This is a genomic window from Daeguia caeni (genome assembly GCF_042653845.1).
Taxonomy (GTDB): Bacteria; Pseudomonadota; Alphaproteobacteria; order Rhizobiales; family Rhizobiaceae; genus Brucella; species Brucella caeni.
Genome location: NZ_JBHSEL010000036.1, coordinates 1 through 55,781 on the forward strand (window position 1 = coordinate 1; position 55,781 = coordinate 55,781).

Here is a 55,781-nt window from a genome sequence, read left to right on the forward strand (position 1 = left end):
AATCGCTAACCCCCTTTGAAATCAAAAGGAATTTCGGCGGTTAAATCGGGCTGTTGGGAGTTTGCAAATTGATACTGGCGGAGAGAGAGGGATTCGAACCCTCGATACGGTTTCCCGTATACACGCGTTCCAGGCGTGCGCCTTCAACCACTCGGCCACCTCTCCATCCGGCTTGCTGTCGTGGGTGTCGTGCAAAATGCAAGAACTGACTGCAAACTCAGCGCCGTATCAAAGCTGACATTGGTCAGATGCCAAACATACGGTAGCGGCGCGCAATATAGCCAGAATGACGATATGATCAACTGCTATTTGCAAGATTTTGGATGAAATGCATCAGTTTCTGCAAAGGGCTGCGCGTTATTGTGTAACTTATTGTTTGTTTTATATAATTTTGACCTTCCCAAGGGATGTTTGCTGTTCTGGAGCGGTCGCATGAGGACAGTTTTCCCCGAAAAGCCGGTTTGCCTGTGTCAGGATCTGGATTCCTTCAAGGCGTTAGGACACGTTCATCATGCAAAGGATGAGCCTTCTTGTGAGTCAGGAATGTTATAATAGAATCATGTCAGATTGCGTGTTCCTTTATAGTTTTACGATGATGTGCGCTGGCGCACGAAAGGGATGAAAGAGCTTGATCCGTTTAGTTTTTCGCGTTTTTTCGGTTCTGTTTCTGGCGCAGGCTGTCATCTTTGCCATACTTGACGGCGCCCGTTCGGTCGGGGCATCGCAACTGGTGTTCAGGCCGTTGCTTGCCATGTGGGAACGTAATGCACCGGAAAGCCTCATGGATTTCGAAACATGGATATCGCAGCAGTTCGGCGCGGATATATGGAACAGGTTTGTCGTTCCCGCTCTTGAACAGCCGGGATGGCTGATATTTGGTATTCTGGCGCTGGCTGCCTATCTGATAGGGTATAAGCGCGAACGTCCGTTTGGTCGCTTTGGGATCTAATCATACTATTGGAGAACAAGATGCAGATCTTCGACCGCTATCAGAAGAAGATGCAAATGCCTGCGCCTGAAGAGGCGCTTCCCGGTCGACCAGACGCGATACCAACCGCGCGGAACCATTTTGTTTCCGGTCGTCCGCTGAAAGGGCCATGGCCCTCGGGCATGAAGCAGATCATGTTCGGCATGGGCTGTTTCTGGGGAGCGGAGCGTCTCTTCTGGCAGATACCGGGCGTCTATGTCACGGCGGTTGGCTATGCCGGCGGCCTGACGCCCAATCCGACCTATGAGGAAACCTGCACGGGGCTTACCGGCCATGCCGAAGTTGTGCTGGTGGTCTATGATCCGGCCGTTGTCTCGCTGCAGGACCTGCTGAACCGTTTCTGGGAAGAGCATGACCCGACGCAGGGCATGCGGCAGGGCAATGACATTGGCACGACCTATCGCTCGGTGATCTATACATTTGATGCCGGCGATCGCGCCATTGCCGAAGCAAGCCGCGAGGCCTATGGCAGGGCGCTTGCCGCGCGCGGACTGGGGGGCATCACCACCGAAATTGCTGATGCGCCGACTTTCTATTATGCCGAGGAATATCATCAGCAATATCTGGCCAAGAACCCGAACGGCTATTGCGGCCTGCGCGGCACGGGTGTTTCCTGCCCCCTGCCATCGGCGTGATCAAGGACAGCTGAAACCGGATCGCCCTGGAAAGCGCTGCGATCCGGGGCGGTAAAGCACACTGAACCTTGGAACCTTGAAACAAATGGAGCGCAGGTTGCCCTGCGCCCCATTTGATGATCAGGCATTCGGTTTTACCAGTGCGGCGGTCTGGTGACCGGCACTTCCGGTGCCGCCTGTTCTTCCAGCACAAGAAACCTGTCGGTCAGCGCATTCAGCTTTTTGGTCAGCTGCTCGATGGTTTTCCAATGCTCGGTGACGACGGAGGAGAGTTCTTCGATCGTCTTTTCTTGAAGCGCAACGCGGATTTCCAGTTCGACCAGACGTTCTTCGGTGGTCATGATCCTGTCCTCGCTTGCAGATGAATATCATCTGCAGTCTAGCAGAAGTGTTCCGCTCTGGGGATTATTTCGTTCCGTACATGCGGTCGCCGGCATCGCCCAGACCCGGAACGATATAGCCCTTGTCATTCAGGTGACTGTCGATGGATGCGGTGAAGATCTCGACATCCGGGTGTGCCCTGGTGAAGCGCTCAATACCTTCAGGTGCTGCCAGCAGGCAGACAAAGCGGATATTGGTTGCGCCGCGTTCCTTCAGCTTGTCGATGGCGGCGACTGCGGAATTTGCCGTGGCCAGCATCGGGTCGACCACGATGATCAGGCGGTTGGCAATATCTTCCGGCGCCTTGAAATAATATTCAATCGGCTGCAGCGTGTCGTGATCGCGATAAAGGCCGATATGCGCCACGCGGGCGGCCGGCACCAGATCCAGCATGCCTTCCAGAAGGCCATTGCCAGCACGCAGGATGGAGGCGAAGACCAGCTTCTTGCCTTCCAGTACCGGCGCTTCCATCGGTACCAGCGGCGTATTGATCTCCATCGTGGTCAGTTCAAGATCGCGCGTTACTTCATAGCACAGCAGCAGCGAGATTTCCTTCAACAGCCGACGGAAGCCGGCTGTGGACGTCTCACGCATACGCATAATGGTGAGCTTGTGTTGAACAAGCGGGTGATCGACAACCGTAACGCCCATGATCTTTCCAATTCCTATTTTCAACCGTGCGTCATCTTAGCCACCGAATACAGGCAAGGAAACGTGTGTGGCAACAGCGCGCACAGTTTTATGCGCTTTTTTCAGGATCGACAGCCTTGTGTGGCTGTTTACCAGATCCGTCAACAAAACCGAAATGTGTTTCGCTGCCGGCTTGTATCGGCTGGCACAAGGTTTATATGCTTTAAACACAATATCGATTTCGTGATGGAAAAGCAGGTAGAACGATGAGCCAGCAGAACGGCAATACAGAGCGCGTCGGCGTGAATGGTGGCATGGAGCAATCGTTCGGCTTCAGAAAGGTCGATGAAACCGAAAAGCAGGGCCTGGTCAACGACGTTTTCCATAAGGTCGCCAAGCGCTACGACGTGATGAATGATCTGATGTCGGCTGGCATGCATCGCGTGTGGAAGGATGCGATGATTGCCTGGCTGGCGCCGTCGAAGCGTTCGGGCTGGCGCTCGCTCGATGTTGCAGGCGGTACGGGCGATATCGCCTTTCGCATTGTTGAAGCCTCTGGCCGTCAGGCACATGTCACGATTCTTGATATCAATGGCTCGATGCTCGGTGTCGGGCGTGAACGCGCCATCAGGAAGGGTCTGATCGACAATCTCGATTTTGTCGAGGCCAATGCGGAAGAACTGCCGTTCGAGGATAACAGTTTCGACGCTTATACGATTGCCTTTGGCATTCGCAACGTGCCGCATATTGATAAGGCACTGTCGGAGGCTTACCGCGTATTGAAGCCGGGCGGGCGTTTTCTCTGCCTTGAATTTTCCGAGGTTGAAATGCCGCTGCTGGACAAATTCTACGATGCGTGGTCGTTCAATGCCATACCGGCAATGGGCAAGATGATTACGGGTGATGCCGATTCCTATAACTATCTGGTCGAATCGATTCGCAAATTCCCGAAACAGCAGGATTTTGCCGTGATGATTGAAGCTGCCGGTTTTGAGCGCGTCAGCTTTCGCAATTTCACCGGCGGCATTGCCGCGCTTCATTCTGGTTGGAAACTGTAATCGTGAGTATTTCGGCTGCATTCCGGCTGATGCGGGCCGGATGGATCCTGACGCGTGAGGGCGTGATCGCGGCGCTGCCCATCGAAGGTCTTTCGGGGCTGCCGGCATTGGGGCACAGGATTGCTGGCTGGCTGGCGCGTCCGCGCGCGCGCCATGTCCAGCGCTCGGAACGCTTGTCGCGGGCGATGAACCGGCTGGGGCCATCCTATGTCAAGCTGGGCCAATTTCTCGCCACACGTCCGGATATTGTCGGGCGGGCGGTCGCGGCCGATCTGGAACTGTTGCAGGACAGGCTCGACACTTTCCCGCAGGAAGAGGCGATTGCGACGATCGAAGGCTCGCTTGGGCGCACGATCGATGATCTCTTTGTGCGCCTTGATGCGCCAATCGCCGCTGCTTCCATGGCGCAGGTGCATCCTGCCGAGGTGATGAAGGATGGCAGGCTGCAGAAGGTTGCGGTGAAGGTCATCCGTCCGGGCGTGCGCCAGCGTTTCCAGCGCGATCTGGAAAGCTTCTTCATGGTGGCGCAGCTGCAGGAAAAACATATTCCCTATATGCGCCGTCTGCGCCCGGTTCAGGTGGTCAAGACGCTGGAACAGACCACGCGTATTGAAATGGATCTGCGCCTTGAGGCCGCGGCATTGTCCGAAATTGCTGAGAATATCAAGGATGATGCCGGCTTCCGCGTGCCTGCCGTGGATTGGGAGCGCACGGGCCGCGATGTGCTGACGCTGGAATGGATAGACGGCATCAAGATGTCGGACATTGATGCGCTGAAGGCGGCGGGCTATGACTTGAAACAGCTTGCCGTGACGCTGATCCAGTCATTCCTGCGCCATACGCTGCGCGACGGTTTTTTCCATGCCGACATGCATCCGGGCAATCTGTTCGTTGACCGCAACGGCATGATTGTTGCTGTTGATTTTGGCATTACCGGGCGTCTGGACAAGGAACATCGCCGTTTTCTGGCGGAAATCCTCTATGGCTTTATCACGCGCGACTATATGCGCGTGGCGGAGGTGCATTTTGAGGCGGGCTATGTGCCGCATACGCATGATGTGACCAGCTTTGCCCAGGCTATCCGCGCCATTGGCGAACCGATCCACGGCCAGCCAGCCGAAACCATTTCCATGGCGAAACTTCTGACCCTGCTGTTTGAAGTGACCGAGCTGTTCGACATGGAAACACGCACCGAGCTGTTGATGCTGCAAAAGACCATGGTGGTGGTGGAAGGGGTTGCACGCACGCTTGATCCGCATTTCAACATGTGGAAGGCGGCAGAGCCGGTTGTCGGCGACTGGATTGCCAATAATCTTGGGCCGCGCGGCATGATGCTCGATGCGCGGGACAGCGCTTATGCGCTGCTGCATCTTAGCCGCAAGACGCCGGAATTTGTACGGCGCTTCGAGCGCCTGTCCCTTGCCATGGACCAGATGGCGGAAAAAGGCCTTCGCTTCGATGCTGAAACGGCAGAGGCTATTGGCCGGGCCGAGGCGCAGCATTCGCGCTGGGGACGGATTGCGCAGATTGTGATTGCAATTTCACTGGCTGCAATCGCGATAAAGCTTATTCTTTAGCTTTTCGTCCAGGTTTTTGTTGACTGAAAAGCCAAAATTGATTTCATTGATTGCACTGTAACCATCTAGGTGCAATCAAATGGCCAGTATCACCATCCGTAATCTCGATGATGCAGCCAAGGAGCGTTTGCGCATCAGGGCCGCGCAAAATGGCCGCTCCATGGAAGAGGAAGCGCGGATATTGCTGGCGGGGCTTGATGTGCCGGATGCGCCGAAATCCGTTTCCCCTGCCATCAGCGCTTCGCTTGCGGGAAAGCGCATTTTGCTCATCATTGGCGGCGGCATTGCTGCCTACAAGACGCCAGATCTGATCCGTCGCCTGCGGGAGCGCGGTGCAGAGGTGCGCCCGGTCATGACCCATGCCGCGCAGCAATTTGTCACGGCGCTGACCATTGGCGCGGTTGCGGCTGATCATGTCTATACCGATCTGTTTTCGCGTGAGGACGAGCAGGATGTCGGCCATATCCGTCTGGCACGTGATGCCGATCTGATCGTGGTGGCGCCAGCCACGGCTGATCTGATGGCGAAGATGGCGCATGGTCTGGCGGATGATCTGGCAAGCGCGGTGCTGCTTGCACGAAAAATTCCGGTTCTGATTGCGCCCGCCATGAACCCGGCCATGTGGGACAATCCGGCGACACGGCGCAATCGCCTGACGCTGGAAAAGGATGGCGTGCATTTCATTGGCCCGGAAAAGGGCGAAATGGCCGAAAGCGGCGAGGCGGGCACGGGTCGGATGAGCGAGCCGCTTGCCATTGTCGCGGCCATTGAAGCCCTGCTTGCGCCAAAGGCGCGTCCGCTTGCCGGCAAGACCATCGTGATGACCTCCGGTCCGACGCATGAGCCGATTGATCCGGTGCGCTATATTGCCAATCGCTCGTCCGGCAAACAGGGCCATGCCATTGCGGCGGCGCTGGCGCGGCTGGGGGCAAGCGTGCATCTCGTCTCCGGCCCGGTCAATATTCCGGATCCGGAAGGTGTCCATGTCATCCATGTCGAGACCGCGCGCGAGATGAATGCGGCGGTCGAACAATTATTGCCGGCCGATGCGGCGGTGATGGTGGCGGCGGTGGCTGACTGGCGCACCGCCAATACGGCCGACCAGAAGATCAAGAAAAAGCCCGGCGAAAGCGCTCCCACGCTCAGCATGGTGGAAAATCCGGATATTCTCGCCGGCGTTGGCCATAGTCCAAAGCGCCCCGGTCTGGTGGTCGGCTTTGCAGCCGAGACGGAAAATGTGCAGGAAAATGCACTGCGCAAGCTGGAAAGGAAGGGCGCAGACTGGATCGTTGCCAATGATGTTTCCGGCGATGTGATGGGTGGCGACAACAACCGCGTGCGCATTTTAAGTCGCGACGGCATCGAGGAATGGCCGCAGATGAGCAAGGATCAGGTTGCCGAAAGACTGGCGGAAAAAATCGCCGCCAGACTTCTGGCATGATCAATCGCTCGGTGCGCGTCAGGCCTTGCCGCGCACCTGATAATCCTTGACGGTGGCAAAACGGATATCCTTCCAGCGCTCGGCCTCATAATTGAGCGAGAAGGCGTTCTGGGCAAGGAAGACCGGATCATTGTCGAGGTCATGCGCGATATCGGCGCGGTGTGCGGCAATGAAACGCTGAAGCTCTGCCGGGTCATCAGCGGAAATCCAGCGGCAGACTGTAAAGCGCGCAGCTTCAAAGCCAACCGGCAGCGAATATTCCACCTTGAGGCGTTCGGTCAGGACGTCGATCTGCAGCGCGCCGACGACGCCGACAATGGCGGGCGAGCCATCATCCGGCACAAAGAGCTGAACCACGCCTTCTTCGGCCATCTGCTGCAGGGCCTCGCGCAGCTTCTTCGCCTTCATCGCATCATCCAGACGCACGCGACGCAGGATTTCCGGGGCAAAGTTCGGCACGCCGCGGAACAGAATGTCTTCCCCCTCGGTCAGCGTGTCGCCAATGCGCAATGTGCCATGGTTCGGGATGCCGACCACATCGCCGGCAAAGGCTTCATCGGCGATCTGGCGCGAACGGGCAAAGAAAAATTGCGGCGCCGACAGGCTCATCGGCTTGCCGGTGCGCACCAGCTTGACCTTCATGCCGCGCGAAAGCTTGCCGGAGCAGACGCGCAGGAAGGCGATGCGGTCGCGGTGGTTCGGATCCATATTGGCCTGGATCTTGAACACAAAACCGGTCATCTTGTCTTCGGTGGCCTTGACCATGCGGGTATCGGCCTGCTGGTCGCGCGGGCTTGGGCCATAATCACAGAAGGCGTCGATCAGATCGCGCACGCCATAATTCTTGAGTGCCGAGCCGAAATAGACCGGCGTCATATGGCCTTCGCGGAAGGATTGCAGGTCAAACGGGCGGCAGACGCCGCGTGCAAGCTCGACACTGTCGATGAAGGCCTGTCGTTCATTTTCCGGCAAAAGCTGCGCGGCTTCTTCCGGGCCGCTTACCCTGGTTGGCTGTTCCTCATTGTCCTGACGGCGCAGCGTATCATTGTGCAGGTCAAACGTGCCGGCAAAGCTTTTGCCCGAACCGATCGGCCAGGTGATCGGTGAAGTATCAAGAGCAAGCTTTTCCTCGATCTCGTCGAGGATTTCCAGCGGATCACGCGCTTCACGGTCCATCTTGTTGATGAAGGTGACAATCGGAATGTCGCGCATGCGGCAGACTTCAAACAGCTTCAGCGTGCGCGGCTCGATACCCTTGGCGGCATCGATGACCATGACGGCGCTGTCAACGGCGGTTAGCGTGCGGTAGGTATCGTCGGCGAAGTCTTCGTGGCCCGGCGTGTCGAGCAGGTTGAAGATGCAGTCCTTGTATTCGAAGGTCATGACCGAGGTGACGACGGAGATGCCGCGGTCGCGTTCAATGTTCATCCAGTCCGAACGGGTCTGGATGCGGTCTTTCTTGGCCTTCACTTCACCGGCAAGCTGGATTGCGCCGCCAAACAGCAGCAGTTTTTCGGTCAGCGTGGTCTTACCGGCGTCGGGGTGCGCGATGATCGCGAATGTGCGCCGTTTTGATACTGGGTGATCTTGAGACATCAGAAACTCGTCATGGCAAAGGGCTTGCGCAGGCTGCGCGCCACGTAAATGTTGCGCTGCATCTAGCAGGCTCGTGCCAAAAGGTCGAGTTCAAATGAAAAGCGGCGCTGAACGCGCCGCCTGGAATGTCGGAGATTTATTGCAGGATCATTTCCTGATGCCAAGGCCGAAGGCGATGAAGGCCCAGCCCTGGAAGATCAGGTCGATGGCAAGGAAGAGCCCCAGAATGAACAGGCTGTTCACCGGCCATTGCAGTGCGACCACCAGACCGGCAAGGGCGGTCACAACGCCACCGGCCACGATCCAGCCCCAGCCTGTGGCAGGCTTGGACTTGAAGCCCTGATAGATACGGAAAATGCCCGAGCCGAGCAGGGCGGCGGCAAGCAGGAAGGTCAGCACGCCTGCGGCAAGGATCGGGTTGATAAAGGCGATGACGCCGGCTGCGGCATAAAGCAGACCGCTCAGCACCCAGAAGAAGAACTGGCCCCAGCTTTTGACGCCGAAGGCATGGATGATTTCAATCACACCGGCAATCAGCATCATCATGCCGACGTAATAGACCGAGACGACAGTGGCCACAACCAGATTGCCAAATGCAATGCCACCCAGGACAAGAAGCGCCACACCAAGTGCTACGAACCAGCCCCATTTGCTGGAAACTTCCGACGGCATGAGTGACTGATCATGATTATTGCTGATTGACATAGATTTTTCCCCAATTACCCATCTATGCTGTACCATAGTTGAAGTGAGTGGCCTTGACTAGCGTCTGCTGTTTTAGGCAGACGATTTTTAGACTCTTTTGACAAGTGGCGCTGCCCATTATATCCCTTTGCCATCTCAGTATTTTTCAGCTTATTGTCTTGGTGATGGTTGATCTCGTTTCAAATTACTGGCCCCATATTCTTGCGGTTTTGTCAGTCGTGCTGGGCACGAGTGCTGCCGTTCATGCCACCATGACCAAGGACGAGGTGCGCACCGCACTCGGCTGGGTCGGCGTCATCATGCTGTCGCCCTTTGTCGGGGCGATCATCTATGCGGTTGCCGGCGTCAACCGCATGCGCCGCAAGACCATCGGCCAGCAGCGCGATACAAGAGGGCGGGCGGCGCAATATCACCTGTCGCATTTTGACACCACCAATGAACGGGTGCGCCAGATCTTTGGGAAACAGTTCGGCGCGATGAAAATACTGGGCGATGTGGTGAGCCCCTATGATTTCACCAGCGGCAATGAGATTTCCATGCTGGAAAATGGCGATGATGCCTATGCCGCCATGCTGGCCGCCATTGCCGGGGCCAAACGCAGCGTCTTTCTGGAAACCTATATTTTCGACCGTGATCCGATCGGGCTGAAATTTGTGGAAGCGCTTGGTGCGGCCGTCAAACGCGGCGTCGAAGTGCGGGTGCTGGTCGATTCGGTCGGCGCGCGCTATTCCTTCCCCAGCATCGTCAAATTGTTGAAGGAAAATGGCATCAGGGTTGATGTCTTCAATGGCAATATCATCATTGGCCTGCGGCTGCCCTATGCCAATCTGCGCACCCACCGCAAGATCTTGGTCGTCGATGGCCAGATTGCCTTTACCGGCGGCATGAATATCCGAGCCGGCTTCACCCATGCCTATGCGGGTGACGCGGCTGCCGTTGATACGCATTTCCGGGTTGAAGGCCCGGCCGTGGCCGATCTCTTCCATATCGTGGCGGAAGACTGGCGCTTTACCACGAAAGAACTGTTGAGCGGTGAGGCATGGCAGATTGCAGCGCCCAGAAATCCGCCCGGCAGCGGCACGCTGATTCGTGTCGTCGCCTCGGGCCCTGACCGCAATATTGAAACCAACCATCGCATGATGATGGGGGCGTTTTCGATTGCGCAGGAACATATCCTCATCATGTCGCCCTATCTTCTACCCGACCGCGAACTGATCAGCGCGCTGGTCACGGCCGCACGGCGTGGCGTTTCGGTCGATATTGTTGTGCCGGGGGTCAATAATCTGAAACTGGTCGACCGCGCCATGCGGGCACAATTCGACCAGCTTCTGAAGGGCGGTTGCCGCATCTGGCGCGCAGGCGGCGCCTTCAACCATTCCAAACTGATGACGATCGATGGTGCGTGGAGCTATGTCGGCTCATCCAATCTCGACCCGCGCTCGCTGCGGCTGAATTTTGAGGTCGATATGGAAATTCTTGACCACACGATGGCGCGTCAGGTGGAAGAGCGCATCGGCAAGGTGATCGAGACGAGCCATCAGGTCTATCTGGAAGAGCTGAAGGCCCGACCGTTCCTTTCGCGGCTGGCCGACCGTATCATCTGGCTTGGCTCGCCGTTCCTGTAAATCCTACGACACCAGTTGCTGCAACTCGTCCTGCTGCGTCTGGCAGTTCAGATATTCCATCGCGCCGCGCAGATTGACATGCGCCTTCAGCGGCAGATGATCGGAAGCAACGCGGGCAAGTGGCGTATTATGCACCTCAACCGAGGTGACAAGATTATGCGGCGTGCTGAGCACACGGTCGAGCGCCAGTACGGGAAAGCGCGACGGAAAACTTGGCACGGCCGTTGCCTCATGGTTGAAGATCGGCAGGAGTGATGCCAGCGAAGAGCGCTTGCCGATACGCCATTCGTTGAGATCGCCAATCATCAGGGTTGGCAATGTGTCGGCTTCCTGCAGGATCGACAGGATGGTTTCGGCCTGCTGCTCGCGCGAGCGCTTCAACAGGCCGAGATGGGCGGCGATGACTCTCAGATCGCCGGCCGGAAACTGCAGATCGACAATGATCGCTCCCCGCGGCTCGACGCCGGGCAGGGCAAGCTGGCGGACATTCCTGACCACGCCTTCCCGAAACAGGATGACATTGCCGTGCCAGCCATGCGCCTTTGGCATGGTGGAGGTGATCGGCACGGGCACCAGGCCGTGGCGGCGTTCCAGAAGCCCCAGATCAAGCAGGCCGGCGCGTTCGCCGAAACGCTTGTCTGCCTCCTGTAGCGCGATCACATCCGCATCGATTTCGCTGATCACATCGGCGGTGCGCTGCGGGCTGAAGACCTTGTCGATGCCAACGCATTTGTGGACATTATAGGAGGCAATGACAATGTCCCCGCCACCGATATTGGCGCTGGCCGGCCTGAAACCCGGACGGTTGCGGATCGCCTGAAGGATCGTTGACGAGAGGCGGCTTGGCCCTTTTTTCCTGTGCACCCTTTTATACCCGTATGTGGTTTGACCAGAGACAAATATAGTATCGCGTCATGCTACGCCAAGTCGACTCTGTATAAAACAACGATGCCCAGCGTCACAAATCATTGATGGGCGCGCGAGAGAGGTGTTACTTGTCAAGAATTGCGGTGTTTTGATGTCAGAACCACGCTTTGTTATTTGGACAATATCCTTGGCTGCCTGAGAAAGACAAAGACTGCGCGGTTTGACTTGCGGCTGCCAGGCGTTGTTGCAGGGATCTGATTGCCGATCAATTCTGGCATGCCCTGGAGATGCTGCTTCCATGCGCGACACAACCCGGGCGCAACCTGTTGCATTGAGACGAAGGGCCATGCCCCTGTCTTGTCTGGGCATGAGCTGTCCTGAAGCCGCACCTGCCGTTTAGAAGCGGGAACCGGAAAACATCAATGAATTCAAGCAACAAAAAAGCCCGCGCAAACGGGCTTTTTGGGCTGCTTCCAGACCTTGGTAATGGTCGGAAGACTTGGAACTGGTGCCCAGGAGAGGACTCGAACCTCCACGCCCTTGCGAGCGCCAGCACCTGAAGCTGGTGCGTCTACCAATTCCGCCACCTGGGCAACGAGCACCCATCTAAGGGGTCAGCCTGCTTCTGTCAATCGCGTTTTCCATCTTAATCCAGCTTTTTTTATGGAAGCTTTGTGGACAGGCGGAAAAGCAGGCCAAAAAAGCAAAAATTGCAGCTAACACACTGATATGAGACGATGAAAGCCGCATGTGGCGGCTTTCGGCAGGCAGAATCACCCGAAAAGAATCATTTCCCGCGAAAAGAATCATCTATTTCGCAGACAGCACGTCCTTGGAGGCAACCGTCGAATCAGCATTCAGGCGGTAAATGATAGGAACGCCGGTTTCGAGTTCCCGCTTGAGGATTTCTTCCGGGCTGAGACCTTCAAGCGCCATGATCAACGCGCGCAACGAATTTCCGTGGGCAGCAACCAGAACCGATTCGCCGCGCAGCACATGCGGCTGGATGTAATACATGTAATAAGGCCAGACACGTGCGCCGGTATCCTTCAGGCTTTCACCGCCCGGCGGTGGCACGTCATAGGAACGGCGCCAGATGTGAACCTGCTCTTCCCCCCATTTGGCGCGTGCATCGTCCTTGTTGAGGCCGGAGAGGTCGCCATAATCGCGTTCATTGAGCGCCTGATTGCGGATGGTTTCGAGATCCGACTGGCCAAGCTGATCCAGAATATGCTGGCAGGTCACCTGAGCGCGGGTCAGTGCAGAGGTGAAAGCGATGTCGAATTTCAGACCGGCAGCCTTGAGACGTTCGCCTGCGGCCTTGGCTTCGGCATGGCCTTTTTCGGTCAGGCCCGGATCACGCCAGCCGGTAAAGAGGTTCTTGAGGTTCCATTCGCTTTGGCCGTGGCGGACAAGCACGAGGGTTCGAGACATGCATCACTCCCAATGATAAGAGACAAGAAACGAATGTGAAAAGGATCAGCTGTCAAGGCCGAGAACATCGCGCATGGAATAAAGGCCAGGTTTTCTGCCATGCGCCCAGAGTGCGGCCTTCACCGCGCCGCGCGCGAAAATGGCGCGATCCTGTGCCTGATGCGACAGGGTAATGGTTTCGCCGGTTCCAGCCAGAATGACGGAATGGTCGCCAATGACCGAGCCGCCGCGCAAGGTGGCAAAGCCGATCGTGCCGTCTTCGCGCGGGCCAGTATAGCCGTCGCGCACACGCACGCTATGTTCGGAGAGATTGATGTTGCGCCCCCTGGCTGCTGCCTCGCCCAAGAGCAATGCCGTGCCCGATGGCGCATCGACCTTGTGCTTGTGGTGCATCTCAAGGATCTCGATGTCGAAATCTTCCGGCCCCAGCGCCTTTGCGGCCTTTTCGACCAGAACCGACAGGAGATTGACGCCAAGGCTCATATTGCCGGATTTGACGATCACGGCATGGCGGGCTGCGGCGCGAATCTGCGCCTCATCTTCGGGCGAACAGCCGGTGGTGCCGATCACATGCACGATGCGCGCCTGTGCCGCCAGACCGGCAAAATAGACGCTTGCGCCGGGGCTGGTGAAATCAAGCACACCATGCGCTTTGGCAAAAACCGGCAGCGGGTCATCGGTGATGGTGATGCCCAGCGCGCCAAGGCCTGCAATTTCGCCGGCATCCCGCCCCAGATGTGGGGAGCCTTCACGTTCGATCGCGCCGGCCAGTCTTGCGCCGTCGATGGCTTGAATGGCGCGGATCAGGGCCTGTCCCATGCGTCCGCCCGCACCAACAACGACGAGGTTCATTTCGCCCGCAGCATTATTCGCTTCGCCGGACATCCGGGGTTTCCTCCACACTTATCGCATTGTCTTCCAGATCTGCCTGCCCGCTCTGCAGCTGATAGAAACGGGCATAAATGCCGTTTTCGACCTTGACCAGATCCTCATGGCGGCCCTGTTCAATCACACGGCCGGCTTCCATCACCACAATGCAGTCGGCATTGACGATGGTTGAAAGGCGATGCGCAATGACAATCGTTGTGCGCCCGCGCATGATGGTTTCCAGCGCTTGCTGCACACGCTTTTCCGATTCATTGTCGAGCGCCGATGTTGCTTCATCAAGCAGCAGCACGGGCGCATTGCGGACAATGGCGCGGGCAATGGAAATGCGCTGGCGCTGGCCGCCGGAAAGCGTGACGCCATTTTCGCCGATGGGCGTGTCATAACCCTGTGGCTGCTGCAAGATGAACTCATGCGCATTGGCAAGCCTTGCCGCTTCAACGACTTCATCCATGCTGGCATCTGGCCGGCCATAGCGGATATTGTCGGCAATCGAGCCTTCAAACAGATAAGGCTGCTGCGAGACATAGGCGATGGCCTGGCGCAGCGAATGTTTGGTGACTTTTGCCACATCCTGACCGTCAAACAGGATGCGCCCCTGATCGAGATCATAAAAGCGCTGGATCAGGTTGATCAGCGTGGACTTGCCTGCACCGGAAGCCCCCACAATCGCGGTGGTCTGGCCGGCCCTGGCAGTAAAGCTCACATTGCGGAGCACGGGCGCATTGCCGCCATAGGAAAAGGAGACTTTCTCAAATGCGATCTCGCCGGGGCCGGGAACAAGTTCCACCGCATCAGGCACGTCGCGCTGATGCGGTTCCATATCCAGCACTTCATAGATCATGCGCGCATTGACGAGCGCCCGTTCCAGCCCGACCTGAAGCCGGGCAAGGCGGCGAGCCGGATCATAGGCAAGCAGCAGGGCGGTGATGAAGGCAAACATCGAGCCCGGCGGCAATTGATGCGCGATGGCGCGATAGCCACTATAGGCGAGTACGCCCGCAACCGCAAAACCGGCCAGCACCTCGGCAATCGGGGTTGTGCGCTCGGAGACCTTGGCGATCTTGTTGCTGCGGCCCTCGGCCTGATCGATCAACACATTGATCTTGTCACGCAGGAGATCTTCCATCGTGAAGGCCTTCACGATGGCGATACCTTGCACCGATTCCTGCATGGCGCCGAGCAGGCGGGAATTGAGATGCACCAGTTCGCGCGTGACGGAACGAATGCGGCGCGAAATATAGGCAACCGCCAGAATGAGCGGTGGGCCGATCAGGAACACGACCGCTGACATGACCGGATCCATATAGAACATAGTGCCGACCAGACCGATCAGCGCGATGCAGTCGCGCGCGATCGAGGTGATTGTCATGTTGAGCAGGTCACGAATGCCGGTGACATTCTGGTTGATCTGGGCCGCGAGATGGCCGGAGCGCGTGTCATTGTAAAAATCAAGGCCCAGCTTCATCAGGTGGTCGAAAATGCGCTTCTGGTAGCGCGCGACCAGATTGTTGCCGATCTTGGCCAGCTCCACGGCCTGAATATAGCTGGTGATGCCGCGCAGGATGAAAATGCCGAGAATCGTGCCGCAGATCACCGCGAGCAGTCCGATTTTCTGTTCATAGAAAATCTTGTCGATCATCGGCTTCATCATATAGGCGAGCGCGCCGTTCGATGCGCCGACAATGACCGAGGCGATGATGACGATGATATAATTGCGCTTATATTCGTGGAAATTTTCCGCAAGCATGCGCCGGATAACGCGCGTTGCCTCGCCCGGATCGATCTTTTTCTTCTTCTTGAACAGGCTCACGTGAAGATGCGCTTTGTCTTGGCCCGGCAGAACCGGAACACGGGGTTGCACTAGGGTCTCGCATTGCGGGGCAGATACTGGCCGCGCAACGTCTCTATAACCTCACTGGAACCGCTTGACCATCCTCAAGCGTGCGAAACACCGTTGAACAATCAGGCGAGCTGCCAGCGACGGCCTTCGGTTCCGACCTGAAAAGCGGCCGGGTTCTGCGCATAGGCGGACAGTCCGACGAGGGCGGCCTGTGGATGGGTGACGACCCGGATCGGTATATCACGCATGATATGGCTGTGCGGCGCCTTGTCTTCAAAGGCCTGGCGCAGGTGCCCGGTTTTCAGCGCCGGCAGGATATGTTGCGGAATGCCGCCGGAAAGATAGACGCCGCCATGCGCCATGAAGATCAGCGCCATGTCTCCGGCAACGCGGCCAAGATAGGTGGCAAACAGATCAAGCGTTTCCTTGGCCTGTGGATTGTTTCCGGCAAGACCGGCAGAGGAAATGTCGACAGGGGTGGCAAGGATTGGTTCAACCCCGTCGGCCCTGCAGATGGCAACATAAAGATTGCGCAAGCCCCGGCCGCAGAGAATCTGTTCGGCGGTGACCCGGCCTTCGATGCGCTCGACATGCGGGAAAATCTGATAGTCGCGCTCTGTCTGCGGCCCCAGATCAATATGGCCACCTTCACCCGGCACGGGAACCCATGATTTGGTCGTGCGAACCAGACCCGCCACGCCAAGGCCGGTGCCGGGGCCAAGCACCACGCGCGTGGCAGTGATTTCAGCCGGATTGCCGCCGATGGGTTCAAAACTGCCCTTGTCAAGGGCGACAACCGCCAGGGCCTGCGCCTCGAAATCGTTGAGCACGATCACATCTTCCACCCCAAGACCGGCAATCATTTCGTGCGGGCGCACGACCCAGGCGCAATTGGTCAGATCGATCTCGTCGCCTTCAACCGGGCCTGCAACGGCCAGAATGGCCGAACGCGGCCTGGTGGCCAGCCTGTCCAGAACAGCAGTCCGGATGGCTTCATCAATCGTGGGATAATTGGCGGTCTGAACCACGATAATATCACGCGGCTCATGGTCGCCTTCGTTCAGAATCGCAAAGCGCGCATTGGTGCCGCCAATATCACCGACAAGAACGGGAAAGTGAAAGTTCTGGTCGGTCTGCATGATAATCCGCGATCCCTTTGATGATGTCTGGCAATAACGGGCATGCTGTCCTGCAACCGGGCAGCTGGCTGCGGCATCTCTACAATATCAGCCGGAAAATCAAAATCGATTTTTATGTCAGTCACCGAAATTCAATCGTTTTAAGAAAGCAAATTCACGCGGTTTTCAATGAAACACAGCGAAAATCAGATCCTGCCATGATCGTGCGCCGGTAAGCACACGCATCAATCTGCAACCGTTCAGGAGCCATCATGGCTGCGGGCACTGCAGCGGCCTAGCGTGCGCCATAGGTGACTTCGGCGATGGAATTTGGCCCGGGGGCTGCCAGAACAGCGGCGCAGGCCTTGGGCAGGTCCGAGACCATCAACGGCCTTGGTTTCGGCGCAGGCTTGTCGGATGGCTTGGCTGGCTTCCACGGTTCATCGGTAAACCACCAGGCCAACGACTTGTCGCAACCATCGCCGGCAGGCACTGGCGGCTGTGACTTGCAGCCGGGCGAGCCGGGCTGGCAGCCAATGCGGACATGGAAGTGGTAATGATGGCCCCAATAGGGGCGCACCTTGCCAAGCCAGCTGCGATCACCCTTGACCGTATCGCAGAGCTGTTTCTTGATGCCGGGATGGACAAAGATGCGTTCGACTTCCGGATAGCTTGCCGCATGCCGGATGAGAGCGGTGTGGCTTGGCGTCCATTTGGCCGGATCGACATAGAGTGAATTGGGCTTCAACATGGAGATGGCCGAAACATTTTCGCGCTCGGCATCGGTGAAACGTTTCTTGGGCATTGGGGTGAGCCAGATATCGGCATCAAGCCCGACCTGATGCGAGGCATGGCCGGACAGCATCGGGCCGCCGCGCGGCTGCGAGATGTCGCCAACCAGAAGACCATTCCAGCCATCCCTGGCGGCATCGCGCGAGAGCTTTTCCAGAAGCGCAATCATGCGCGGATGGCCCCAGCGGCGGTTGCGCGAAAGCCGCATGACCTGCCAGTGCGGCCCGTCCGTCGGCAGGGCAACGGCGCCGGAAAGGCAGCCCTTGTTGTAAAAGCCGAAGGATTGCGGCTCCTTGGCAAGATTGGGAAGCTGCTGTCTGCCAAAGGCCTGTTTTGCCGGCATGTCCTCGGCCCGGGTGACCATGGTGCTTTCGCCGACAAGCATCGCTGTCATCATGCCGGCCATGAAAAGGCGAGCGAAGAATCCGGTCTTGCGATTTCTGGTCATGGCAATGTCCTGCAATTGCATCAGGGGGATCCGCCGAATCACGCCGGATCAGTAGTGTTTCACCGTCCGGTCCGGCAATTTACCAGTTTTTGTCCCGCCACATGGACAAAAATGCGGCACGATAGTCGGGATAGACAAATTCATAGCCGAGGTTGATCAGGCGCTTATTGGAGACACGCTTGTTCTCGTCATAAAAGGAACGCGCCATGGGTGTCATCTCGGCCTGTTCAAACGGGATTTCTGGCGGCGGTGTTACGCCCATCAGTTCGGCGGCAAAGCTGACGACATCCTGCGCGGGGGCAGGCTCGCTGTCGGTCACATTGAATATGCCGCCCTTGTCGGTGCTGCTTAAAAAGCGCAAGACGCCCGCAATATCATCAACATGAATACGGTTGAAAATCTGACCCGGCTTGATGATGCGCCGGGCCGTGCCGCGCTCCAGATTGATGAAGGCATTGCGCCCCGGTCCGTAAATGCCGGACAGGCGTAAAATGGCAAGCGGCAGGCCATATTGATTGGCCAGAGCCATCCATGCGCGTTCGGCCGCAAGACGCTCAAGCGAGCGGGGCGAGACGGTAATGCACTCGGCAGTTTCGTCAATCCAGCGGCCCTGATAGTCACCATAGACGCCAACGGTTGAAAGATAGCCGATCCAGCGGATCTGATTGTCCGGGCGGGAAAGTGCCTCTGCAACAAGGGCGAGGCACGGGTCTTTCGTTTCGCGCGGGGGGACGGAAATGATGACATGGCTTGCCCTGGCAAGACGGTCGGGCAGTTCGGGCGCGGCGGACACTCCATCGAACAGAAGCGGTGCAATGTGTGCCTGTTCAAGGATGGGAAAATCTTCAACTTTTCTGGTCGTGCCGTCGAGCTGTTTGGCCTCATCCTTTATCAGCCGGGCAAAAGCCCTGGCCGAATACCCCGCCCCGAAGAAGAATATGCGCATGTCAGTTGCTCTCCCCCAGCCATTCCGCCTGCACATCTGCATCGGTTTCATCTGCAAAATGCGCGTTGCGCAAGGCTGCAAATGTCGGTGCATCTGCAAGCTGCCGCAAGGCCCAGACCGCCATGGCGCGCACCAGCGGCGCGGCGTCGTTGAGCAGGGCAATGATCTGCGGCACAAGGCTTGTGTCGCCGGAATTGCCGCTTGCAATCAACACATTGCGTAAGAAACGGTCGCGCCCGATGCGCTTGATGGGCGAGCCGGAAAAGAAGGCGCGGAACGCCGGATCATCCATTGCGAGAAAATTGGCAAGGCGCGGCGCAATCAGCTCTTCGCGCGCTTTCAGCTTCAGCTCATTTGCAGCCTGTGCGAACTTGTTCCACGGGCAGGCGGCAAGGCAGTCATCACAGCCATAGATGCGATTGCCGATGGCCTTGCGGAATTCGAGCGGAATCGTGCCCTTGTTTTCAATGGTCAGATAGGAAATGCAGCGGCGCGCATCGATGCGGCGCGGGGCAGGGAAGGCATTGGTCGGGCAGGCGTCAAGACAGGCGCGGCAGGAGCCGCAATGATCCTTTTCCGGCTCATCCGGCGGGATCTCGGCCGTGGTGAAGATGGAGCCGAGAAAGAACCACGAACCAAGCGTGCGGCTGACCAGATTGGTATGCTTGCCCTGCCAGCCAAGCCCTGCTGCTTCCGCCAGCGGTTTTTCCATGACGGGGGCCGTATCGACAAAGACCTTGACGTCCTTGCCGGCGCGGGCGGCAAGGCGGCTGGCGACATGCTTGAGCCTGCCCTTGATGACATCGTGATAATCGCGGTTCTGCGCATAGACCGAGATCGCGCCGCAATTTCTTTTCTGATGGACGGCCAGCGGATCATGTTCCGGCGCATAATTCATCGCCAGCATCATGATGGAGCGCACTTCCGGCCACAGGACAGAGGGATTGGCGCGGCGTTCCTCGGTTTCCTCCATCCAGACCATGTCTGCATGCTGGCCGTCTGCGATGAACTGGCGCAGCCGGGGCGGGGCAAGCGGAATGGCATCGGGTGTGGTGAAGGCGACGGCGTCAAAGCCGGCCGCCCTTGCTTCGGCAATCAGGAAGGTTTTCAGGCGTTCGGATTTCGGATCAGAAATCGAGGTCGCCATAATGCGCCACCGGAGCAAGGCCGCGCACGCGATCAGCGAGCAGCGGGCGGAAGGAGGGGCGCGATTTCATGCGCGTATACCAGTCACGCGCGGCTTTGGTCTCGCCCCATTCGATTTCGCCGAGATAATCAAGCACGGAAATGGCTGCTGCCGCCGCCATGTCGGCATAGCTTGGCACGGGGCCAGCCAGCCAGTCACGGGTGGCGGCAAGCCAGTTCACATATTTCATGTGTTGACGAATATTGGTGCGTGCGGCGCGGATGGCGGTGGAATCCGGCGCGCTGCCGCCAATTTCTGCCGCCATTTGCAGCTTGAACACGCGTTCGCGCGCAATATGGCGGGTGACTTCATTTTCAAACTTGATCAGGAACCAGTCCACCAGACGGCGCACCTCGACACGTTCGGCCGGGCTTTCCGGCAAGAGACGGCGGTTGCGCTTCAATGCGCCGCGTGTTTCGTCGAGATATTCGGCAATCACGGTTGCGCCGACGACCGGCAGATCCTTTTCAGCCAGAAGCACAGGCAAGGTGCCAGCAGGGTTGAGCGCCAGGAATTCCTTGCGGCGCGACCAGGGACGCTCCTCAATCAGGGCTGCTTCTACGTCATATTCGCCAAGGATAAGGCGCACATAGCGCGATCCAGAAGACATGGGATGATGAAAAAGCGTGAGCATGATCGGACGCGATACTTTCGACTGGCTTACTTGAAAGATTGGTCAATATACAGGGCGACTGGCGTTAGCACCAATGGCAGGCTAGTTTGCTGCAGAGTGATTCGAGCCGCCTTAACGAACTTGCAGTCTATAAGGGCTATGTTGGTTCGAGACAAGCAATCGCTGTTAAGGCTCTGCGCAGCGTGACCAGCCAAATGACGACGGAATATTCCCGTGCCAGCACGCATATACGCTATTTAAGGTTCTGCTAAATGGAAATACTGCATTTTTTCGAAGCCGCGTTTCTCGGTTTGCTGGAAGGATTGACTGAGTTCATTCCGGTTTCTTCCACGGGGCATCTGTTGCTGGTTGGTCACTTTCTGGGCTTTGAATCAACGGGCAAAACCTTCGAGGTGCTGATCCAGCTTGGCGCCATTCTGGCCATTCTGTCAGTCTATTCCGCCAAACTTGTGACATTGGCGAGAGATTTTCCCTCTGATGCGCGCACGCGGCGTTTTGTCTTTGGCGTCTTGCTGGCCTTTCTGCCTGCGGCTGTCATCGGGGCGCTGGCGCATGGCTTCATCAAGACGGTGCTGTTTGAAACGCCGATGCTGGTCTGTTCCATGCTCATTCTTGGCGGCTTCATCCTGCTCTGGGTCGATGAGCTGGAGCTGAAGCCGCGCTATCATGATGTGATGGACTATCCGCTGCCAATCTGCCTTGCGATCGGCTTTTTCCAGTGCCTTGCCATGGTGCCGGGGGTATCGCGCTCTGGCTCGACCATTGTTGGTTCGCTGCTTCTGGGGGCAGACAAGCGCTCGGCGGCGGAATTTTCGTTCTTCCTTGCCATGCCGACCATGGCCGGCGCCTTCACCTATGATCTTTACAAGAACCGCCACATCCTGTCCTTCCATGATGGTGCGCTGATTGCGGTCGGCTTTGTGATGGCGTTCATTTCAGGCGTGTTCGTGGTGCGCCATCTGCTTGATTATGTCTCGCGCCATGGCTACCGGCTGTTTGCCTGGTGGCGGCTGATTGTCGGCTCGGCGGGCATTGCCGCCCTGCTGATCTGGGGCTGAAACAGTTCCAGGAAAAGTGGGTACAGGTTTTCCGCCTGGGAACTGCGGAAAACAACATGCCAGGGCAATCAGCGTTTTCGTGAAAATCTGGATTGCTCCAGGCTTCTCCCCATGCCGGTTTGCAATCATGCAATGGGACGCACAACACGCGCCCCCACACACGCCATGCGGATTATTTGTGTCTCATGCGCATCGGGATTGGGCGCACCAATATGGCATTTTCAAAAAACCAGAAGCTCTGGCCCCAGTGTCTATCATGCATTTGGCATGGCATCAGGGCGCAAGCGGTGTCCGAAACATGCAGGCAGAACGTTCCTGAATGCCTGTTGCAAGAATGCCAAGTGTCATGATGGGGGGCATGATATATTGGAGCATTGCAATGGCCTTCCTTGAAAAGTTTGAGCAACTCGGACAATCGGAAGGTTGGGCCTTTTCCGTCAGGCGGGAAACAACAATATGAAGGGAAATGATCCTGCATATAAATAAGCGCCTGTTTGTATCAGGCGCTTATATTCAAACATTCGTATTTATAACATCAGGCATTATTTAATCATGCGAAGCCGGTCTTGGTGTACTGACCGGCAACGCGATAGCGCCACAGATAGGCCGGCAGGATGGTATCGACGGCTTCCGGATGGATCCCCATGCCTTCGAGCGTCCGTCCCTGTTTTTTTGCTTCTTCCGAAACGACATTGTCGCTTTTCAACAGCTTGACCTGATCCGAGGTCAGGCACGGATTTGGCAACAGGCCGAGCACCTTGGCCTGCAGGCTTGCCAGCCACCATGGAATCGAGACGATGGCGCGCTTGCGCATGATCACGCGCAGCATGTCTTCCATCCAGTAACGGAAGGTCTGCACATCCGGGCCGCCCAGCTCATAGACGCCGCCCGGCATCAGCTTGCCATCAACGGCGCGGGCGACAGCCTCGGCGACATCGCCGACATAGACCGGCTGCAATTTGGTTTCGCCGCCGCCGATGACCGGCAGGAAGGGCGAGAAGCGCGCCATATTGGCGAAACGGTTGAAGAAGCGGTCTTCATGACCAAAAATGATCGACGGACGCAGGATCACTGCGGTCGGAACGGCCTCCAGCACGGCGATTTCGCCTTGCGCCTTGGTGCGGGCATAGGCGGACGGCGAATTGATGTCTGCGGCAAGCGACGAGACATGTGTCATGTTGATGCTGGCGGCCTTGGCGGCTTCGGCAACATTCTTGGCGCCCTGGACATGAACCGCATTGAAACGCTGCTTGCCGCTTTCTGACAGGACACCAACAAGGTTGACGACATGGTCGGAACCCTGAAGCACATGATCCACAGACTTGCGGTTGCGGATATTGGCCTGCACCATCTGAAGCTGGCCAACATTGCCGAGCGGACCCATGTAATAGGCGATTTCCGGCTTGCGTACCGCGACGCGAACGCGATAGCCGCGCTTGGCGAGCGCAGCCACGACTGCACGACCGACAAAGCCGGTGCCACCAAAGACAGTGACCAGTTTAGGCTTGTTGTGCACTTCGTTCGGTTCGGTTTTCATCCTCTACTCCTGCAGGAAGGTCAGATAGCGTGGCCTTGCGTCGGCCGCCTTATTTCGGCGTTGATTTACTGCCTTTTTGCGCCAAGGCAAAGGGGGCTTGTTGTCACGAGGACAAAACTGTTGTCTTTTCCCAATATAAACGCGCAATAGCGCTTTGAGATTTTGTTGCTTGCTGGTAAATCGCGCGCATGAGCACACCATTAGACCATATTCGCAACTTTTCAATCGTCGCCCACATCGACCACGGCAAATCGACGCTGGCCGACCGCCTCATTCAGTTGACCGGCGGACTGGACACGCGCGAGATGAAGGATCAGGTCCTCGACTCGATGGATATCGAGCGTGAGCGCGGCATTACCATCAAGGCACAGACCGTGCGCCTGCATTACAAGGCGAAGAACGGCGAAGACTATGTGCTGAACCTGATCGACACGCCCGGCCATGTCGACTTTGCCTATGAGGTCTCGCGCTCGCTGGCTGCCTGTGAAGGCTCGCTGCTGGTGGTTGATGCCTCACAGGGAGTGGAGGCGCAGACACTCGCCAATGTCTATCAGGCCATCGACAATAACCACGAGATCGTGGTGGTTCTCAACAAGATCGACTTGCCGGCTGCCGATCCTGACCGCGTCAAGCAGCAGATTGAAGAAGTGATCGGCATTGATGCCTCCGAGGCTGTGCATATTTCAGCCAAGACCGGCCTTGGCATTGAAGATGTGCTTGAGGCCATCGTGCACAAGCTGCCAGCGCCGCGCGAAGGCGACCGCAATGCGCCGCTCAAGGCCATGCTGGTCGACAGCTGGTATGATTCCTATCTCGGTGTCATTGTTCTGGTGCGCGTGATCGATGGCGTGCTGAAAAAGGGCATGACCATCCGCATGATGGGCACGGGCGCGAAATATCCGGTCGAGCGCACCGGCGTGTTCACGCCGAAAATGGTGCATGTGGACGAGCTTGGCCCCGGCGAGCTTGGCTTCATTACCGCTTCGATCAAGGAAGTGGCCGATACGCGCGTGGGCGATACCATCACCGATGAGCGCCGCCCGACCGAACAGATGCTGCCGGGCTTCAAGCCGGCCCAGCCGGTCGTCTTTTGCGGCCTGTTCCCGGTCGATGCGGCAGACTTTGAAGACCTACGCAGCGCCATGGGCAAGCTGCGCCTGAATGACGCCTCCTTCTCCTATGAAATGGAAACCTCGGCCGCACTCGGTTTTGGCTTCCGTTGCGGCTTCCTGGGTCTTCTGCATCTGGAAATCATCCAGGAACGGCTTGAGCGCGAGTTTAATCTTGACCTGATCACCACGGCGCCTTCGGTTGTCTATCGCCTGAAGATGACGGACGGTACGGTGAAGGAGCTGCACAATCCGGCCGACATGCCGGATGTGGTGAAGATTGCGGCGATCGAGGAGCCGTGGATCCGCGCAACCGTGATGACGCCGGATGATTATCTTGGCGCGATTATGAAACTGTGTCAGGAGCGCCGCGGCATTCAGGTTGATCTCACCTATGTCGGCCCGCGCGCCATGATTACCTATGATCTGCCGCTCAACGAAGTGGTATTCGACTTCTATGACCGCCTGAAATCGATCTCCAAGGGCTATGCCTCGTTTGACTATAATCTTTCGGATTATCGCGAGGGTGATCTGGTCAAGATGTCGATTCTGGTCAATGAAGAGCCGGTCGATGCGCTTTCCATGCTGGTGCACCGTTCGGCGGCGGAAAAGCGCGGCCGTGCGCTGTGCGAGAAGCTGAAGGAGCTGATCCCGCAGCACATGTTCAAGATTCCGATCCAGGCGGCGATTGGCGGACGCATCATTGCGCGCGAGACGATCTCGGCACTGCGCAAGGACGTGACGGCCAAGTGCTATGGCGGCGACGTGACGCGCAAGCGCAAGCTTCTGGAAAAGCAGAAGGAAGGCAAGAAGCGTATGCGCCAGTTCGGCAAGGTCGAAATCCCGCAGGAGGCCTTCATCCAGGCGCTCAAGATGGGGGATGATTGATTACCCGTCGTTCTCTGGAGCAATCAGGTTTTCATGAAAATGCTGATTGCTCCAGCAGGTTGCTTTCTCGGTTCCGGAAACAGGTCCCCACTTTTCCTGGAGCGGCTGCGGCACTCAGATTGCCGCGAATAAATCCCGGTTTGCAAGCCATGAAGATGGATTGCAAACCGGGTCTGAATCGAAAATTGCTAGGGATCTGAACGGTCAGATCAAAATATTTTCAAGGCAGGGCAAATATGCTTCCGCTCCTTCCATAATGGTCGGAGCACATGCCAAAGCACATTTATCTACATTTGAAATGATGCTGCAGACTGCAGCATGGCGCTGCCAATGCTGAAAAATGTAATGGTCGATAATAGTATGGAGGCCATTATCTTTTCCACAATGTAATTCCTTATGAAAATAATAATTCGATACGAAATTCCTGTATCGATGATTACATCTTATCACCATAAAAAATAACAATAAATCCATATATTTTTGTCATATTTATTTCGACTGCAATCGTATTTTATTAAAAAATAAAACGCATGATTGGCGTTATTTTTAAACAAATATACTATTATATTAAAAGTTGCTTCGGATGGATTTAGTTTACAATAAGGCCGTCATAGTTCAATATTTTGTGGTTTGCTGCGGCTTTCATGCATGCAGGACCATGCGTAAACATCAGGACGGGACGGTCGCGCGCGCGGGGATTTGCCGCTATAATCTGTCCAGAGTGGCAGTTCCAGGAAGAGTGGAAACCGGTTTTCCGCCTAGGCTGCGAAACAATGTTAAAATAGCATGTTGAAGCAATCAGCATTTCCGTGGAAATCTGAATTGCCCAAGCGGAATATGTCATGCCAAAGGCGAAAGATTACAGTCCGTGACCGTCAGAATTTCTCTTACCTATTGTGCGCAATGCAACTGGATGCTGCGCGCGGCATGGCTGGCGCAGGAATTGCTGCAGACTTTTGGCCAGGATCTGGCAGAAGTGTCGCTGAGGCCCGGCACAGGCGGTATTTTTGAAATCCGCGTGCATAGCCGGATGGCAGTGAAACGCTTGTCTGGGAACGCAGGCGCGATAACGGCTTTCCGGAGGCCAAGGTGCTGAAACAGCGCGTGCGTGATCTTGTCTGGCCAGAGCGCGATCTGGGTCATGCAGATCGCAGCTCCACAGCCGGATAATGCCATGCAGGTTTTCATGCAGGTTTGAAGTGGTTTTCGTGGCCTGAATTTAAGCCCATTGGTCCGAAACCTGATGCGTGGGTCGCAGGTTATGACATGCAGGCTTGTGAAAGGCTTCAGGCGTTTCCCGAACGCGCAGCCATCCCGATTTCACGGAAACGCTAAAATGGCTCTGGCAAATGGTTTGCCGCCCTGTTTTCCGCAATTCCGGACGGAAACAGGTTTCGACATTTTCTGGAACTGCCTAGTCTTCATCGACCACGCGCAAACGCAGTGCGCCGGGTGTTCGTTCGCCGGGGCGCGTCTGCGGGGCGTCCTCGATCGGTTTTTCGCCCAGTTCCAGCGCCTCGATCTTTGCGCCGCGCTTCATGACCTTGGATGACGACACCAGAATATCGTCAATATCCTTGCTTGCCTGCTGGAAATGCCCTTGCAGCTTGCGCACGCGCTCATCAAGCCGCGCCACATCTTCCATCAGCCGGATCACTTCCGCCTGAATGACATGGGCCTGTTCGCGCATGCGCGCATCTTTCAGGATGGCCTGAATGACCTGGATCGACAGCATCAGGAGCGATGGCGAGACAATCACCACGCGCGCGCGATGGGCGCGCTGCACCAGCGCCTCGAAATGTTCATGAATATCGGCAAAGATCGACTCGGATGGCACGAACAGAAAGGCCGTATCCTGGGTTTCACCGGGGATCAGATATTTGTCGGCAATGTCCTTGATATGGGTTTCCATGTCGCGGCGAAACTGTGCAATCGCCTGTTTGCGCGCTTCCGGTTGTTCGGTTTCGCGCATGGCGTTCCATGCTTCGAGCGGGAATTTCGCGTCAACCACCAGAGACGGCGCATTGTTTGGCATGCGCACCAGACAGTCGGGGCGGGTGCCGTTCGACAGGGTTGCCTGAAATTCATAAGCGCCCTGCGGCAGGCCATCGGCAATGATGGCTTCCATGCGTGACTGGCCAAAGGCGCCGCGTGTCTGCTTGTTGGCAAGGATGGCCTGCAACTGCACCACCTGACCGGCAAGCGACTGGATATTGTTCTGCGCCGTATCGATGATGGCAAGCCGCTCCTGCAATTTGGCGAGATTTTCATGCGTGGAGCGGGTCTGTTCGGTCATGGTCTGGCCGAGACGGTGGGTCATGCCGTCAAGCCGCTCGCGAATGGCCTGATTCAGCTCTGCCTGGCGCGAGCCGAAGACCTCCGCCATGGTCTGCATGCGGCCCTGCATTTCGGCCTGGGCCTTGAGGATTTCGGCCATGCGATATTCGGCTTCGCGGGCACGTTCTTCCGCCTGCGCTTCTGCCACGGCGCGCAGCCGGGCCGAACGGGCGGCCGTAATCAGAAACAGGGCAAGACAGAGCACCACCACCACAATGGCCGCAAGCAGGAGATCGCCAAGCGAAAAGATGGTGCTGCCAAGCTGTAACAGCGGTTCATGCAACAAAGACTGGTTTTCCATTTTGCAAGCTTAGCTGATTCGTACAAACTTGCAGAGATCAAAACGGGAACATTTTGCAAAGCGCAATTGACGAGTTCGCATCGAGCGATTACGTGGAAGCCATGTCAGTAAAACCGCTTATCATTCTCCCCGATCCGCTGCTGCGTCTGGTTTCCAAGCCGGTTGAACGCTTTGATGACCAGTTGCGCAAATTTGCCGGCGACATGTTCGACACCATGTATGATGCGCCGGGCATTGGCCTTGCCGCCATTCAGGTGGGCGAGCCGATCCGCATGCTGGTTATTGATCTCGCCAAGGGCGACGAGGAGAAACAGCCGCATGTTTTCGTCAATCCACAGATTGTTTCCTCCTCGGATGAGCGTGGCACCTATGAAGAAGGTTGCCTGTCGATTCCCGATTATTATGCGGAGGTGGAGCGCCCGGCGAAAATCAGGGTCGAATATTTCGACCTTGAGGGCAAGCCGCAGAGCATGGATGCGGATGGGCTGATGGCGACCTGCCTGCAGCACGAGATTGACCATCTCAATGGTGTGCTGTTCATTGACCATCTGTCGAAGCTGAAGCGCGACATGGTGATCAAGAAGTTCAGGAAGCTCGCCAGGGAGCGGGCGGGCAGGAAGGTGCTGTGATGCGTATCGTCTTCATGGGCACGCCGGAATTTTCGGTGCCGATCCTGACGGCCATCATTGGCCATGGCTATGAGGTGGTGGCGGTCTATACCCAGCCGCCGCGCCCGGCGGGGCGGCGCGGGCTGGAGCTCACCAAGTCGCCGGTGCATGAAAAGGCCGAACAATTTGGCATTCCGGTCTTTACACCAAAGAGCCTGAAAGATCCGGAAGAACAGGCAGCCTTTGCTGCTCTTGAGGCTGATGTTGCCATTGTGGTGGCCTATGGGCTGCTGCTGCCCAAGGCCATTCTCGAAGCGCCGCGCCTTGGCTGTTACAATGGTCATGCCTCGCTGTTGCCGCGCTGGCGGGGGGCGGCGCCGATCCAGCGCGCGATCATGGCCGGTGACAGCGAAACCGGCATGATGATCATGAAGATGGACGAGGGGCTTGATACCGGCCCTGTCGCCATGGCGGAAAAGGTGGTGATCACGCCGGATATGACGGCGGGCGAATTGCACGACAGGCTCAGCCAGATCGGGGCAGACCTGATGGTACGCGCACTTGGCGCGCTTGAGCGCGACAGCCTTGCCCTGCAGCCGCAGGCCGAGGAAGGCATCACCTATGCCGCCAAGATCGACAAGGCCGAGGCGCGCATCGACTGGTCGAAGCCTGCCAGGGATGTGCACAACAGGATTCGCGGCCTGTCGCCCTTTCCGGGCGCATGGTGCGAAATGGAAATCAATGGCGCGGTTGAGCGGGTGAAATTGCTGCGCTCGACGCTGGGTGAGGGCAATGGCGTGCCGGGCACGGTTCTGGATGAACGCCTGACGATTGCCTGCGGCAAGGGCGCGGTTCGGCTTGTGAGCCTGCAGCGCTCTGGTGGCAAGCCTCTGGCGGCGGCAGATTTCCTGCGTGGTGCACATGTGACGAAGGTTCTTTGAACAGTGCCGCGTTACAAGCTTCTGATCGAATATGACGGCACGCCCTATGCGGGCTGGCAGCGTCAGGAAAACGGCCATACGGTTCAGGCCGCGATTGAGCAGGCGTTCAGGAAATTCTGCGGCGAGGATCTGACGCTGAGTGCGGCTGGTCGTACGGATGCCGGTGTACATGCGACAGCGCAGGTGGCGCATGTCGATCTTTCCAGGGATTGGGCTGCCGGCAAGGTGCGCGATGCGGTCAATGCCCATCTGGTGATGGCCAATGAGCGCATCAGCATTCTCAATGTCGAAAAGACGACGGATGCTTTCGACGCGCGTTTTTCCGCCCGCGCGCGGCATTATCTCTATCGCATCTGCAATCGTCGCGCGCCGCTGGCGCTGGATTATCAGCGGGCATGGTGGGTGCAGAAGCGGCTTGATCATGAGGCCATGCATGAGGCGGCCCAGCGGCTTCTAGGCGAACATGATTTCACTACCTTCCGTGCCACGCAATGTCAGGCCAAAAGCCCGGTCAAGACGCTCGACCGTCTCGATGTCACGCGCAAAGGGGATTATGTCGAATTGCGGGTGTCGGCGCGTTCCTTCCTGCACAATCAGGTGCGCTCCTTTGCCGGCAGCCTGATGGAAGTGGGGGTTGGCCGCTGGACGGCGGATGACCTGCAGGCAGCTCTTGAAGCGCGCGACCGCAAGGCCTGTGGTCAGGTGGCCCCGCCCTATGGGCTGTATCTCGTCGGTGTGGATTACGCCTTTCCGTTTTAGGCCTGATGCCAGCGCCAGCGGGCAAACAGGCACATTCCTGCAACAATCCGGATTTTCACGGAAATGCTGATTGCTCTGACATGTTGTTTCCCGCAGTTCCGGGCGGAAAACCTGTTTCGACTTTTTCTGGAATTGTTTTAATAGGCTTGATGGGCAAAGCCGATCCGGAAGATCTGCTGCAGCAGCACGGTCAGGAACAGCGTGCCGAAAAAGACACAGGCAAAGAACGGCGCGACAACCACATGCGGTCGTTGCAGGGCAACATGCGTCAGGCGATAGCCTAACACGACAGATGCGCCGAACATGATGAAGGCAAACAGCGTCGTCACATCCGCGCTGTCAGGCACGAACAGCTGCAACAGGGTGATCGGGGCAAAGAACCAGGACACAAGCGCCGTGCCCCAGTTTGTCGCAATCACATAGGGCGCATAACGGCTGGCTATGCCGATCGTGCGCGCAAGCAGGCCGACAAGGATCAGCGGAATGACCCATGCGGCAATATCGACAAAGGCCAGGCGCAGGATGATGGCAAGTCGAAAGCCGGCTTCCTCGCGGCCCGCGGTCAGATTGGCCGCAGCGCTGACCCAGCTTGCAAAGAGCGGCGGCAGCGCCACGACAATGGCATAAAAGGAAGACCAGAAATCCTCTGCCGAAATATCGAGATAATCCAGACCATCACGGCGCCCCAGCATCATGCGCCATACGCCGTTGAAATAGCGAAATATATCGTCGAGGCTCGGCATTCACACCCTATGCAAGAAAATCAGCGATGAAGCGTTCGTAAATCTGCGTCAGATCTTCCAGTTCCGCAAGCGGTACACGCTCGTCGACCATATGCATGGTCTGGCCGGCAAGGCCAAATTCAACCACCGGGCAATAATCCTTGATGAAACGGGCATCCGACGTACCGCCAGAGGTGGACAGCTCCGGGCGTCTGCCGGTCACCGCCTCGATCGATCGGGTAAGCGTGCCGATCAGCCTGTCGTCCCGTGTCAGGAAGACATGGCTTGGGCGTTCATTCCAGACGAGATCATATTGAATTGCTGTGTCACGGCCGGGGCGCAGGCGGTTTGCCTGGGCTGCGCGTTCCAGCCGCGCACAGATCTCGGCCTTCAGGCTTTCTGCCGTCCAGGTATCGTTGAAACGGATGTTGAAGCCTGCCGTCGCCCTGGCGGGAATCACATTGGTGGCGCGATTGCCGACATCAATGGTGGTGACTTCCAGATTGCTGGCCTGGAAATTTTCCGTGCCATGGTCAAAGGCCGGATCGAGCAGGCTTTCGAGCAGGCACATCATGCCGCGCACCGGATTGTCCGCACGCTGCGGATAGGCGACATGGCCCTGAATGCCATGTACGGTGATGGTGCCGGAAAGGGAACCACGGCGGCCGATCTTGATCATTTCACCCAGCGTGGTGGGATTGGTCGGCTCGCCGACGATCGATGCATCCCAGCTTTCGCCACGCTGTTTTGCCCATTCCAGCAGCTTGACCGTACCATTGATCGCCGGGCCTTCCTCGTCGCCGGTAATGAGGAAGGAGATGCTGCCCGCGAGGCTGCCATGTTTTTCCAGATGCCGGGCAACGGCTGCGACGAAACAGGCAATGCCGCCCTTCATGTCCACTGCGCCGCGGCCATACATGATGCCGTCTTCAATCGCGGCGGAGAAGGGCGGATGTTTCCACAGCGCCTCATCGCCGGGCGGCACCACATCGGTGTGGCCGGCAAACATCAGATGCGGGCCATTGCCGGATCTGCGTGCATAGAGATTTTCAATGTCCGGTGTGCCCGCTTCGCTGAAAACGGGGCGTTCGATGCTGAAACCCATGGGTTTCAGCATGTTTTCCAGTACGCCCAGTGCGCCGCCTTCAGCAGGCGTGACAGAGGGGCAGCGGATCAGGGCGGCAAGGTTTTCGGCGGGATCAACAGGCAGGGTCATGGCATCCAACTGACAAAGAGAATCAATTGGCTGCAAGACTAGAGCAATTCAGATTTTCACGGAAACACTGAATTGCTCCGACATACTGTCATTTCGCAGTTCCAGGGTGGAAAACCGGGGCCCACTTTTCCTGGAACTGCAGTTTGTCTTTTGCGCAGTTCCGGACGGAAAACCGGAGCCCACTTTTCCTGGAACTGCTTTGTGCCCTTTCGTGCATGGCGGCCTTGCCTGCCTGTTTGTGCTTGACCGGGCCGACAATGCCGTCGTTCAGTAAGCTGAAGTTGATAATGAGCCTATATGGCCGGTTGACGGGAACACGCGCATGGGAAAGCTGAGGCAGTTCTTGCCGCATACCCTGACCGGCATTGGGCAATCACTTTTCCGGCCGCAGCGGCAGAGTTGAACGAGACGGGAAGGGTTACCAGCATTCCCTGTGGCCATCTCGACTGGTGCAGGCGCAAACCGGATGATTGCTGCAGGCACAAGGTTGCAGCTCCGCTGAAATTGACCGATGCGCGGCGTGCACTGCTGCAGGTGGTCAATGATGCGGTCAACCGCAGCATAGGCGCCGTTCCGGATCAGCAGAATTACGGCTTGCGTGATTATTGGGCGATACCGGCCAAGGCAGGGGCGATTGCGAGGATTTTGTGCTCGCCAAACGCGCCAGACTCATGGCGCGGGGGATCGATCCATCCCTGTTGCTGATCACCTTGGTGCAGGGGCGTGAGCCGCATGTGGTGCTGACGGTGTGCACTGATCATGGTGACTATATTTCGACAATCTGCGCAATGAAGTGCTTCCGCTTGAGAAGACCTTCATTGCTACATCAAGATGCAGTCGCCTGCCCATGCGGGTGAATGGATGTCTGTTGCCGGGCGCAGAACCGTGGTGGTGCAGAACTGCCCAGCCCCTGTTGCCACTGTGCGTGCAAGGTGAAATTGTTCATATAATCTGTACAATGTTTGCACGTGCTCTGTTTGCTTTTGATGAGCACAAGAAGACTCTCACAAGGGTGTGAGCAGATAGTGTTTGTTTAACATATTGAAAATAAATAATAAAATAATGCCATAGGTAAGATTTCCAAAAAGTCATGAGCAATTTTATGTGAGCCGGCGAACATTTTTGTTACTGGTAAAATTCAGCATTGTTCTCCATTTTGAATCTATTGGAACGGGAAAGATGTCGCCCATGTTCAGGGGATTCGCGCTTGTTCCCGCTGCCGAATGCTGTGCCGGCAGCGCCGGTCGAAAAATGAATGAGGCCAGATTATGCGCCTGATCTGACCGGAATGAAGATGCACTGCAGATGATGACGAGGGCTTCGGACCTCCAGATAGGTCCGGCGCGTTCGGAACGAGCCATTGCGGCTTGCTGCCAATGAAAGTCTTCTGAAGTCATCAGACCAGAGGACCAAGGGATAAGGATTATGAAAATGAAAAAGATTGCTCTTGTTGCTGCTGCCCTTGTCGTTACACTGAACGCTGGTGCTGCCTTTGCTGAAAACCCATATGTGGGAGAACCAGAATCACTAGCCGCTCAGGACAAGACTTTCGTTTCCATGAGCAGCCGCAAGGCCATCAAGGAAGAAAACTTTGCCAATGCAAAGAGCCAGCCGAATGTTGACCATGTTGCCCCGGCTGCAGCTCACCAGGCTGACAATGCCGATTACCGCAGCAATTTCGGTAACCACTAAGGCGCCATATCTTCCCGAAGCCGATCAAGCCTTGGGATAAAAAGCCATATCAGAATAAAAGCTTAGCGTATTGTACAAAATCCGGTTAAGGTAAGGATGCTTTAAGCATTCTCAATGTGAAGAAAAGGCGAAGCCGGTGTGCTTCGCCTTTTTGCTGTCCGAATGCGAACAATCAGTCGCGCAGAAGATCATTGATCGAGGTCTTGGAGCGGGTCTTTTCATCGACACGCTTGACGATGACGGCGCAGTAAAGGCTTGGGCCCCAGTTCTCGCCTGGCACATTCTGGCCCGGCATGGTGCCGGCAACGACGACCGAATAGGGCGGAACTTCGCCATAGAAGATTTCACCGGTGGCGCGGTCAACGATCTTGGTCGACTTGCCGATGAAAACACCCATGCCAAGTACGGAGCCTTCGCGGACGATGCAGCCTTCAACCACTTCCGAACGGGCACCGATGAAGCAATTGTCTTCAATGATGGTGGGGCCTGCCTGCATCGGCTCCAGAACGCCGCCAATGCCGACGCCGCCGGACAGATGCACATTCTTGCCGATCTGGGCGCAGGAGCCGACCGTTGCCCAGGTATCGACCATCGTGCCTTCACCGACATAGGCGCCGAGATTGATGAAAGACGGCATCAGAATGGCATTTGGCGCGATATAGGCCGAATGACGTACGACGCAGTTTGGCACGGCGCGGAAACCGGCGGCCTGAAATTCTTCCGCACCCCAACCGTCAAATTTTGAAGGCACCTTGTCCCACCACGATGACTGGCCGGGGCCGCCCTTGATGACTTCCATCGGGTTGAGGCGGAAAGACAGAAGAACCGCCTTTTTCAGCCATTGATTGACATGCCAGTTGCCGTCAGCCTTCTTTTCTGCGACACGGGCTTCACCGCGGTCGAGCAGTTGCAGCGCATATTCGACAGCGTCGCGTACTTCGCCGCGGGTTGCGGTTGAAATGCCGTCACGCTCATCGAAAGCCTTGTCGATTGTCTTTTCAAGGCTGGCGAGATCAAGCTTGGTCATGGGGTGTCGTCTCCGTGAGATGGCAATGTCGCCAGAGTGGCGGTGAGATTGTCTGCACTGTGCTTAAGCGAAGGCACTATATGGGTCAATCGGTTACGTTGATTTGCGTGATGCCCTATTTGGGACAGATTGAACGTATTGAACAATCGGTGTTATCTGCGCCCGGCGAGGACAGCATGCCGAACTTCTGGCGGGCATGATTGAGGAGTATGATTGAGCATGAATCCGATGGAGAAGTCCGGTTGGACGCCATTCCCCAATTCCGAGGATGCGGTCAAGCAGGCACGTATCGTGCCACAGACGCCGCAGACTGAAAATCCCGCCTATCGTCTTGCCTTCACGGATGATGATTTCATGACCCGGCGCGATCTGCGCGCGGTAAGACTGCAGCTTGAACTGCTCAAGCCGGAACTCATTCTGGCTGACCGCGGCATCAAGTCAACCGTGGTGATGTTTGGCGGTGCACGCATTCCAGAGCCGGGCGGTGAGGCATGGGCGGCCAAGAACGAACAGCAGAAGAAGAATCTGGAAGCCAATTCCCATTATTATGAGGAAGCACGCAAGTTTGCCCGGCTGTGTTCGGAATATTCGGCCACGACCTATTATCGTGAATTCATCGTGGTCACGGGGGGCGGCCCCGGTGTGATGGAAGCGGGCAACCGGGGAGCTGCAGATGTCGGCGCGCCGACGATCGGGCTCAATATCGTGCTGCCGCATGAACAGGCGCCGAACCCCTATGTCACGCCGGATCTCTGCTTCAACTTCCACTATTTTGCCATCCGCAAGATGCATTTCCTTATGCGCGCCAAGGCGATCTGTGTCTTTCCGGGCGGCTTTGGCACGATGGACGAGCTGTTCGAGGCCATGACCCTGATCCAGACCAACCGCATGGAGCGCGTGCCGCTGATCCTGTTTGGCGAGGCGTTCTGGCGCAAGGCGATCAATATCGAGTTTCTCGCCGAACAGGGCACGATCTCGCCGGATGATCTGGAAATCTTGAATTTCGTGGAAACGGCCGAGGAAGCCTGGGCCATCATCAAGGAGTTTTACAGGCTCTGACCTGAATGCCGGACATCCCGAAAGCAGTTTGTCATTTTCGGGATGTCATTGACTTAACGCATGCTGAAAAGCTCGCGGTGAAAATGCCGGTCGACATCAAAGCCATGCGCGGCAAAATCCTTGATCAGCACATCGCCAAATCCCACGGGGCCGCAAAACCAGATGCTGGCGCCCTTCCATTGCGGGACAGACTGACGGATTGTTTCGCCCGTCAGGGGGCCGCCTCTTGAATCAACCATGACGGTCAGATTGATGCCCGCCTTTTCCGCGATGGCGATCAGCTTGGTGAAGGCGTCTTCATCATAGGTGCTGGAGCTGTGGAAGAGATGGATGGCGCGCGGGTCGGGCCTTTTCGTTTCAGCCTGCTTGCGCACGATGTGCTGGATTTCACCGATAAAGGGCGTAATGCCGATGCCGCCGCTGATCCAGATCTGGGTTGGGCAAGCATCATCGAAGGTAAAACAGCCATAGGGGCCTTCAATACGCACATCCTGCCCGATTGTCAGCCGGTCCTGCAAGCCATTGGTATAGTCGCCCAGTTCCTTGGCGATGACGGTAATATGGCGGTCGGACGGATCCCAGTCGGATGCAATAGTGAAAGGATGTGGGCCTTCGGAGGGCGCGGTCATGATGAAGGCAAACTGCCCCGGCTTGTGTCCCGGCCATGATGCAGGCATTGCGATTTTCATTTCAAGCGATTTGACGCCGGGATAGACCTGTGTACTAACCAGCTTGCCGGTGACCTGACGCGATTTGCCAGCGCGGCGGAAAAGCAGGACCAGCGCGCAATAGCTGCCCGTGATCAGCATGAGCGCCATGACAAGTCCAAGCGGTGTCGCCCAGTCGGCATAATTGATGAGGATGACGGCGTGGAACACCAGCGCAAGATAGGAAAGCGCCAGAATGCGGTGAGTCTTGTAGAACAGGCGATAGGGAAAAGAGCGGATCAGCGCGAGACAGAGCAGGATGATGGCGGCATAGAATGACCATTCGCCGACGCTTTCAGCCAGCTTGCGATAGCTGCGCAAAAAGGTCTCGACCGTCATCTGCACCTGTTCTGCTCCGGGCGCACGCGGCGAGCGCTGGCGGGGTTCCATCAGGCCAAGCTGCACCGCCCATTTGGGTGCATTGGACAGAACCCAGTGCATCACTGCAAACGACAGGGCAGAAATGCCGAACCATTTGTGCAGGCGGTACATCTTGTCGAGGCCGCCCAGCCTGCGCTCCGGCCAGCGTGGGCGCACGGCCAGCATCATGGCAACACTCATGCTGCCGATTGCCAGTACGCCGGTCAGTTGCATCAAGACTGCGCGGTACTGGATGAAATTCTGCGCTCGGAACAGGCTCAGAGGTTCTGCCAGCCACCACAAAAGGGCAAGTATAACCAGCGTGCCCCAGAATGCATGTTTGATTGGCTTCATGATCGCCTTCGATTGCTAAAGAATGCTGGAGGTCTGGCGCAAGGGTAAGAAAATTGCCTTGATTTCCGTCAATATTACAAAAAATTAACCGGACAGGGCTGGAACAGGCCTGAGCTGTCTGTTTCAGCCCCGGACAGCAGAAATGCAACCAGTCTATCTGCTGTCCTGTTACGACAGGCAATCGCGTATGGGAAAGGCAGTCGGGAAGGCGGCGCGCGACCTTGTCGGGCGATTGCTCAACGCCGGTAAAACAAGAGCCTGTCAGGCTGCAGTCAGCTGCTTCAGAAAATGGGTCAGATCATCGGTCACATAATCCACCTGATCGGTGAATTCCGGGTCACTTTCCCAGATTTCAGAAAAGGTTGGCTCGAAATTGCCCGGCACGACCAGAATCGTTTTCATACCCAGTTTCTTCGGCACGACCAGATTGCGGGCGAGATCCTCGAACATGGCCGCTTCGCTTGCGACAATGCTGAACTTTTCCAGGAAAAGATCATAGGTGGTGCGTTGTGGCTTTGGCGTCAGGCCGGCGGCGACAATGTCAAAAATATCGTCGAAATTATCAAGAATGCCGAGCCGGGCGGCGGCACGTTCGGCATGGCCGCGATCGCCATTGGTGAAGATGAAACGGCGGCCGGGAAGCGCCTTGATGGCCTCGCCCAGAGCCGGGTTCGGCTTCAGCCAGCTATAATCAATATCGTGGACTTTCTGCAGAAAGTCATCCGGATCGATATTATGGCATTCCATCAGGCCTTTCAGCGTGGTGCCATAATCGAGATAGAACTGCTTCTGCACCCGCCGCGCCTCATCGCGCGGCAATTGCAACAGATCCTGCACATAGCGCGTCATGCGCACGTCGATCTGTGAAAACAGATCGGTTTCATGCGGATAAAGGGTGTTGTCGAGGTCGAACACCCAGTTCTTGACATGGGCAAAGGCAGAAGCGTCTGGTGTCTCGGTCATGTCATCATCACGGTACGATCAGTGTACCGGCACCATGCTCGGTGAACAGTTCCAGCAGGATGGAATGCGGGGTCTTGCCATTGAGGATGACAACACCTTCAACGCCGCGGCTGATGGCGTCAATGCAGGTTTCAACCTTCGGGATCATGCCGCCGGAAATGGTGCCATCGGCAATGAGTGCGCGCGCATCGGCAACCGACAGTTCCTTGATCAGGTTCTTGTCCTTGTCGAGAACGCCCGGAACATCGGTGAGGAACAGAAGGCGGGTTGCTGCCAGCGCACCGGCAATGGCGCCGGCAAAGGTGTCGGCATTGATATTATAGGTGTGGCCGTCTCGGCCCGGTGCGACCGGGGCGATGACCGGGATCATTTCAGAACGTGCCAGAAGATCAAGCAGGGTGCGGTCAACTTCTGCCGGTTCCCCGACGAAGCCCAGATCCAGCACTTTTTCAATATTGGAATCAGGGTCAACGACCGTCTTGTGCGCAGGACGGGCAAAGACCATGTTGCCATCCTTGCCGCAAAGGCCGATCGCCCATTCGCCTTCGGCATTGATGAGGGCGACGATTTCCTTGTTGATCGAACCAGCCAGAACCATTTCGACGATCTCGACCGTCTTTTCATCGGTCACGCGCAGGCCGCCTTCAAAGCGCGATTCGATGCCAAGCTTGGTGAGCATGTTCTGGATCTGTGGGCCACCGCCATGCACGACGATCGGATTGATGCCGGACTGTTTCAACAGCGCGATGTCGCGCGCAAAGGCCTTGCCCAGTTCCGGGTCGCCCATGGCATGGCCGCCATATTTCACCACGACGTGCTTGTTCTCATAGCGCTGCATATAGGGCAGGGCGGCAGAGAGAAGCTGGGCTTGCATTTCGGAATTTCCGAGGGGCGTGGTGGTAGAAATCGTCATGACAATATCCATGGCTCGCAACGCAGGAACACGCTTTTCTGGAGCAATCCATCTTTTCAAGAAAATGCTGAATTGCTCTAACGTGTTGTTTTTCCGCAGTTCAGGACGGAAAGCCGGTTCCCACTTTTCTTGGAACTGCTATAAGCAATTCGCGAGGTGGTGTAAAACGCTTTTCTTGCCGCAAGCTGCAATTTGCCGATTGGAAACCCATCTGTTTTGATGGAGAATTGCAAAGGGCAATTTGCGAGGGGCATTTTCATACTGAAGGCGGCTGTGGTGGTGTTGCTGGGGGCTCTTTCATGTATGCCTGCCCTGGCGGCGGTGCAGACCGAGACGATCATCCTGATCCGCCATGGCGAAAAACCTCAACACGGGCTGGGGCAGCTGAGTTGCAAGGGGCTTAACCGCGCGCTGAAACTGCCCGGTGTGATTGAACGGAACTTTGGCAAGCCGGATGCGATCTTTGCTCCCAATCCAGCCAGGCTCAAGAAAGATCAGGGCAAGCCCTATGCCTATGTCCGCCCGCTTGCCACGGTCGAGCCCACGGCCATCCATTATGCGCTGCCGGTCGATACACGCTTTGGCTATGATGAGATCGATGGGTTGAAGGACGCGCTCATGCAGCCGGACTATCACGACAGAACCGTGCTGGTGGCATGGGAGCACAAGCAGTTGGTCAGGCTCGTCCGGCAATTGCTCAAGGATAATAACGGTGATAAAAATGTGGCCCCAAAGTGGCCACATGATGATTTTGATGGCATTTTTGTGGTCAAAATCGAGCGAAATAATGGCCAAAAAATGGCAAGTTTCGAACGGCTGAGCCAGAATCTCAATGGGCTGTCAGAAGCCTGCCCGCAGTGATGGCAGGTTTGAAGCAATTCGGATTTTCACGGCAACGCTGATTGCCCCGACATGTTGTTTTCGCCCTTCCAGCCGGAAGCAGGTCTCCACTTTTCCTGGAACGGCACCTTTCCTTTTCGCAGGTCCGAACGGAAGACCGGTGCCCACTTTTCCCGGAACGGCTTTGGTCTCATCCTTCACGGACGACAAGCGCAATGGCGGCGCGCAATTCGTCAAGGCCGATGCCTTTTTCCGACGAGGTGGCAATGATGCCGGGAAAGCAGGCAGCGCGGCGCATGGTGAGCTTGTGGGTCTCTTCAATCAGCCTTGGCACACCGGCTGCCTTGATCTTGTCGATCTTGGTCAGCACGATCTGATAGGAAACGGCGGCCTTGTCGAGCAGGTCGAGCACTTCCGCATCATTCTTCTTGATGCCGTGGCGGGCGTCAATCAGCACATAGACGCGCTTCAGCGTGGTGCGGCCACGCAGATAGTCAAAGACAAGCCGCGTCCAGGCATCAACCTGTGATTTTGGCGCCTCGGCAAAGCCATAGCCCGGCATATCCACCAGAGCAAGCGGCGGCAGATCGCCATTTTCGCCGGAATGACCATCCGGCACGAAATAGTTGAGTTCCTGTGTGCGGCCCGGCGTATTGGAGGTGCGCGCCAGCCCCTTCTTGCCGACGAGGGCATTGATCAGCGATGACTTGCCGACATTGGAACGTCCGGCAAAGGCGATTTCGATCGGGCCTTCCGGTGGAAGGAATTTCATCGATGGCACGCCACGAATGAATATCCATGATTTCTTGAACAATGCGCGGCCTGCATCCACCAGCTCAGCCTGAGCTTCCCGCACAGCATCGGCTGCTTTCTGCGCCGCCTGCAGGGCTGCCTGTGTCTTGTCCGTCTGGGTCAATGGTTTCATCCCGGTTTGCTCAATCTTTTTCACGCCAAGGCATCAGGTTTCTTGGTCGCAAAGTCAACTGCTGCGCGCCAAACGGCACAAAAAACCCCGCCTGAGCGGGGTTTTCTTGGTTTTACTTCTCTATTTCCTTGGGTTTTCGTCTGAATATGCTCTTCAGATTGTCCCAAAGTTCGATCTTCACGCCCTGGCGCTTCATGATGACAGCCTGCTGAATGATCGAGAGCAGGTTGTTCCATGCCCAGTAGATCACCAGACCAGCCGGGAAGGAGGCCAGCATGAAGGTGAAGATGACGGGCATCCAGGTAAAGATCGCAGCCTGTGTCGGATCCGGCGGAGTCGGGTTCATGCGCATCTGCAGGAACATTGTGATGCCCATGATAACCGGCCATGCGCCAATCATGAGGAAGGCCGGGACGTGATATGGCAGCAATCCGAACAGGTTGAAGATCGAGGTCGGATCCGGGGCTGCCAGATCGTGAATCCAGCCGAAGAACGGCGCATGACGCATCTCGATGGTGACATAGAGCACCTTGTAAAGGGCGAAGAACACCGGAATCTGCACCAGCACCGGCCAGCATCCGGCCAGCGGGTTGATCTTTTCCTGCTTGTAGAGCTCCATCAGGGCCTGCTGCTGCTTCACCTTGTCATCCGCATATTTCTCGCGGATTTCAGCCATTTTCGGCTGGACAAGCTTCATGCGTGCCATCGACTTGTAGGACTTGTTGGCAAGCGGGAAGAACAGCGCCTTCAGGATAACCGTGACGACCAGGATCGCGACGCCGAAATTGCCGGAGAACTTGTAGATCCAGTCGATGAGGTAGAACATCGGCTTGGTGATGAAATAGAACCAGCCCCAGTCGATGAGCAGTTCAAACTGCTTGATGCCGTAGAAGGTCTCGTAATCGCTGATGAGCTGCACGACCTTGGCGCCGGCAAAGACGCGGTTTTCAACGTCCTTGGACTGGCCGTTGTCGATGGTCATCGGCGCGCTGATGAAATCAGCCTGATAACGCGGCGTATTGTCGGTGAAATGGGCAAAACGGCCGGTGAACTGTTCATTCTGTGGCGGAATGAGCGTTGTGGCCCAATATTTGTCGGTGATGCCGACCCAGCCGCCGATGACATCCTTGAAGGTGATGTCCTTGTCATCCTCGATCTTGGAATATTTGATTTCCTGCAGGCCATCCTGACCCATGACGCCAATCAGGCCCTCATGCAGGACATAAGTGGCGCTGGCATGTTCAGGCTGGTTGAAACGGGTGACACGGCCATAGGACGACAGGGAAATGGGCGCGCCGCTGTTGTTGATGATCGTGTCAACAACGCTGAACATATAGTCCGCATCAACCGAGATGAGGCGCTTGAAGGTGATGTTCCTGTCGTTGGTATAGGTCAGGGTGACCGGGGTGGAAGGCGTGAGCCTGTTGTTGCCTTCAACCGTCCAGACCGTCCTGGGGCCTGGCACGTCGCCGGTCGTGGCATTGCCGGCAAAGCCCAGCTCCACGAAATAGCCCTGCTTCAGCGAGGAAGGCGCAAGAAGCTCGATATTCGGCGATTTCGGATCGATGGTCTCGTGGTATTTCTTTAAGTAGAGATCATCAAGGCGCGCACCAACGAGATTGATCGAACCGCGCAGCGATGGCGTGTCGATTTCGACACGCGGCGTCTGGGCAGTTGCGGCCTCGCGCGTCAGGGAGCCGGCAATAGCGCCGCCCTCGGACTGACCCGGGATCGTGCCAGATGAGGCAGGCATTTGCGGCGTGTCGTTTGCGCCCGCAGTCTGTGCATTTGCCTGCTGCGTCTGACGCAGCTGTTCCTCAATGCGTGCCTGTTCCTGCTGGGCCTGGGTTTTCGGGCCCAGATAAAATACTTGCCACAGCGTCAGAATGAGGATGGACAGGGCAATGGCGAGGAAGAATTTACGGTTGTTTTCCATTGACGGGTCCTGATTGCGGTCTTTCCGTTCGGCGTTTTCGTTCGACCTGCCGCTCGCCCGTCGCCTTGATGCGCCGGGAAAGTTCTTCAGTCAGTTTTGAAAATGGAGCAGTGAGCACTTGCTCACGCGCCACGATCACATAATCGGTTGAAGGGGCCATGTCATCACCAAGGTGGCAACGAACAGCTTCCTTCAGGCGTCGCCGGATGCGATTGCGCACGACGGCCTTGCCGTTTTTCCGGGTGACAGTGAAACCCACGCGCGGCGCATCGCCAATTCTGGCCTTTGCCGATTCTTCTTCCGTCCGTTGCCGGACTTCCAGAAGAAACAGGGGACCACGCCGTTTTTCACCGTTCCTGACAGCCAAAAACTCCGCTCTCTTGCGAAGGCGGAGTATTTGTTTGCGCTGTCTCATGTCTTTTGGCACCGCGCTCACGCGCGGGTCTTATCAAGCGGAGAGCCGCTTGCGACCACGTGCACGGCGAGCAGCAAGAACCTTGCGGCCGCCAGTGGTGGCCATGCGTGCACGGAATCCGTGACGACGCTTACGGACGAGTTTGGATGGCTGATATGTACGCTTCATTTATTTAATACCGCGGCGTGCGGCCCTTCTTAATTCTGTTGTTGTAACAGGAGCGAGTTCTCTTGCATCAGTCAGGACAGCACAAACCATCCGCTGACCCATTAAAGTGAACGTGAGCGGCTTATAGGGTGAGGGGGAAAAAGAGTCAATCCGGCGGGAATATTTGGTTTATGAGTAAAATGTGCACCATGCCTGCCTGTTGCACGCCTGTCTGCATGAGTGCCCATGTTTTTGGCCACAGGACAAGCCGTAAAATACCAATCAAGCATTGCCAAAGCCGCTTATGCCTTTCATAAGGACATGCATCCATTTTGTGGCGGCGCATCCGCCAGAACATTCAAAGGAGTTCTTTTCATGAGCATCCGTCGCATTGAAGTCGGTCCGCGTATGAGCCAGGCTGTCATTCACGGCAATACGGTCTATCTGGCTGGTCAGGTTGGCGCTCCGGGCGCAAGTGTTACCGAACAGACCAAGGCTGTTCTGGCAGAAATCGACCGCCTTCTGAAAGAAGTCGGCTCTGACAAGTCGAAGATCCTTCAGGCGATCATCTGGCTGGCTGACATGAAGGATTTTGCCGAAATGAATGCGGTCTGGGATGCCTGGGTTGATCCAGCCAATACGCCAGCACGCGCAACCGGCGAAGCAAAGCTTGCAAGCCCGGATTACAAGGTGGAAATCATCATCACCGCTGCCATCTGATCGCAGCCGGTCTGAAACGCCAAACCCCGGCCCTTTGCCGGGGTTTTCCATTGCGCGCAGCGGCCTGCACTGCGGCATGGCGGATTATTCACGGATACGGCGGGAAAAACCCTCTCTGCCACCGGCCTGTGCCCGCGCATTGATGAAGGCTTTTTTCCTGACCTCATCAAGGGTTGCACCATTTTCCAGCCAGCCATGGTCATAAAGATAGCCCGGCAGATAGCCCGACAGCAGGATGCGGTAGTCAAACGGGAAGGTCTTGTCGAGCAGGCGCGCCATGTGGAAGATGATGGTCGTGCAGTTGGTGGTCAGCGTATTGTAGAATTCCGGCTTGTGCGCCAGCTGGTTGGCCATATTGACATAGGCTAGAAACAGCTCCTTTGCCGCCTGAGGCGGAAGCTTTACCCGGTAGCGATAGACATCTTCCTTGCGCATATTGGTGCGGAGAAAAATGACATCTTCTTCCTCCGCCGCAATCAGCGCCAGTTCATATTGCCGGAAAAAGCCGCTGACCGGAGAATAGACCTCATGATGCTCGCGCCGGATCTCGCCGGAAAAGACCACATGGCGGCCATCCGCAAAACCGAATGACAACAGCGTATGGGCGATTGCCGGGCCGGTCCAGTAGGACAGAAACACGTCCACCGAGGTGATCGTGTCAAGGTCATAGGTCTCATCTTTCCATTGAGGCGTGGCCTGACTGGCTGTTGTCCATTTGAAGTCGCGTACATTGTGCAGCGTGACCAGATTGCCATCAATCGTGCCGGTGACCGTATGGGCCAGTTCCGGTGCCCAGAGACGGTCAAGCGAGGGGCGTATGGTTGACCACCAGCCAAGCAGTGCAAGCGCCAGAAGCCCATACAGGCCGAGCCTTTTCCAGCAGCCTTTTCTGATCATGCCGATGATGGTGTAGATGGACAGCGCAAGCCAGCCGACAATGATGCTGAGCGTGGTCGCCTTGCCGAAGGGAAGCTGGTACCACATGGCCAGACTGCCCCAGATTGCAAAGCCGACAAGGAATATTGAGAAGAGCACCTTGAGAAGGATACGGATTGGACGTAGTCTGTCTGAATATAACATCTGAATTCCGTAATTCGGCCAGCCACATAGGCGCGGAAATGTGGCGATACTGGCACATCTTGTATGGCCGTGTCACCGGGAAACAGTTTTTCAGAGGATTAATGTTGCAGTTTCAGCGTTGTTTTACGTAAGCGCCGTGGAAATATACGCCAGAGTAGCAGTAAAGCGATGAACAGCGCATAGATGACTGGCTCTGCCGGCCAGCTTTTGACGGCAAGCAGAAAGTGAACGGCGCCGCCTGCAATCACCAGATAGACGAGCCTGTGCAGCCTGATCCAGCCCTTGCCAAGCCTGCGAATCGACCAGTTGTTTGAGGTAAGCGCCAGCGGCACAAGCAGGGCAAGGCCCGCCATGCCGATGGTAATGAAGGGGCGCCTGGCAATATCGGCCAGTAGAACCTGAAAATTCAATGCCTGATCAAGCACCAGATAGACGGTGAAATGCAGCAGGGCATAATAAAAGGCCAGAAGACCCAGTGCCCGACGATAGCGCAGCAGGTTGATACCGGCAATGTCACGCAGGGGCGTGATGCAAAGGGTGAGTATCAAAAAGCGGATGGCCCAGAGCCCAAGGCTCTGTTCGAAGCTTTTGACCGGGTCGGCCCCGAGACTGCCGGTTGCGCCGAGATAAAAGGTCGAGATCGCCGGAAGAAAGCCAGCGGCATAAAGCAGCCAGACCTTCCATTGCAGCGGCCTGCGCTTGCGCGTGAATGCGGGTTTTTGTTTAAGCAATTGATTCAATTAATAGTTCACTTTCAGATCCATGCCGCTGTAAAGCGAGGCGACTTCTTCTGCATAGCCATTGAATGGCAGGGTCGGGCGGCGGCTTGAGCCGAAGAAACCGCCTTCGCCAATGCGCCTTTCGCTGGCCTGGCTCCAGCGCGGATGGTCGACGGCAGGGTTCACATTGGCATAGAAGCCATATTCGTGCGGTGCCTGACGGTTCCACGAGGTCACCGGCTCTTCTTCGACCAGACTGATACGGGTGATCGACTTGATGCCCTTGAAGCCATATTTCCACGGCACGACAAGGCGGATCGGCGCGCCATTGGCATTGGGCAGCGTCTCGCCATAAAGCCCGACCGAAAGAATGGTCAGCGGGTGCATGGCTTCGTCAAGCCGGAGGCCCTCGACATAGGGCCAGTCGAGGAGCTGGAACAGGCCGGATTGGCCCGGCATTTCTTCCGGGCGCACCACGCCGGTAAAGGCGACATATTTTGCCGAGCCGAGCGGCTCGACCCGGGCGAGAAGGCTTGCCAGCGGAAAGCCGATCCAGGGGATCACCATCGACCAGGCCTCGACGCAGCGCATGCGATAGATGCGCTCTTCGAGCGGCATGGATTTCAGGAGATCCTCCATGCCGATTTCCTGCGGCTTGTTGACCAGACCGTCAATGGTGATCTTCCACGGCTCTGGCCTGAACTTGTCCGAACGCGTGGACGGGTCGGTCTTGTCGCCGCCAAACTCATAAAAATTATTATAGCTGGTGACGCTTTCCCTGGGCGTCAGCTTTTCATCGACCCGGTAGCTGGAGGATTTGGCTTGCAGGGGGGCGGCAAAAGAGGGGGCAGCAAGCGCACTTGCCGTAAGCGTTGCGGCACCAATCATGAATTCACGTCGGCGCAGATAAAATTCCTTTGGCGTTACGTCATTTTCAGTGAGGCGGGCGGGAGAGAAGCGACCGGGTTTGAATTTCGGCATTTTATTCCTCCTGTTGCGCTCGGGCGCCGTTGATTGGTAAACGCCAAAACAAGGATAAAAATTTAGCTATCAATAATATTCGCGATCATATTGTAACGAAAATATGACGCTCTGTAATTTTTCGTGTGATGTCACACTTTTCCATGATAAGTCTTGGCTAACGGGTGCATGCGCGCAAGGCGCATGATGGCCGGGCGGGCGTCTCAAACCTTCGTTAACATCTCGATGGCAATGTTATGGTTATGGTAAAGAAGATGTTTATAGCCGCGCTTGCTGCGGCAGCCTTGACCTGCATGACAGACGCAGGTTCTGCCGAAGGGCAATATGTTTCTGCGACAGGCCAGGGCAGGGCGCGCAATGCTATCGCCGCATCGATGAAAGATATGCCCGGAACGCCGCGTCTTGGCGCTGGTGTCACAATGCATGAGAAGAAAATGACGGATGAAACGGCGGCCTCGACGCCGGAACAGAATTTTTCGCGCTCCAAGCGCTTTATTCATCGCTTCTATACGCCTGAGAATGCGTCGAATGAGCTGATCGTGCTTCTGCATGGCTCGGGCGGCAATGAGGCAAGCCTTGTGCCGATGGCGCAGCGCATCTGGCCGCGGGCCACGCTGCTTGGCATTCGCGGCCGGGTGATGCAGGATGGCGGCACGCGCTGGTACAAGCGCATCACGCCGGTGAAGTTTGACCAGAAGGATATCCGTCTTGAGGCCAATGCCTTCGTGACCTTCCTGACGCGCCTTGCCGATGAAAAAGACCTTGATCTGTCGCGTGCAACCTTTGTCGGCTATTCCAATGGCGCCAATCTGCTGGCATCGGTGATGCTGCTGCATCCCGATCTGGTAAAGCGCGCGGTTCTGATGCGCTCCATGCCGGTGCTGGATGATGCGCCGATGGCCGATCTTGGCAAGGCAAGGGTGCTGACCATTGCCGGGGTTGACGACAAGCTCTACTCGCCTTTCGCGCCTGCCCTTTCTGCCCTGTTGCGCTCACGCGGGGCGCGGGTTGAAAGCCGCACCATTCCGGCTGATCACATGATCGGCGAACAGGATGTTGCCACCATCAGCCAATGGCTGGCTTCGCTTGGGTCTGAAGGCAATCCGGCTGTTTCGATGCAGGTGCAGGCGCCTGCCAGGAAGAACCCTGATCCAGCCCAGTAAATTGCATGTTACAGCGGCCCTGACAGGAAAAGCCCCCATTCCGGGGGCTTTTGTTGTTCTGGATCAGTTGGCCGTAATGTCGACAAGGCCGCAATCGCCAGCCTCGGAGCCGAAGGCAAGGCGATGGCCCTGTTCATCCCAGCCCATGCTGGTGATGGCGCCGCGGCCGGGACGGCGCAGCAGCAGTTCCTTCTGGTCGGCAAAACGCACCAGCAGAATCATGCCGTCATTATAGCCAATGGCAACGATTTCCTCGGTCGGATGACAGGCAACGGCGGTGACCATGCTGTCACCGCGAAGCCCCAGTTCAAGTGGCGCCTTGCCGATCGGGCCGTCCTTGCCGGTGAACGGCCAGAGGATGGCGGCCGGTGCGCCGGAAGTGGCAAGCCATCTTGCCTTGGCGCTCCATGACCAGTCTTTGACCTTGGCCGGATAGCCGGTCATGCGCATGTGGCGGCCATCTTCGATGCGCCAGCCATGCAGGGCATTTTCCTGCATGGTGGTGATGACAAAACGGCCGTCCGGCGAAATGGTGATGCCGATATGTGCGCCTTTCCATTCGAGCTCGACGGGTTTGGCGTCGGTGCCGGTCCAGATCAAGGTCGCGCCATTATAGCGCGCAATCGCCAGACGCTGGCCCTTGGGTGCAAAGGCGAGCCCCTCGACAGAGCGTTCCTGCACATGTTCGCGCAATTTTCCGTCCGCGCCGAGCGTCCAGGCGATCTTGCCCGATGCAAAGCCGACAGCCCCGTTCGGACCGCTGGCAATAGCGGTGATCCATTTGCGCGGGATTTTCGCCAGTTCCGTCACCGTGCCGTCGGCCGCCATCCGGCAGACGCGGCCATCCTCGCCGCCGGTAACCAGCGTCTTGCCGTCAAAGGACAGCGTGGCCGACAGCAGGCCGTCATGCACGGTTTCAGTCTGATGGCCGCCATCCAGCCGATGGATGGTGCCATCGGCCAGCGCAAAACAGGCAACATCACCGACAAAGCGGGCAAGAAGGCAATGACCCTCAAGGTCAAGCGGTGCAACAGTTGGCATATCTATCCGGTCTGATCAGGGTTGACAGTTTTCAAAGCCGGCCTTCAGGGCTGCGGCATCAAGATTGCGGCCGATGAAGACCAGACGGCTTTCACGCTTTTCTTCCGGCTTCCATGGGCGCTGGTGGTCGCCTTCGATGATCATGTGTACACCCTGAACGACATAGCGATCCGGGTCATCCTTGAAGGCGATGATGCCCTTGAGACGCAGAATGTCCGGGCCCTGCGTCTGGGTGATGTGCTGGATCCACGGGAAGAACCTGGCCGGATCGACTTCGCCAAGACGCAGCGAAACCGACTGCACCGTCACGTCATGGATCGGCGAGGCATGGCCGTGATGGTGATGGTCGCAGTCCGAACCGCATTCATGGTCATGATCATGGTGATGATGATCATGATGATGATGGTCATGATCGTGATGGTCGCAATCGGGGCCACAGACATGATCCGGGTGATCATGATCGAGGAAATGCGGATCATTTTCCAGTGCGCGCTTCAGGTCAAAGGCGCCGCGATCAAGAATGCGGTCGAGCGGAATGGAAGCGCGCTCGGTGCGGTGGATGATGGCATTCGGATTGATGGCGCGTACCGTTGCCTCGATGGCGGCCAGTTCTTCCGGCGTGACCAGATCGGTCTTGTTGATCAGCACCACATCGGCAAAGGCAATCTGGTCTTCCGCTTCGCGGCTGTCCTTCAGGCGCAGCGGCAGATGCTTGGCGTCAACCAGGGCAATGACCGCATCAAGGCTGGTCTTGGCGCGCACATCATCATCCATGAAGAAGGTTTGTGCCACAGGCACCGGATCGGCAAGGCCGGTGGTTTCCACGACAATGGCGTCGAAACGGCCCGGACGGCGCATCAGGCCTTCCACGACGCGGATCAGGTCGCCGCGCACCGTGCAGCAGATGCAGCCATTGTTCATTTCATAGATTTCTTCGTCCGATTCGACGATCAGGTCATTATCAATGCCGATTTCACCGAACTCGTTGACGATAACGGCATAACGCTTGCCGTGATTTTCGGTCAGGATACGGTTGAGAAGGGTCGTTTTCCCCGAGCCCAGATATCCGGTCAGAACGGTTACTGGAATGCGGCCATCAGTGGTGGTCACCGCTGTCTCAGCTTGGCTCATGGTATTTGCCTCTTGGAGTTATGGTCCCATCGGTCTGCGCAAGGGCGCAAGGCGGAACCGCAGATCGGTGACCTGATATAAGGGATCACCGGCCGGATTTCCATATGCAATGCTATACTATTACGTTACCGTGAAGCGGTTGAGATCAAAACGCTGCACATCGCGCAACAGCGCGATGAGGCCGGCAACAGAATGGGCGATGAGCTTTTCGCCCGCTTCTCTGCTGGCGCGCGCGGCATTGCCGGCAACACCGATCGGGTTCAGGTCGCGCATTTTCCAGCCAAAGGCATGCGGGCCATAGGCGCGCAGATGGGTGAATTGTTCGGCAAATTCGGCCTGTGCATTGGTGAAGTGACCGGCCCTGTTCATGTCAACGAGATCGGGTGCGAGTGCGAGCATGACCGAGGTCTCGATAAAGCCGCCATGAATGTCGAGAGATTTTTCCCCAGGCGCAATCAGCCCATCCGGCACGCCAAAGCGTGTCCAGCTTGTGGCAACAGCCAGCATGTTGCAGCGCACGCGCAGTTCCGTCGTGACAATGGTCATGAGCGGCGAATTGCCGCCATGGGCATTGAGCAGCACCAGCCTGCGGATGCCTTCATCGGACAGTGTCTTGCCAATGGCGATCCATTTTTCCACCGCCTCATCATAGGCAAGGCTTTTGGTGCCGGGAACGTCCAGATGTTCAATGGAATAGCCGACAGGCTCGGCCGGCAGGATGCGCACGGGAAGATCTGCCGGCAGGGCGGCCTTGAGGCGCGCGGCAATGCCATTGGCAATGATCGTATCGGTCTCGAAAGGCAGGTGTGGTCCATGCTGTTCATGCGCGCCAAGCGGCAGGACGGCAATCACGTCGCTTTGTGCATTGCGCTGGTCGATCATGTCTCACCCGATGCTCCTGATACTATAGACGATGGTTCTGCTCTGTTGCCTTGGCGGCGAACCTAGCGCATCCTGGCTCGGGCAGATAGCATTTTTGGGGGAGATTGTCGGCGAAATATTTCCTCGCACATCTATCCGCGCACATGGCATTCATAAGCCAGACAAGAAAACGGGATATGCAATGCAGCATGTGTGAGCACGGTAAGGAGTAAAGCCACATGAGCAAGGATAGTAAAGCGCAGGTACTCTACAGGCTGCAATCTGTGGCACGGCTTTCACGCACCGTATTGGCAACCCGGCTGCTGGATAAGGGGCTCTATGCCGGGCAGGATGCGGTTCTGTTGCAGCTTCATGCCGAAGATGGTCTGACGCCGGGTATGCTTGCGCAGCGTCTGGGCGTGCGTCCGCCGACCATTACCAAGACGATCACAAGGCTGCAGGCGCAGGGCTTTGTGGTCAAGCGCGCCTCGGAAACCGATCAGCGCCAGGCTAATATCTATCTCACCGAATCCGGCCATGAGGCGATCAGGGGAATCGAAAAATCCATCCGCAAGACCGAAAAGGACATGCTGAAAGGATTGGACAAGAAGGAACGCAAGGCTTTCTTCAAGATGCTTGGCCGAATCGAAAGCAATCTGCTTGCCCGTGACGGGGCGCGCCTGATCGAGACGGCAGAGGATGAAGCGGAGCCTGTCGCAGGCGCTGAGGCCACCCCAATGGATGAGGAAGAGGTGGCGTGAGAAAACATGTTCCTGTGTTATTTGAAAAAACTTTCAATTCATTGATTGCAATGGCATAACCATTGCATCAGTGAAACGGTGCGCCCTGGGCCGAAACGGCTTTCCGGACGGATCGGTTGTGGAAGATCATGCATGATTTTCCGGCCGTTTGCCTGCAGAAAGGGTGTTTCGTTTGGGCGTGGACCATATGGGGGAGGTAACTTGGCCCAGAAGATCAAACTCTCGACCATTGCGGATGCGCTTGGGGTTTCGACAGCCACCGTATCCTTGGCGCTGCGTGACAGTCCCCTCGTTGCCGACCAGACGCGCGAGAAGATCAAGGAACATGCCCGCGCCATTGGCTATATCTACAATCGCCGTGCGGCGAGCCTGAGAACATCGCGTTCGGGCATTGTCGGTGTCGTGGTGCATGACATCATGAACCCGTTCTTTGCGGAGATTCTCAAATCCATCGAGACCGAGCTTGACCGCTCGCGGCAGACATTCCTCCTGTCCAACCATTATGACCAGCTCGACAAGCAGCGCAATTTCATGGACACGCTGTTGCAGCTTGGCGCTGACGGCGTGATCATGTCGCCGGCCATCGGCACGCCGGCAGAAGACATCAAGATGGCGCAGGATAACGGCCTGCCGGTGGTGCTGATTGCGCGCAGCGTGCAGGGCGCGCAGGTGCCGGTCTTTCGCGGCGATGACGCTTATGGCGTCAGCCTTGCCACCAACCATCTGATTTCGCTTGGCCATACCCGCATTGCCATGATCGGCGGCACGGACCAGACCTCGACCGGGCGCGACCGTTATCGCGGCTATGTGCAGGCGATGGAAAAGGCGGGGCTTGAGGTGAAGCCGGAGCTGCGCATTCCGGGCCCGCGCACGAAACAGGCCGGTTTCGAGGTCGCCCCACAATTCCTAGCGCTGAAGGACAAGCCGACGGCGGCGGTGTGCTGGAACGATCTGACGGCGATCGGCCTCATGAACGGGATTGCGCGTGCGGGACTTGTGCCGGGCGAGGACATTTCCGTCACTGGCTATGATGATCTGGAAGAGGCAGCCATTGCCACGCCGGCGCTCACCACGGTGTGGAATGGCCAGCGCGAGGTGGGGCGCAGGGCCGCACGCGCCCTGCTTGATCAGCTCAATGGCGTTGAAGTCTCGACCACGCAGGAACTGATCAAGCCGGAGCTGCATATCCGTCAGTCGACCTCGAAGCCGAAAAATCCCTGATTATCAATGTGTTTTACGCTTCCGATGCCGGAGGCGGGAGTTTTGCCATGACCAGACGCGATACGACCATCCTGCTGCTTGGCAGTTTCAATGATTATATCGTCGGGCGGCTTGAGCAGGAATTCAGGCTTCGGCGTATTGCAAGCGGTGATGTGGCGCTGCTTGATCCGGCATGGCTGCATGATGTGAAGGGCATTGCCAGCATGGGCAGGGTCGATGCTGCCTTCATTGATGCGCTGCCCAATCTGGAAATCATCGGCAATTTCGGTGTCGGCTATGATGCGGTCGATGCGTGCCATGCCGGCGCGAGGGGCATCATGGTCACCAATACGCCGGATGTTTTGACCGAGGAAGTGGCTGATACGGCCATCGGTCTGCTCATTGATACGGTGCGGGAATTGTCGCGCGCGCAGGCCTTCCTGCGGGCGGGGGAATGGGAAAAGGCGCGCTATCCGCTGTCTAAACTGTCGTTGCGCGGGCGCAAGGTCGGCATTTTTGGCCTTGGCCGCATTGGCAAGGCGATTGCACGCCGCGTCGAGGCCTTTGGCCTGCCGGTTGCCTATTGCAACCGCCGCAAGGCGGATGATGTTGCTTATGATTATTATCCGACGCTGACGGCGCTTGCCCAGGCGGTGGATACGCTCATTCTGGTGGCGCCGGGCGGGGCGGAGACCAGCAAGGTGGTCAATGCCGAGGTGCTGCAGGCGCTGGGTGAAAACGGCGTTCTCATCAATATTGCTCGCGGTTCGTTGGTGGATGAAGAGGCGCTGGTGGAGGCGCTGCACAAGGGCACGATTGCCGCGGCCGGGCTTGATGTGTTTGACAATGAGCCGCATGTGCGCAAGGCGCTGCTTGAAGCGCCGAACACCGTGCTTCTGCCACATATCGGCTCGGCATCCGAAAAGACGCGTCAGGCCATGGCCGATCTTGTGGTTGACAATCTCATTGCATGGTTCGACAGGGGCGTGGCGATCACGCCCGTGCCGGAAACCGGGCATGTGAAGAAATGATCAGGCTGTGCGGGCAGCCTTGTGCGCGCGCACGGCCTCACCGAAGGCCTCGAAAATCCTGCGCGAGGGCGCATCAGACCTGGCCCAATATTCCGGGTGCCACTGCACGCCGACGACAAAGGCCTTGCTGTCCCTGAGCGAGACGGCTTCGATCGTGCCATCATCGGCAACGGCTGCCACTTCAAGGCGGGGGGCGAGTCTGTCGATGGCCTGACGGTGGACCGAATTGACCCGTATGCTGTCATCGTTCAGAATTCCGGCCAGGCAGGAATTGGGCGCAATCCTGACCGGATGCTGGATGGCGAAACGCTCGTCCGGTGTCGGGGCATCAGGCGCGCGGTGATCCATGCGTCCTTCCAGTTCCTGGATTTCGGTGGCAAGCGTGCCGCCCAGCGCCACGTTCAGCTCCTGAATGCCGCGGCAGATGGCAAGCAATGGCACGCCGCGCGCAATGGCTGCTCGGATGAGCGGCAGCGATGTGGCATCGCGCGCTTCGTCATAGGGTTCATAGGCCGGGCCGGGTTCGGCACCGTAAAGAGCCGGATGCACATTCGATTTGGCGCCGGTAATCAGAACACCGTCAACCCCATCCAGCACCGCATCAATATCGATCCGGTCACCGAAGCTGGGCACAAGAAGGGGGGTCACTTCCGCCACATCAATGGCTGCGGTGAGATATTGGCCGGGTGCTGTATGCCAGGTGTAATTTTCAAACTGTTTCACATCTGTCGGGACAGCGATGAGTGGGCGCGGTGCTTTTGACATGGCGAGATCTGTTCCAGAATCATTTCCCGATTGCCGGAGGCAATCATCTGGCCCTTTGTACTGTGCCGTCCTGCCAGAAACAATGATGAGGTGAATGCGCAAGATAGCTTGCGGTCTGGGCGCAAGGAGACGAATGGCGGGATAAGGCACGGAAAATCTGCTTATTTGCTTGATAGTTGCGGGGTTTTTGCCGTACTTCTGTTGCAGTCTGCAAGCGTGGTTTTCTGTTGAGGGGCAGTTGCTGCATATTGAGGAATGCATGGGTGAGAAACAGCTCTTCACCGTCAAGGACAAGGTGATTGCCGTAACCGGTGGCTCGTCAGGGCTCGGGCTGCGTATGGTGAAGGTGCTTGCGGAACATGGCGCCCGTGTTGCTTCCATTGCGCGTTCCCACGACCATGTGGATGCCAGCTATCAAGACAGGGATGTCCTGCAGATCACGGGCGATGTCACCTCATCGCAGGATATCAGTGCTGCCTTTGACCAGATAGAACAGACATTGGGGCCATTGTCGGTTGTGTTCAACAATGCCGGCGTGGCGCACAAGGCGCGCGTGCTCGATACGACGCCGGAAATGTTTGACCATATGTTCGCGGTCAATGTCGCCGGCGCCTTTTTCGTGGCCAGGGAAGCCGCGCGCCGGATGATCGCGCAGGGGCGCGGCGGGGCAATCATAAATACAACCAGCATTCTGGGCGAAAGGCCACAAAAGGGCGCGGCCGTCT

At 57.0% G+C, this 55,781-nt stretch carries 53 protein-coding genes, 2 tRNA genes and 2 pseudogenes (1 of these 57 running past the window's edge); 23 read left to right on the forward strand and 34 right to left on the reverse strand.

All coding sequences use genetic code 11. The features are described 5' to 3' along the window. Window positions 1-75 precede the first annotated feature (75 nt). Window positions 76-165 (reverse strand) — tRNA-Ser (locus ACFO1V_RS03705). 463 nt (window positions 166-628) lie between these two features. On the opposite strand from ACFO1V_RS03705, the gene ACFO1V_RS03710 reads away from it, so the two are divergent. Together ACFO1V_RS03710 and msrA are read left to right on the forward strand one after the other, a co-directional pair. After that, complete coding sequence (locus tag ACFO1V_RS03710; RefSeq protein ID WP_374831934.1) at window positions 629-949, forward strand: hypothetical protein; 321 nt, start codon at window positions 629-631, stop codon at window positions 947-949. A 20-nt stretch (window positions 950-969) separates the two neighbouring features. Further along, the gene (msrA, locus tag ACFO1V_RS03715; RefSeq protein WP_374831932.1) at window positions 970-1,623 is read left to right on the forward strand and encodes a peptide-methionine (S)-S-oxide reductase MsrA; all 654 of its coding nucleotides are present in this window, start codon (window positions 970-972) and stop codon (window positions 1,621-1,623) included. Between the two features lie 134 nt (window positions 1,624-1,757). Here the strand turns inward: msrA and ACFO1V_RS03720 are convergent, their stop codons facing one another. Both ACFO1V_RS03720 and upp read right to left on the reverse strand, forming a co-directional pair. After that, complete coding sequence (locus ACFO1V_RS03720; protein WP_374831930.1) at window positions 1,758-1,964, reverse strand: SlyX family protein; 207 nt, start codon at window positions 1,962-1,964, stop codon at window positions 1,758-1,760. A gap of 64 nt (window positions 1,965-2,028) precedes the next feature. Continuing rightward, on the reverse strand, window positions 2,029-2,655 hold the full coding sequence (upp, locus tag ACFO1V_RS03725) for a uracil phosphoribosyltransferase (RefSeq protein WP_374831928.1): 627 nt from the start codon (window positions 2,653-2,655) through the stop codon (window positions 2,029-2,031). 245 nt (window positions 2,656-2,900) lie between these two features. Between upp and ubiE the strand changes: the two genes are divergently transcribed. The 3 genes from ubiE to coaBC all read left to right on the forward strand — a co-directional run bounded on the left by ubiE (window position 2,901) and on the right by coaBC (window position 6,710). Further along, window positions 2,901-3,692 carry a bifunctional demethylmenaquinone methyltransferase/2-methoxy-6-polyprenyl-1,4-benzoquinol methylase UbiE gene (gene ubiE, locus ACFO1V_RS03730; protein ID WP_374831926.1) on the forward strand — a complete coding sequence of 264 codons (792 nt, stop codon included), beginning with the start codon at window positions 2,901-2,903 and terminating at the stop codon, window positions 3,690-3,692. 29 nt (window positions 3,693-3,721) lie between these two features. Then, window positions 3,722-5,269 (forward strand): 2-polyprenylphenol 6-hydroxylase, encoded by a 1,548-nt coding sequence (gene ubiB, locus ACFO1V_RS03735; protein WP_374831948.1) that lies wholly within the window; start codon window positions 3,722-3,724, stop codon window positions 5,267-5,269. A gap of 79 nt (window positions 5,270-5,348) precedes the next feature. Beyond that, complete coding sequence (gene coaBC / locus ACFO1V_RS03740) at window positions 5,349-6,710, forward strand: bifunctional phosphopantothenoylcysteine decarboxylase/phosphopantothenate--cysteine ligase CoaBC (protein ID WP_374831924.1); 1,362 nt, start codon at window positions 5,349-5,351, stop codon at window positions 6,708-6,710. 18 nt (window positions 6,711-6,728) lie between these two features. Here the strand turns inward: coaBC and ACFO1V_RS03745 are convergent, their stop codons facing one another. After that, a complete protein-coding gene (locus ACFO1V_RS03745) occupies window positions 6,729-8,306 on the reverse strand; it encodes a peptide chain release factor 3 (RefSeq protein ID WP_374831922.1) in 1,578 nt (525 codons plus the stop codon). A gap of 147 nt (window positions 8,307-8,453) precedes the next feature. Next, window positions 8,454-9,011 (reverse strand): HdeD family acid-resistance protein, encoded by a 558-nt coding sequence (locus tag ACFO1V_RS03750; protein ID WP_374831920.1) that lies wholly within the window; start codon window positions 9,009-9,011, stop codon window positions 8,454-8,456. A 164-nt stretch (window positions 9,012-9,175) separates the two neighbouring features. Between ACFO1V_RS03750 and cls the strand changes: the two genes are divergently transcribed. Then, window positions 9,176-10,636: a cardiolipin synthase gene (gene cls / locus ACFO1V_RS03755; RefSeq protein WP_374831918.1), complete on the forward strand. Its 1,461-nt coding sequence runs from the start codon at window positions 9,176-9,178 to the stop codon at window positions 10,634-10,636. A 3-nt stretch (window positions 10,637-10,639) separates the two neighbouring features. On the opposite strand, the gene ACFO1V_RS03760 is transcribed toward cls, so the two are convergent. From ACFO1V_RS03760 to ACFO1V_RS03805, 10 genes are all read right to left on the reverse strand, one after another. Then, complete coding sequence (locus ACFO1V_RS03760) at window positions 10,640-11,500, reverse strand: endonuclease/exonuclease/phosphatase family protein (RefSeq protein WP_374831916.1); 861 nt, start codon at window positions 11,498-11,500, stop codon at window positions 10,640-10,642. A gap of 509 nt (window positions 11,501-12,009) precedes the next feature. Beyond that, window positions 12,010-12,096 (reverse strand) — tRNA-Leu (locus tag ACFO1V_RS03765). Between the two features lie 217 nt (window positions 12,097-12,313). Then, window positions 12,314-12,937 carry a 2,3-bisphosphoglycerate-dependent phosphoglycerate mutase gene (locus tag ACFO1V_RS03770; protein ID WP_374831914.1) on the reverse strand — a complete coding sequence of 208 codons (624 nt, stop codon included), beginning with the start codon at window positions 12,935-12,937 and terminating at the stop codon, window positions 12,314-12,316. Between the two features lie 45 nt (window positions 12,938-12,982). Further along, on the reverse strand, window positions 12,983-13,822 hold the full coding sequence (gene dapB, locus ACFO1V_RS03775; protein WP_374831912.1) for a 4-hydroxy-tetrahydrodipicolinate reductase: 840 nt from the start codon (window positions 13,820-13,822) through the stop codon (window positions 12,983-12,985). Beyond that, a complete protein-coding gene (locus tag ACFO1V_RS03780; protein WP_374831910.1) occupies window positions 13,803-15,635 on the reverse strand; it encodes an ABC transporter ATP-binding protein in 1,833 nt (610 codons plus the stop codon). Before ACFO1V_RS03780 ends, dapB begins: the two co-directional genes overlap by 20 nt. 152 nt (window positions 15,636-15,787) lie before the next feature. Continuing rightward, entirely contained in the window at window positions 15,788-16,804 is a 1,017-nt protein-coding gene (locus ACFO1V_RS03785; protein ID WP_374831908.1) for a glucokinase, read from the reverse strand. A gap of 274 nt (window positions 16,805-17,078) precedes the next feature. After that, entirely contained in the window at window positions 17,079-17,981 is a 903-nt protein-coding gene (gene mepA / locus ACFO1V_RS03790) for a penicillin-insensitive murein endopeptidase (RefSeq protein ID WP_374831946.1), read from the reverse strand. Window positions 17,982-18,102: 121 nt separating this feature from the next. Then, the gene (locus ACFO1V_RS03795; RefSeq protein WP_374831906.1) at window positions 18,103-18,969 is read right to left on the reverse strand and encodes an SDR family oxidoreductase; all 867 of its coding nucleotides are present in this window, start codon (window positions 18,967-18,969) and stop codon (window positions 18,103-18,105) included. A 1-nt stretch (window position 18,970) separates the two neighbouring features. Then, a complete protein-coding gene (queG, locus tag ACFO1V_RS03800) occupies window positions 18,971-20,116 on the reverse strand; it encodes a tRNA epoxyqueuosine(34) reductase QueG (RefSeq protein WP_374831904.1) in 1,146 nt (381 codons plus the stop codon). After that, window positions 20,097-20,789 (reverse strand): glutathione S-transferase family protein, encoded by a 693-nt coding sequence (locus tag ACFO1V_RS03805; RefSeq protein ID WP_374831902.1) that lies wholly within the window; start codon window positions 20,787-20,789, stop codon window positions 20,097-20,099. Before ACFO1V_RS03805 ends, queG begins: the two co-directional genes overlap by 20 nt. A 251-nt stretch (window positions 20,790-21,040) precedes the next feature. On the opposite strand from ACFO1V_RS03805, the gene ACFO1V_RS03810 reads away from it, so the two are divergent. Then, complete coding sequence (locus ACFO1V_RS03810) at window positions 21,041-21,847, forward strand: undecaprenyl-diphosphate phosphatase (protein ID WP_374831900.1); 807 nt, start codon at window positions 21,041-21,043, stop codon at window positions 21,845-21,847. A gap of 550 nt (window positions 21,848-22,397) precedes the next feature. Here the strand turns inward: ACFO1V_RS03810 and ACFO1V_RS03815 are convergent. Then, complete coding sequence (locus ACFO1V_RS03815) at window positions 22,398-23,384, reverse strand: complex I NDUFA9 subunit family protein (RefSeq protein WP_374831898.1); 987 nt, start codon at window positions 23,382-23,384, stop codon at window positions 22,398-22,400. 188 nt (window positions 23,385-23,572) lie between these two features. On the opposite strand from ACFO1V_RS03815, the gene lepA reads away from it, so the two are divergent. The 3 genes and pseudogenes from lepA to ACFO1V_RS03830 all read left to right on the forward strand — a co-directional run bounded on the left by lepA (window position 23,573) and on the right by ACFO1V_RS03830 (window position 26,551). Continuing rightward, complete coding sequence (gene lepA / locus ACFO1V_RS03820; RefSeq protein WP_374831897.1) at window positions 23,573-25,381, forward strand: translation elongation factor 4; 1,809 nt, start codon at window positions 23,573-23,575, stop codon at window positions 25,379-25,381. Window positions 25,382-25,427: 46 nt separating this feature from the next. Further along, complete coding sequence (locus ACFO1V_RS03825; RefSeq protein WP_374831895.1) at window positions 25,428-25,718, forward strand: hypothetical protein; 291 nt, start codon at window positions 25,428-25,430, stop codon at window positions 25,716-25,718. 576 nt (window positions 25,719-26,294) lie between these two features. Continuing rightward, window positions 26,295-26,551, forward strand: a pseudogene (locus ACFO1V_RS03830) (Rdx family protein). A gap of 244 nt (window positions 26,552-26,795) precedes the next feature. On the opposite strand, the gene ACFO1V_RS03835 reads toward ACFO1V_RS03830, so the two are convergent. Beyond that, window positions 26,796-28,019, reverse strand: coding sequence for a DNA recombination protein RmuC (locus tag ACFO1V_RS03835; protein ID WP_374831893.1), 1,224 nt, complete (start codon window positions 28,017-28,019; stop codon window positions 26,796-26,798). A gap of 101 nt (window positions 28,020-28,120) precedes the next feature. On the opposite strand from ACFO1V_RS03835, the gene def reads away from it, so the two are divergent. The 3 genes from def to truA are packed head-to-tail and all read left to right on the forward strand — an operon-like array spanning window position 28,121 to window position 30,327. Continuing rightward, window positions 28,121-28,648 (forward strand): peptide deformylase, encoded by a 528-nt coding sequence (gene def / locus ACFO1V_RS03840; protein ID WP_374831891.1) that lies wholly within the window; start codon window positions 28,121-28,123, stop codon window positions 28,646-28,648. Next, the gene (gene fmt, locus ACFO1V_RS03845) at window positions 28,648-29,568 is read left to right on the forward strand and encodes a methionyl-tRNA formyltransferase (RefSeq protein ID WP_374831944.1); all 921 of its coding nucleotides are present in this window, start codon (window positions 28,648-28,650) and stop codon (window positions 29,566-29,568) included. The genes def and fmt overlap by 1 nt, the downstream gene beginning before the upstream one ends. Window positions 29,569-29,571: 3 nt before the next feature. Continuing rightward, the gene (gene truA / locus ACFO1V_RS03850; RefSeq protein WP_374831889.1) at window positions 29,572-30,327 is read left to right on the forward strand and encodes a tRNA pseudouridine(38-40) synthase TruA; all 756 of its coding nucleotides are present in this window, start codon (window positions 29,572-29,574) and stop codon (window positions 30,325-30,327) included. Between the two features lie 137 nt (window positions 30,328-30,464). On the opposite strand, the gene ACFO1V_RS03855 is transcribed toward truA, so the two are convergent. Further along, entirely contained in the window at window positions 30,465-31,070 is a 606-nt protein-coding gene (locus tag ACFO1V_RS03855; RefSeq protein ID WP_374831887.1) for a hypothetical protein, read from the reverse strand. A 7-nt stretch (window positions 31,071-31,077) separates the two neighbouring features. After that, window positions 31,078-32,265, reverse strand: coding sequence for a succinyl-diaminopimelate desuccinylase (gene dapE, locus ACFO1V_RS03860; RefSeq protein WP_374831885.1), 1,188 nt, complete (start codon window positions 32,263-32,265; stop codon window positions 31,078-31,080). Between the two features lie 372 nt (window positions 32,266-32,637). Between dapE and ACFO1V_RS03865 the strand changes: the two are divergent. Both ACFO1V_RS03865 and ACFO1V_RS03870 read left to right on the forward strand, forming a co-directional pair. Continuing rightward, window positions 32,638-33,201 (forward strand): annotated as a pseudogene (locus ACFO1V_RS03865) (transglutaminase-like cysteine peptidase). A 495-nt stretch (window positions 33,202-33,696) separates the two neighbouring features. Continuing rightward, a complete protein-coding gene (locus tag ACFO1V_RS03870) occupies window positions 33,697-33,957 on the forward strand; it encodes a hypothetical protein (RefSeq protein ID WP_374831883.1) in 261 nt (86 codons plus the stop codon). Between the two features lie 172 nt (window positions 33,958-34,129). On the opposite strand, the gene dapD is transcribed toward ACFO1V_RS03870, so the two are convergent. Beyond that, complete coding sequence (gene dapD, locus ACFO1V_RS03875) at window positions 34,130-34,984, reverse strand: 2,3,4,5-tetrahydropyridine-2,6-dicarboxylate N-succinyltransferase (protein ID WP_374831881.1); 855 nt, start codon at window positions 34,982-34,984, stop codon at window positions 34,130-34,132. Window positions 34,985-35,203: 219 nt separating this feature from the next. Between dapD and ACFO1V_RS03880 the strand changes: the two genes are divergently transcribed. Further along, on the forward strand, window positions 35,204-36,043 hold the full coding sequence (locus ACFO1V_RS03880; RefSeq protein WP_374831942.1) for an LOG family protein: 840 nt from the start codon (window positions 35,204-35,206) through the stop codon (window positions 36,041-36,043). A 53-nt stretch (window positions 36,044-36,096) separates the two neighbouring features. Here ACFO1V_RS03880 and ACFO1V_RS03885 read toward each other — a convergent pair whose 3' ends face one another. From ACFO1V_RS03885 to argB, 3 genes are all read right to left on the reverse strand, one after another. Next, window positions 36,097-37,464 carry a ferredoxin reductase family protein gene (locus tag ACFO1V_RS03885; RefSeq protein WP_374831879.1) on the reverse strand — a complete coding sequence of 456 codons (1,368 nt, stop codon included), beginning with the start codon at window positions 37,462-37,464 and terminating at the stop codon, window positions 36,097-36,099. A gap of 261 nt (window positions 37,465-37,725) precedes the next feature. Continuing rightward, window positions 37,726-38,427, reverse strand: coding sequence for a pyrimidine 5'-nucleotidase (locus ACFO1V_RS03890; protein ID WP_374831877.1), 702 nt, complete (start codon window positions 38,425-38,427; stop codon window positions 37,726-37,728). Between the two features lie 7 nt (window positions 38,428-38,434). Beyond that, complete coding sequence (argB, locus tag ACFO1V_RS03895) at window positions 38,435-39,340, reverse strand: acetylglutamate kinase (RefSeq protein ID WP_374831875.1); 906 nt, start codon at window positions 39,338-39,340, stop codon at window positions 38,435-38,437. Between the two features lie 303 nt (window positions 39,341-39,643). On the opposite strand from argB, the gene ACFO1V_RS03900 reads away from it, so the two are divergent. Next, window positions 39,644-40,201 (forward strand): hypothetical protein, encoded by a 558-nt coding sequence (locus ACFO1V_RS03900; protein ID WP_374831873.1) that lies wholly within the window; start codon window positions 39,644-39,646, stop codon window positions 40,199-40,201. A gap of 169 nt (window positions 40,202-40,370) precedes the next feature. Here the strand turns inward: ACFO1V_RS03900 and yihA are convergent, their stop codons facing one another. From yihA to rpmH, 4 genes are all read right to left on the reverse strand, one after another. After that, window positions 40,371-41,105: a ribosome biogenesis GTP-binding protein YihA/YsxC gene (gene yihA, locus ACFO1V_RS03905; protein ID WP_374831871.1), complete on the reverse strand. Its 735-nt coding sequence runs from the start codon at window positions 41,103-41,105 to the stop codon at window positions 40,371-40,373. Between the two features lie 112 nt (window positions 41,106-41,217). Further along, window positions 41,218-43,041 (reverse strand): membrane protein insertase YidC, encoded by a 1,824-nt coding sequence (gene yidC / locus ACFO1V_RS03910; protein WP_374831870.1) that lies wholly within the window; start codon window positions 43,039-43,041, stop codon window positions 41,218-41,220. Next, the gene (gene rnpA / locus ACFO1V_RS03915; protein WP_374831940.1) at window positions 43,025-43,456 is read right to left on the reverse strand and encodes a ribonuclease P protein component; all 432 of its coding nucleotides are present in this window, start codon (window positions 43,454-43,456) and stop codon (window positions 43,025-43,027) included. Before rnpA ends, yidC begins: the two co-directional genes overlap by 17 nt. A gap of 33 nt (window positions 43,457-43,489) precedes the next feature. Then, entirely contained in the window at window positions 43,490-43,624 is a 135-nt protein-coding gene (gene rpmH, locus ACFO1V_RS03920) for a 50S ribosomal protein L34 (protein WP_374831868.1), read from the reverse strand. A gap of 354 nt (window positions 43,625-43,978) precedes the next feature. On the opposite strand from rpmH, the gene ACFO1V_RS03925 reads away from it, so the two are divergent. Beyond that, entirely contained in the window at window positions 43,979-44,323 is a 345-nt protein-coding gene (locus ACFO1V_RS03925) for a RidA family protein (protein WP_374831866.1), read from the forward strand. 84 nt (window positions 44,324-44,407) lie between these two features. Here ACFO1V_RS03925 and ACFO1V_RS03930 read toward each other — a convergent pair whose 3' ends face one another. The 3 genes from ACFO1V_RS03930 to msrP form a co-directional block, all read right to left on the reverse strand. After that, window positions 44,408-45,403 (reverse strand): Lnb N-terminal periplasmic domain-containing protein, encoded by a 996-nt coding sequence (locus tag ACFO1V_RS03930; RefSeq protein ID WP_374831864.1) that lies wholly within the window; start codon window positions 45,401-45,403, stop codon window positions 44,408-44,410. 98 nt (window positions 45,404-45,501) lie between these two features. Continuing rightward, the gene (gene msrQ / locus ACFO1V_RS03935; RefSeq protein ID WP_374831938.1) at window positions 45,502-46,134 is read right to left on the reverse strand and encodes a protein-methionine-sulfoxide reductase heme-binding subunit MsrQ; all 633 of its coding nucleotides are present in this window, start codon (window positions 46,132-46,134) and stop codon (window positions 45,502-45,504) included. Window positions 46,135-46,143: 9 nt separating this feature from the next. Continuing rightward, window positions 46,144-47,103, reverse strand: coding sequence for a protein-methionine-sulfoxide reductase catalytic subunit MsrP (msrP, locus tag ACFO1V_RS03940; RefSeq protein ID WP_374831862.1), 960 nt, complete (start codon window positions 47,101-47,103; stop codon window positions 46,144-46,146). A gap of 242 nt (window positions 47,104-47,345) precedes the next feature. Between msrP and ACFO1V_RS03945 the strand changes: the two genes are divergently transcribed. After that, window positions 47,346-48,266 carry an alpha/beta hydrolase gene (locus ACFO1V_RS03945; protein ID WP_374831860.1) on the forward strand — a complete coding sequence of 307 codons (921 nt, stop codon included), beginning with the start codon at window positions 47,346-47,348 and terminating at the stop codon, window positions 48,264-48,266. A 63-nt stretch (window positions 48,267-48,329) separates the two neighbouring features. On the opposite strand, the gene ACFO1V_RS03950 is transcribed toward ACFO1V_RS03945, so the two are convergent. The 3 genes from ACFO1V_RS03950 to ACFO1V_RS03960 all read right to left on the reverse strand — a co-directional run bounded on the left by ACFO1V_RS03950 (window position 48,330) and on the right by ACFO1V_RS03960 (window position 51,320). Further along, the gene (locus ACFO1V_RS03950; protein ID WP_374831858.1) at window positions 48,330-49,307 is read right to left on the reverse strand and encodes a WD40 repeat domain-containing protein; all 978 of its coding nucleotides are present in this window, start codon (window positions 49,305-49,307) and stop codon (window positions 48,330-48,332) included. Between the two features lie 15 nt (window positions 49,308-49,322). Further along, window positions 49,323-50,438, reverse strand: a complete 1,116-nt coding sequence (locus tag ACFO1V_RS03955) for a CobW family GTP-binding protein (RefSeq protein ID WP_374831856.1) — start codon at window positions 50,436-50,438, stop codon at window positions 49,323-49,325. Between the two features lie 120 nt (window positions 50,439-50,558). Then, window positions 50,559-51,320: a creatininase family protein gene (locus tag ACFO1V_RS03960; protein ID WP_374831854.1), complete on the reverse strand. Its 762-nt coding sequence runs from the start codon at window positions 51,318-51,320 to the stop codon at window positions 50,559-50,561. Window positions 51,321-51,538: 218 nt separating this feature from the next. On the opposite strand from ACFO1V_RS03960, the gene ACFO1V_RS03965 reads away from it, so the two are divergent. The 3 genes from ACFO1V_RS03965 (at window position 51,539) to ACFO1V_RS03975 (ending at window position 54,291) form a co-directional block, all read left to right on the forward strand. Further along, window positions 51,539-52,060 carry a MarR family winged helix-turn-helix transcriptional regulator gene (locus ACFO1V_RS03965; protein WP_374831852.1) on the forward strand — a complete coding sequence of 174 codons (522 nt, stop codon included), beginning with the start codon at window positions 51,539-51,541 and terminating at the stop codon, window positions 52,058-52,060. A gap of 201 nt (window positions 52,061-52,261) precedes the next feature. Next, the gene (locus tag ACFO1V_RS03970) at window positions 52,262-53,281 is read left to right on the forward strand and encodes a LacI family DNA-binding transcriptional regulator (RefSeq protein WP_374831850.1); all 1,020 of its coding nucleotides are present in this window, start codon (window positions 52,262-52,264) and stop codon (window positions 53,279-53,281) included. Between the two features lie 47 nt (window positions 53,282-53,328). Beyond that, window positions 53,329-54,291: a 2-hydroxyacid dehydrogenase gene (locus tag ACFO1V_RS03975; protein WP_374831848.1), complete on the forward strand. Its 963-nt coding sequence runs from the start codon at window positions 53,329-53,331 to the stop codon at window positions 54,289-54,291. On the opposite strand, the gene ACFO1V_RS03980 is transcribed toward ACFO1V_RS03975, so the two are convergent. Continuing rightward, window positions 54,292-55,056: a gamma-glutamyl-gamma-aminobutyrate hydrolase family protein gene (locus ACFO1V_RS03980; RefSeq protein WP_374831846.1), complete on the reverse strand. Its 765-nt coding sequence runs from the start codon at window positions 55,054-55,056 to the stop codon at window positions 54,292-54,294. 259 nt (window positions 55,057-55,315) lie between these two features. Between ACFO1V_RS03980 and ACFO1V_RS03985 the strand changes: the two genes are divergently transcribed. Further along, window positions 55,316-55,781 carry the 5' portion of an SDR family NAD(P)-dependent oxidoreductase gene (locus ACFO1V_RS03985; RefSeq protein ID WP_374831844.1) on the forward strand. Its footprint extends 284 nt past the window's final position, so 466 of the gene's 750 nt are visible here — the first part of the coding sequence; the start codon lies at window positions 55,316-55,318; the stop codon falls past the right edge of the window.

What these genes read in the sequence shown, in the direction of transcription:
- ACFO1V_RS03815 (WP_374831898.1), bottom strand. Translation starts at nt 23,384, where the DNA reads ATGAAAACCGAACCGAACGAAGTGCACAACAAGCCTAAACTGGTCACT.
- rpmH (WP_374831868.1), bottom strand. Translation starts at nt 43,624, where the DNA reads ATGAAGCGTACATATCAGCCATCCAAACTCGTCCGTAAGCGTCGTCAC.
- dapB (WP_374831912.1), bottom strand. Translation starts at nt 13,822, where the DNA reads ATGTCCGGCGAAGCGAATAATGCTGCGGGCGAAATGAACCTCGTCGTT.
- fmt (WP_374831944.1), top strand. Translation starts at nt 28,648, where the DNA reads ATGCGTATCGTCTTCATGGGCACGCCGGAATTTTCGGTGCCGATCCTG.
- argB (WP_374831875.1), bottom strand. Translation starts at nt 39,340, where the DNA reads ATGACGATTTCTACCACCACGCCCCTCGGAAATTCCGAAATGCAAGCC.
- queG (WP_374831904.1), bottom strand. Translation starts at nt 20,116, where the DNA reads ATGGCGACCTCGATTTCTGATCCGAAATCCGAACGCCTGAAAACCTTC.
- ubiE (WP_374831926.1), top strand. Translation starts at nt 2,901, where the DNA reads ATGAGCCAGCAGAACGGCAATACAGAGCGCGTCGGCGTGAATGGTGGC.
- ubiB (WP_374831948.1), top strand. Translation starts at nt 3,722, where the DNA reads ATGCGGGCCGGATGGATCCTGACGCGTGAGGGCGTGATCGCGGCGCTG.
- lepA (WP_374831897.1), top strand. Translation starts at nt 23,573, where the DNA reads ATGAGCACACCATTAGACCATATTCGCAACTTTTCAATCGTCGCCCAC.
- ACFO1V_RS03890 (WP_374831877.1), bottom strand. Translation starts at nt 38,427, where the DNA reads ATGACCGAGACACCAGACGCTTCTGCCTTTGCCCATGTCAAGAACTGG.
- mepA (WP_374831946.1), bottom strand. Translation starts at nt 17,981, where the DNA reads ATGGCCGGCATGATGACAGCGATGCTTGTCGGCGAAAGCACCATGGTC.
- coaBC (WP_374831924.1), top strand. Translation starts at nt 5,349, where the DNA reads ATGGCCAGTATCACCATCCGTAATCTCGATGATGCAGCCAAGGAGCGT.
- ACFO1V_RS03925 (WP_374831866.1), top strand. Translation starts at nt 43,979, where the DNA reads ATGAGCATCCGTCGCATTGAAGTCGGTCCGCGTATGAGCCAGGCTGTC.
- yidC (WP_374831870.1), bottom strand. Translation starts at nt 43,041, where the DNA reads ATGGAAAACAACCGTAAATTCTTCCTCGCCATTGCCCTGTCCATCCTC.
- ACFO1V_RS03770 (WP_374831914.1), bottom strand. Translation starts at nt 12,937, where the DNA reads ATGTCTCGAACCCTCGTGCTTGTCCGCCACGGCCAAAGCGAATGGAAC.
- ACFO1V_RS03805 (WP_374831902.1), bottom strand. Translation starts at nt 20,789, where the DNA reads ATGCTCACGCTTTTTCATCATCCCATGTCTTCTGGATCGCGCTATGTG.
- ACFO1V_RS03855 (WP_374831887.1), bottom strand. Translation starts at nt 31,070, where the DNA reads ATGCCGAGCCTCGACGATATATTTCGCTATTTCAACGGCGTATGGCGC.
- ACFO1V_RS03980 (WP_374831846.1), bottom strand. Translation starts at nt 55,056, where the DNA reads ATGTCAAAAGCACCGCGCCCACTCATCGCTGTCCCGACAGATGTGAAA.
- ACFO1V_RS03930 (WP_374831864.1), bottom strand. Translation starts at nt 45,403, where the DNA reads ATGTTATATTCAGACAGACTACGTCCAATCCGTATCCTTCTCAAGGTG.
- cls (WP_374831918.1), top strand. Translation starts at nt 9,176, where the DNA reads ATGGTTGATCTCGTTTCAAATTACTGGCCCCATATTCTTGCGGTTTTG.
- msrP (WP_374831862.1), bottom strand. Translation starts at nt 47,103, where the DNA reads ATGCCGAAATTCAAACCCGGTCGCTTCTCTCCCGCCCGCCTCACTGAA.
- def (WP_374831891.1), top strand. Translation starts at nt 28,121, where the DNA reads ATGTCAGTAAAACCGCTTATCATTCTCCCCGATCCGCTGCTGCGTCTG.
- ACFO1V_RS03795 (WP_374831906.1), bottom strand. Translation starts at nt 18,969, where the DNA reads ATGCGCATATTCTTCTTCGGGGCGGGGTATTCGGCCAGGGCTTTTGCC.
- ACFO1V_RS03900 (WP_374831873.1), top strand. Translation starts at nt 39,644, where the DNA reads ATGCCTGCCCTGGCGGCGGTGCAGACCGAGACGATCATCCTGATCCGC.
- ACFO1V_RS03945 (WP_374831860.1), top strand. Translation starts at nt 47,346, where the DNA reads ATGGTAAAGAAGATGTTTATAGCCGCGCTTGCTGCGGCAGCCTTGACC.
- ACFO1V_RS03750 (WP_374831920.1), bottom strand. Translation starts at nt 9,011, where the DNA reads ATGTCAATCAGCAATAATCATGATCAGTCACTCATGCCGTCGGAAGTT.
- ACFO1V_RS03785 (WP_374831908.1), bottom strand. Translation starts at nt 16,804, where the DNA reads ATGCAGACCGACCAGAACTTTCACTTTCCCGTTCTTGTCGGTGATATT.
- dapD (WP_374831881.1), bottom strand. Translation starts at nt 34,984, where the DNA reads ATGACCAAGCTTGATCTCGCCAGCCTTGAAAAGACAATCGACAAGGCT.
- ACFO1V_RS03870 (WP_374831883.1), top strand. Translation starts at nt 33,697, where the DNA reads ATGAAAAAGATTGCTCTTGTTGCTGCTGCCCTTGTCGTTACACTGAAC.
- ACFO1V_RS03810 (WP_374831900.1), top strand. Translation starts at nt 21,041, where the DNA reads ATGGAAATACTGCATTTTTTCGAAGCCGCGTTTCTCGGTTTGCTGGAA.
- ACFO1V_RS03720 (WP_374831930.1), bottom strand. Translation starts at nt 1,964, where the DNA reads ATGACCACCGAAGAACGTCTGGTCGAACTGGAAATCCGCGTTGCGCTT.
- yihA (WP_374831871.1), bottom strand. Translation starts at nt 41,105, where the DNA reads ATGAAACCATTGACCCAGACGGACAAGACACAGGCAGCCCTGCAGGCG.
- ACFO1V_RS03880 (WP_374831942.1), top strand. Translation starts at nt 35,204, where the DNA reads ATGAATCCGATGGAGAAGTCCGGTTGGACGCCATTCCCCAATTCCGAG.
- ACFO1V_RS03885 (WP_374831879.1), bottom strand. Translation starts at nt 37,464, where the DNA reads ATGAAGCCAATCAAACATGCATTCTGGGGCACGCTGGTTATACTTGCC.
- dapE (WP_374831885.1), bottom strand. Translation starts at nt 32,265, where the DNA reads ATGACCCTGCCTGTTGATCCCGCCGAAAACCTTGCCGCCCTGATCCGC.
- rnpA (WP_374831940.1), bottom strand. Translation starts at nt 43,456, where the DNA reads ATGAGACAGCGCAAACAAATACTCCGCCTTCGCAAGAGAGCGGAGTTT.
- msrA (WP_374831932.1), top strand. Translation starts at nt 970, where the DNA reads ATGCAGATCTTCGACCGCTATCAGAAGAAGATGCAAATGCCTGCGCCT.
- ACFO1V_RS03955 (WP_374831856.1), bottom strand. Translation starts at nt 50,438, where the DNA reads ATGAGCCAAGCTGAGACAGCGGTGACCACCACTGATGGCCGCATTCCA.
- ACFO1V_RS03975 (WP_374831848.1), top strand. Translation starts at nt 53,329, where the DNA reads ATGACCAGACGCGATACGACCATCCTGCTGCTTGGCAGTTTCAATGAT.
- ACFO1V_RS03745 (WP_374831922.1), bottom strand. Translation starts at nt 8,306, where the DNA reads ATGTCTCAAGATCACCCAGTATCAAAACGGCGCACATTCGCGATCATC.
- ACFO1V_RS03965 (WP_374831852.1), top strand. Translation starts at nt 51,539, where the DNA reads ATGAGCAAGGATAGTAAAGCGCAGGTACTCTACAGGCTGCAATCTGTG.
- upp (WP_374831928.1), bottom strand. Translation starts at nt 2,655, where the DNA reads ATGGGCGTTACGGTTGTCGATCACCCGCTTGTTCAACACAAGCTCACC.
- ACFO1V_RS03835 (WP_374831893.1), bottom strand. Translation starts at nt 28,019, where the DNA reads ATGGAAAACCAGTCTTTGTTGCATGAACCGCTGTTACAGCTTGGCAGC.
- ACFO1V_RS03960 (WP_374831854.1), bottom strand. Translation starts at nt 51,320, where the DNA reads ATGATCGACCAGCGCAATGCACAAAGCGACGTGATTGCCGTCCTGCCG.
- ACFO1V_RS03950 (WP_374831858.1), bottom strand. Translation starts at nt 49,307, where the DNA reads ATGCCAACTGTTGCACCGCTTGACCTTGAGGGTCATTGCCTTCTTGCC.